This window comes from Nocardia beijingensis NBRC 16342 (assembly GCF_001612785.1).
Taxonomy (GTDB): domain Bacteria; phylum Actinomycetota; class Actinomycetes; order Mycobacteriales; family Mycobacteriaceae; genus Nocardia; species Nocardia beijingensis.
In genome coordinates, this window is the sequence record NZ_BDBC01000010.1 from 343,510 (window position 1) to 399,560 (window position 56,051).

Annotated in this window: 57 protein-coding genes, 1 other RNA gene and 1 pseudogene (2 of these 59 only partly in view); 33 read left to right on the top strand and 26 right to left on the bottom strand. The window is 68.9% G+C overall.

Features of this window, described 5'->3' with window-relative positions:
- On the top strand, positions 1-719 hold the 3' portion of the coding sequence (locus tag NB3_RS06790) for a hypothetical protein (protein WP_067798081.1). It extends 202 nt beyond the left edge of the window; only the last 719 of its 921 coding nucleotides appear in the window; its start codon lies off the left edge, out of view; it ends in the stop codon at positions 717-719.
- Positions 720-723: 4 nt separating this feature from the next.
- Here the strand turns inward: NB3_RS06790 and NB3_RS06795 are convergent, their stop codons facing one another.
- Together NB3_RS06795 and NB3_RS06800 are read right to left on the bottom strand one after the other, a co-directional pair.
- Entirely contained in the window at positions 724-1,338 is a 615-nt protein-coding gene (locus tag NB3_RS06795) for a dihydrofolate reductase family protein (RefSeq protein WP_067798084.1), read from the bottom strand.
- 95 nt (positions 1,339-1,433) lie between these two features.
- Positions 1,434-2,390, bottom strand: a complete 957-nt coding sequence (locus tag NB3_RS06800) for a GlxA family transcriptional regulator (RefSeq protein ID WP_067798086.1) — start codon at positions 2,388-2,390, stop codon at positions 1,434-1,436.
- A 153-nt stretch (positions 2,391-2,543) separates the two neighbouring features.
- Here NB3_RS06800 and NB3_RS06805 point away from each other — a divergent pair, with 153 nt between their 5' ends.
- Entirely contained in the window at positions 2,544-2,999 is a 456-nt protein-coding gene (locus NB3_RS06805) for a hypothetical protein (RefSeq protein ID WP_067798089.1), read from the top strand.
- 3 nt (positions 3,000-3,002) lie between these two features.
- Here NB3_RS06805 and NB3_RS34820 read toward each other — a convergent pair whose 3' ends face one another.
- Together NB3_RS34820 and NB3_RS06815 are read right to left on the bottom strand one after the other, a co-directional pair.
- On the bottom strand, positions 3,003-3,908 hold the full coding sequence (locus NB3_RS34820; protein WP_067798092.1) for a universal stress protein: 906 nt from the start codon (positions 3,906-3,908) through the stop codon (positions 3,003-3,005).
- Positions 3,909-3,981: 73 nt separating this feature from the next.
- Complete coding sequence (locus NB3_RS06815) at positions 3,982-4,380, bottom strand: hypothetical protein (protein WP_157111576.1); 399 nt, start codon at positions 4,378-4,380, stop codon at positions 3,982-3,984.
- A gap of 201 nt (positions 4,381-4,581) precedes the next feature.
- Between NB3_RS06815 and NB3_RS06820 the strand changes: the two genes are divergently transcribed.
- Positions 4,582-5,490 carry an EamA family transporter gene (locus NB3_RS06820; RefSeq protein WP_244891790.1) on the top strand — a complete coding sequence of 303 codons (909 nt, stop codon included), beginning with the start codon at positions 4,582-4,584 and terminating at the stop codon, positions 5,488-5,490.
- Positions 5,491-5,505: 15 nt separating this feature from the next.
- On the opposite strand, the gene NB3_RS06825 is transcribed toward NB3_RS06820, so the two are convergent.
- The gene (locus tag NB3_RS06825) at positions 5,506-6,393 is read right to left on the bottom strand and encodes a helix-turn-helix transcriptional regulator (RefSeq protein ID WP_067798097.1); all 888 of its coding nucleotides are present in this window, start codon (positions 6,391-6,393) and stop codon (positions 5,506-5,508) included.
- A 101-nt stretch (positions 6,394-6,494) separates the two neighbouring features.
- Here NB3_RS06825 and NB3_RS06830 point away from each other — a divergent pair, with 101 nt between their 5' ends.
- A complete protein-coding gene (locus NB3_RS06830) occupies positions 6,495-7,247 on the top strand; it encodes an SDR family oxidoreductase (protein ID WP_067798495.1) in 753 nt (250 codons plus the stop codon).
- 32 nt (positions 7,248-7,279) lie between these two features.
- Positions 7,280-7,540: a hypothetical protein gene (locus NB3_RS06835; RefSeq protein WP_067798100.1), complete on the top strand. Its 261-nt coding sequence runs from the start codon at positions 7,280-7,282 to the stop codon at positions 7,538-7,540.
- Here the strand turns inward: NB3_RS06835 and NB3_RS06840 are convergent.
- Positions 7,537-8,427 (bottom strand): phosphotransferase, encoded by an 891-nt coding sequence (locus NB3_RS06840; RefSeq protein WP_067798103.1) that lies wholly within the window; start codon positions 8,425-8,427, stop codon positions 7,537-7,539. The two genes, NB3_RS06835 and NB3_RS06840, sit on opposite strands and share 4 nt — an antisense overlap.
- A gap of 294 nt (positions 8,428-8,721) precedes the next feature.
- On the opposite strand from NB3_RS06840, the gene NB3_RS06845 reads away from it, so the two are divergent.
- Positions 8,722-9,411: a DUF899 domain-containing protein gene (locus tag NB3_RS06845; protein ID WP_067798106.1), complete on the top strand. Its 690-nt coding sequence runs from the start codon at positions 8,722-8,724 to the stop codon at positions 9,409-9,411.
- A 12-nt stretch (positions 9,412-9,423) separates the two neighbouring features.
- Here NB3_RS06845 and NB3_RS06850 read toward each other — a convergent pair whose 3' ends face one another.
- Complete coding sequence (locus NB3_RS06850) at positions 9,424-10,170, bottom strand: helix-turn-helix transcriptional regulator (protein ID WP_067798109.1); 747 nt, start codon at positions 10,168-10,170, stop codon at positions 9,424-9,426.
- Between the two features lie 187 nt (positions 10,171-10,357).
- On the opposite strand from NB3_RS06850, the gene NB3_RS34825 reads away from it, so the two are divergent.
- Together NB3_RS34825 and NB3_RS06855 are read left to right on the top strand one after the other, a co-directional pair.
- A complete protein-coding gene (locus NB3_RS34825) occupies positions 10,358-10,522 on the top strand; it encodes a hypothetical protein (protein WP_157111578.1) in 165 nt (54 codons plus the stop codon).
- Complete coding sequence (locus NB3_RS06855; protein WP_067798111.1) at positions 10,519-10,716, top strand: hypothetical protein; 198 nt, start codon at positions 10,519-10,521, stop codon at positions 10,714-10,716. Before NB3_RS34825 ends, NB3_RS06855 begins: the two co-directional genes overlap by 4 nt.
- Positions 10,717-10,797: 81 nt before the next feature.
- Here the strand turns inward: NB3_RS06855 and ssrA are convergent.
- Positions 10,798-11,168, bottom strand: a transfer-messenger RNA (tmRNA) gene (gene ssrA, locus NB3_RS06860).
- A gap of 434 nt (positions 11,169-11,602) precedes the next feature.
- On the opposite strand from ssrA, the gene NB3_RS06865 reads away from it, so the two are divergent.
- On the top strand, positions 11,603-12,916 hold the full coding sequence (locus NB3_RS06865; protein WP_067798114.1) for an ABC transporter substrate-binding protein: 1,314 nt from the start codon (positions 11,603-11,605) through the stop codon (positions 12,914-12,916).
- Between the two features lie 50 nt (positions 12,917-12,966).
- Positions 12,967-14,226 carry an ABC transporter substrate-binding protein gene (locus NB3_RS06870; protein WP_244891791.1) on the top strand — a complete coding sequence of 420 codons (1,260 nt, stop codon included), beginning with the start codon at positions 12,967-12,969 and terminating at the stop codon, positions 14,224-14,226.
- A gap of 524 nt (positions 14,227-14,750) precedes the next feature.
- On the opposite strand, the gene NB3_RS06875 is transcribed toward NB3_RS06870, so the two are convergent.
- The 5 genes from NB3_RS06875 to recQ form a co-directional block, all read right to left on the bottom strand.
- The gene (locus tag NB3_RS06875; RefSeq protein WP_174553174.1) at positions 14,751-15,614 is read right to left on the bottom strand and encodes an EamA family transporter; all 864 of its coding nucleotides are present in this window, start codon (positions 15,612-15,614) and stop codon (positions 14,751-14,753) included.
- Positions 15,611-16,084, bottom strand: a complete 474-nt coding sequence (gene smpB / locus NB3_RS06880) for an SsrA-binding protein SmpB (RefSeq protein ID WP_040781289.1) — start codon at positions 16,082-16,084, stop codon at positions 15,611-15,613. Before smpB ends, NB3_RS06875 begins: the two co-directional genes overlap by 4 nt.
- Before the next feature lie 56 nt (positions 16,085-16,140).
- Positions 16,141-16,383, bottom strand: coding sequence for a WLR motif membrane protein (locus NB3_RS06885; protein WP_067798120.1), 243 nt, complete (start codon positions 16,381-16,383; stop codon positions 16,141-16,143).
- A 67-nt stretch (positions 16,384-16,450) separates the two neighbouring features.
- On the bottom strand, positions 16,451-17,530 hold the full coding sequence (locus tag NB3_RS06890) for a metallophosphoesterase (protein WP_067798501.1): 1,080 nt from the start codon (positions 17,528-17,530) through the stop codon (positions 16,451-16,453).
- Between the two features lie 76 nt (positions 17,531-17,606).
- Complete coding sequence (recQ, locus tag NB3_RS06895) at positions 17,607-19,481, bottom strand: DNA helicase RecQ (protein WP_157111580.1); 1,875 nt, start codon at positions 19,479-19,481, stop codon at positions 17,607-17,609.
- A 196-nt stretch (positions 19,482-19,677) separates the two neighbouring features.
- Between recQ and NB3_RS06900 the strand changes: the two genes are divergently transcribed.
- On the top strand, positions 19,678-20,649 hold the full coding sequence (locus tag NB3_RS06900; RefSeq protein WP_067798504.1) for an NHL repeat-containing protein: 972 nt from the start codon (positions 19,678-19,680) through the stop codon (positions 20,647-20,649).
- Between the two features lie 77 nt (positions 20,650-20,726).
- On the opposite strand, the gene hisN is transcribed toward NB3_RS06900, so the two are convergent.
- Together hisN and NB3_RS06910 are read right to left on the bottom strand one after the other, a co-directional pair.
- Positions 20,727-21,506, bottom strand: coding sequence for a histidinol-phosphatase (gene hisN, locus NB3_RS06905; RefSeq protein WP_067798125.1), 780 nt, complete (start codon positions 21,504-21,506; stop codon positions 20,727-20,729).
- 352 nt (positions 21,507-21,858) lie between these two features.
- Complete coding sequence (locus tag NB3_RS06910) at positions 21,859-22,455, bottom strand: NADPH-dependent FMN reductase (RefSeq protein ID WP_067798128.1); 597 nt, start codon at positions 22,453-22,455, stop codon at positions 21,859-21,861.
- A 142-nt stretch (positions 22,456-22,597) separates the two neighbouring features.
- Between NB3_RS06910 and NB3_RS06915 the strand changes: the two genes are divergently transcribed.
- From NB3_RS06915 to ftsX, 7 genes are all read left to right on the top strand, one after another.
- Positions 22,598-23,458: a helix-turn-helix transcriptional regulator gene (locus tag NB3_RS06915; RefSeq protein ID WP_067798130.1), complete on the top strand. Its 861-nt coding sequence runs from the start codon at positions 22,598-22,600 to the stop codon at positions 23,456-23,458.
- A 391-nt stretch (positions 23,459-23,849) separates the two neighbouring features.
- Entirely contained in the window at positions 23,850-24,017 is a 168-nt protein-coding gene (locus NB3_RS34830; RefSeq protein ID WP_157111582.1) for a hypothetical protein, read from the top strand.
- An 11-nt stretch (positions 24,018-24,028) separates the two neighbouring features.
- Complete coding sequence (prfB, locus tag NB3_RS06920; RefSeq protein ID WP_067798507.1) at positions 24,029-25,144, top strand: peptide chain release factor 2; 1,116 nt, start codon at positions 24,029-24,031, stop codon at positions 25,142-25,144.
- Positions 25,145-26,005, top strand: a complete 861-nt coding sequence (locus NB3_RS06925; RefSeq protein WP_067798133.1) for a mechanosensitive ion channel family protein — start codon at positions 25,145-25,147, stop codon at positions 26,003-26,005.
- Positions 26,006-26,021: 16 nt separating this feature from the next.
- A complete protein-coding gene (locus NB3_RS36530; protein WP_267468026.1) occupies positions 26,022-26,147 on the top strand; it encodes a hypothetical protein in 126 nt (41 codons plus the stop codon).
- An 85-nt stretch (positions 26,148-26,232) separates the two neighbouring features.
- On the top strand, positions 26,233-26,922 hold the full coding sequence (gene ftsE, locus NB3_RS06930) for a cell division ATP-binding protein FtsE (RefSeq protein ID WP_067798136.1): 690 nt from the start codon (positions 26,233-26,235) through the stop codon (positions 26,920-26,922).
- Complete coding sequence (gene ftsX / locus NB3_RS06935; RefSeq protein ID WP_067798138.1) at positions 26,922-27,827, top strand: permease-like cell division protein FtsX; 906 nt, start codon at positions 26,922-26,924, stop codon at positions 27,825-27,827. Before ftsE ends, ftsX begins: the two co-directional genes overlap by 1 nt.
- 127 nt (positions 27,828-27,954) lie before the next feature.
- On the opposite strand, the gene NB3_RS06940 is transcribed toward ftsX, so the two are convergent.
- Positions 27,955-28,641, bottom strand: coding sequence for a Uma2 family endonuclease (locus tag NB3_RS06940; protein WP_084485878.1), 687 nt, complete (start codon positions 28,639-28,641; stop codon positions 27,955-27,957).
- 400 nt (positions 28,642-29,041) lie between these two features.
- Here NB3_RS06940 and NB3_RS06945 point away from each other — a divergent pair, with 400 nt between their 5' ends.
- Positions 29,042-30,436 (top strand): acyl-CoA dehydrogenase family protein, encoded by a 1,395-nt coding sequence (locus tag NB3_RS06945; RefSeq protein ID WP_371855879.1) that lies wholly within the window; start codon positions 29,042-29,044, stop codon positions 30,434-30,436.
- A gap of 34 nt (positions 30,437-30,470) precedes the next feature.
- Positions 30,471-31,700: an acyl-CoA dehydrogenase family protein gene (locus NB3_RS06950; RefSeq protein ID WP_067798147.1), complete on the top strand. Its 1,230-nt coding sequence runs from the start codon at positions 30,471-30,473 to the stop codon at positions 31,698-31,700.
- Between the two features lie 305 nt (positions 31,701-32,005).
- On the opposite strand, the gene NB3_RS06955 is transcribed toward NB3_RS06950, so the two are convergent.
- Positions 32,006-32,905, bottom strand: coding sequence for a phosphatidylinositol mannoside acyltransferase (locus tag NB3_RS06955; protein ID WP_067798150.1), 900 nt, complete (start codon positions 32,903-32,905; stop codon positions 32,006-32,008).
- Positions 32,906-33,497: 592 nt separating this feature from the next.
- Here NB3_RS06955 and NB3_RS06960 point away from each other — a divergent pair.
- Both NB3_RS06960 and NB3_RS06965 read left to right on the top strand, forming a co-directional pair.
- Positions 33,498-34,130, top strand: a complete 633-nt coding sequence (locus NB3_RS06960) for a hypothetical protein (RefSeq protein WP_067798153.1) — start codon at positions 33,498-33,500, stop codon at positions 34,128-34,130.
- Between the two features lie 84 nt (positions 34,131-34,214).
- Positions 34,215-34,715, top strand: coding sequence for an ArsR/SmtB family transcription factor (locus NB3_RS06965; RefSeq protein WP_067798156.1), 501 nt, complete (start codon positions 34,215-34,217; stop codon positions 34,713-34,715).
- Here the strand turns inward: NB3_RS06965 and NB3_RS06970 are convergent.
- Positions 34,683-35,285, bottom strand: coding sequence for a carboxymuconolactone decarboxylase family protein (locus tag NB3_RS06970; RefSeq protein WP_067798159.1), 603 nt, complete (start codon positions 35,283-35,285; stop codon positions 34,683-34,685). The genes NB3_RS06965 and NB3_RS06970 overlap by 33 nt on opposite strands.
- A gap of 251 nt (positions 35,286-35,536) precedes the next feature.
- On the opposite strand from NB3_RS06970, the gene NB3_RS06975 reads away from it, so the two are divergent.
- From NB3_RS06975 to NB3_RS06995, 5 genes are all read left to right on the top strand, one after another.
- Entirely contained in the window at positions 35,537-37,162 is a 1,626-nt protein-coding gene (locus tag NB3_RS06975; protein WP_067798162.1) for an acyl-CoA synthetase, read from the top strand.
- A gap of 177 nt (positions 37,163-37,339) precedes the next feature.
- A complete protein-coding gene (locus tag NB3_RS06980; protein WP_067798165.1) occupies positions 37,340-38,998 on the top strand; it encodes an acyl-CoA synthetase in 1,659 nt (552 codons plus the stop codon).
- A gap of 136 nt (positions 38,999-39,134) precedes the next feature.
- Entirely contained in the window at positions 39,135-39,698 is a 564-nt protein-coding gene (locus NB3_RS06985) for a hypothetical protein (RefSeq protein ID WP_169810649.1), read from the top strand.
- Positions 39,699-39,994: 296 nt separating this feature from the next.
- Complete coding sequence (locus NB3_RS06990) at positions 39,995-41,458, top strand: PepSY-associated TM helix domain-containing protein (protein ID WP_067798168.1); 1,464 nt, start codon at positions 39,995-39,997, stop codon at positions 41,456-41,458.
- A gap of 100 nt (positions 41,459-41,558) precedes the next feature.
- Complete coding sequence (locus NB3_RS06995) at positions 41,559-42,308, top strand: DUF8020 domain-containing protein (protein ID WP_067798513.1); 750 nt, start codon at positions 41,559-41,561, stop codon at positions 42,306-42,308.
- Between the two features lie 84 nt (positions 42,309-42,392).
- On the opposite strand, the gene NB3_RS07000 is transcribed toward NB3_RS06995, so the two are convergent.
- Positions 42,393-42,905 carry an ArsI/CadI family heavy metal resistance metalloenzyme gene (locus tag NB3_RS07000; RefSeq protein ID WP_067798171.1) on the bottom strand — a complete coding sequence of 171 codons (513 nt, stop codon included), beginning with the start codon at positions 42,903-42,905 and terminating at the stop codon, positions 42,393-42,395.
- A gap of 98 nt (positions 42,906-43,003) precedes the next feature.
- On the opposite strand from NB3_RS07000, the gene NB3_RS07005 reads away from it, so the two are divergent.
- The gene (locus NB3_RS07005; protein ID WP_067798174.1) at positions 43,004-43,363 is read left to right on the top strand and encodes an Rv2640c family ArsR-like transcriptional regulator; all 360 of its coding nucleotides are present in this window, start codon (positions 43,004-43,006) and stop codon (positions 43,361-43,363) included.
- A gap of 172 nt (positions 43,364-43,535) precedes the next feature.
- Here the strand turns inward: NB3_RS07005 and NB3_RS07010 are convergent, their stop codons facing one another.
- Together NB3_RS07010 and NB3_RS07015 are read right to left on the bottom strand one after the other, a co-directional pair.
- The gene (locus tag NB3_RS07010) at positions 43,536-45,347 is read right to left on the bottom strand and encodes a serine/threonine-protein kinase PknD (RefSeq protein WP_067798177.1); all 1,812 of its coding nucleotides are present in this window, start codon (positions 45,345-45,347) and stop codon (positions 43,536-43,538) included.
- A gap of 195 nt (positions 45,348-45,542) precedes the next feature.
- Complete coding sequence (locus tag NB3_RS07015) at positions 45,543-46,217, bottom strand: hypothetical protein (RefSeq protein WP_067798180.1); 675 nt, start codon at positions 46,215-46,217, stop codon at positions 45,543-45,545.
- A gap of 560 nt (positions 46,218-46,777) precedes the next feature.
- Here NB3_RS07015 and NB3_RS07020 point away from each other — a divergent pair.
- A pseudogene (locus NB3_RS07020) lies at positions 46,778-47,233 on the top strand (SRPBCC family protein); the annotation flags it as partial.
- Positions 47,234-47,459: 226 nt separating this feature from the next.
- On the opposite strand, the gene NB3_RS07025 reads toward NB3_RS07020, so the two are convergent.
- The 3 genes from NB3_RS07025 to galK all read right to left on the bottom strand — a co-directional run bounded on the left by NB3_RS07025 (position 47,460) and on the right by galK (position 50,789).
- Positions 47,460-47,711, bottom strand: coding sequence for a hypothetical protein (locus NB3_RS07025; RefSeq protein WP_067798183.1), 252 nt, complete (start codon positions 47,709-47,711; stop codon positions 47,460-47,462).
- 12 nt (positions 47,712-47,723) lie between these two features.
- Positions 47,724-49,412, bottom strand: a complete 1,689-nt coding sequence (locus tag NB3_RS07030) for a sodium:solute symporter family protein (protein WP_157111602.1) — start codon at positions 49,410-49,412, stop codon at positions 47,724-47,726.
- A 255-nt stretch (positions 49,413-49,667) separates the two neighbouring features.
- Complete coding sequence (gene galK, locus NB3_RS07035) at positions 49,668-50,789, bottom strand: galactokinase (protein WP_084485886.1); 1,122 nt, start codon at positions 50,787-50,789, stop codon at positions 49,668-49,670.
- 174 nt (positions 50,790-50,963) lie between these two features.
- On the opposite strand from galK, the gene NB3_RS07040 reads away from it, so the two are divergent.
- Both NB3_RS07040 and NB3_RS07045 read left to right on the top strand, forming a co-directional pair.
- Positions 50,964-51,125, top strand: a complete 162-nt coding sequence (locus NB3_RS07040) for a hypothetical protein (protein WP_174553175.1) — start codon at positions 50,964-50,966, stop codon at positions 51,123-51,125.
- Positions 51,126-51,169: 44 nt separating this feature from the next.
- Positions 51,170-52,702 carry a GGDEF domain-containing protein gene (locus tag NB3_RS07045; RefSeq protein ID WP_084485887.1) on the top strand — a complete coding sequence of 511 codons (1,533 nt, stop codon included), beginning with the start codon at positions 51,170-51,172 and terminating at the stop codon, positions 52,700-52,702.
- A 1-nt stretch (position 52,703) separates the two neighbouring features.
- On the opposite strand, the gene NB3_RS07050 is transcribed toward NB3_RS07045, so the two are convergent.
- Positions 52,704-53,456 carry a DUF6319 family protein gene (locus NB3_RS07050; RefSeq protein WP_067798187.1) on the bottom strand — a complete coding sequence of 251 codons (753 nt, stop codon included), beginning with the start codon at positions 53,454-53,456 and terminating at the stop codon, positions 52,704-52,706.
- A 156-nt stretch (positions 53,457-53,612) separates the two neighbouring features.
- A complete protein-coding gene (locus tag NB3_RS07055) occupies positions 53,613-54,230 on the bottom strand; it encodes a TetR/AcrR family transcriptional regulator (protein WP_067798520.1) in 618 nt (205 codons plus the stop codon).
- 213 nt (positions 54,231-54,443) lie between these two features.
- Between NB3_RS07055 and NB3_RS07060 the strand changes: the two genes are divergently transcribed.
- Both NB3_RS07060 and NB3_RS07065 read left to right on the top strand, forming a co-directional pair.
- Entirely contained in the window at positions 54,444-55,811 is a 1,368-nt protein-coding gene (locus NB3_RS07060) for a flavin-containing monooxygenase (protein ID WP_067798190.1), read from the top strand.
- Between the two features lie 7 nt (positions 55,812-55,818).
- Positions 55,819-56,051: the beginning of a serine hydrolase domain-containing protein gene (locus NB3_RS07065; RefSeq protein WP_067798194.1), read on the top strand. 925 nt of this gene lie beyond the right edge of the window; the window shows 233 of its 1,158 coding nt (coding positions 1-233); the start codon lies at positions 55,819-55,821; its stop codon lies beyond the right edge, outside the window.

A 56,051-nucleotide genomic window follows, 5' to 3' on the forward strand; every position in this document is an offset into this window, starting at 1 on the left:
GCGCGCAGGGCACGGGTACCGAACTCGACGACGCCCAACTGGACCTGATGGAACAACTCGCGGCCGCATGGCTCGCCACGGCCGTGGACCACGCCGGTGATCAGCGCGACCGGGCGACGGCCCGCCGCCTCGGCACCCCGCCACCGCCGGACGCGGTCGCGCAGGGAACTCGAGCGCGGCTGCGGCCCGCTCTGAACGCGCTGATGCGATTGCGCTGGTTCGCGCCGTTCGGATTCGGACTGGCGCAGAAGTTCGTCATCGCGGCGCTGTCCCAGGTCGCACGCTATTTCACCGACGACGAGCTGCGGGAGTACGCCCAGCGGCAGGTGCTCGACCAGATCGGCCCGGACACGCGGCTGGTGATCGCGCACTCGCTCGGCAGCGTGGTCGCCTACGAAGCGCTGCACCGCACCGACCACCCCGTGGCCCTGCTGACCATGGGCTCGCCGCTCGGCCTGCGTTCCGTCGTGTACGACCGGCTGCGGCCGCAGCCGAGCGCCGTGCCGAAGGCGGTGACGAACTGGCACAACCTGGTGGACGAGGACGATCTCGTCGCGGCGCACCTCGACCTCGCACCGTTCTTCCCGCCGTGTCCCGGCGGCGCCGTCGTTCCGGTCACCGAGCCGCACTTCGACAACGGCGCGTCACCGCACGACTCCACCAGTTATCTCGTCAAGTCGGTCACCGGCGGCATCGTCGCGAAAGCGCTCGGCCACTAGCGTCCTACCGGACACCTTGGGACAGATGGACTTTCGCGTCCTCGTAGGTTCCTTCCTGCGCGGCGTCATCCCTGGTGTAGACCAGATGCAACACGCCGGTGCCGAAGGTCGCCGAGGACAGCAGGCGCAGCGCGACGGTGGGCGCGCCGTCCTGGAAAAGGCGCTCGCCCTTGCCGACCGCGATCGGATGCACCAGCAGATGCAGCTCGTCCAGCAGCCCGGCGGCCAGCAATTGACGGACGACCGAGACCGAGCCGCTCATGCCGATGTCCCCGCCCGGCTCGGCCTTCAACGCCGTCACCGCCTCGATCAGGTCGCCGTCGATCACTTCGGAATTGCGCCAATCGAATTCGAGCTTCTGCCGCGTCACCACGATTTTGCGCGCATCGCCCAGTTTCGTCGCGAACGCCGCGTCCGGGCCGCCCGCCGCTTCGCGCTCGGGCCACGCGCCCGCGAAGCTCTCGTAGGTCTTGCGGCCGAGCAACAGGGTGTCGGCGGCGCCGAGCTGGGCGTCCACGGCCGCGCCCATGGCGTCGTCGAAGTAGGGGAAATGCCAGTCCTGCGGGTCTTCGACGACGCCGTCGACGGAGATGAACAGACCGGCGGTGATCTTCCTCATGTGCGTTGCTCCCGGATCGTGTTACGAGGGTGTCGCTTGATCCGACGGGACGACGCGCGGGAACTCATCGGTCGGCCCGAACACTCGTGCCGCGGCTAACGGTTGGCGCCGGAGCCGTGGAACGCCGCACGATAGCTGTGCGGGCTCGTCCCGACCACCCGCTTGAAGCGGTCACGGAACGCGGTCGGCGACCCGAAGCCGACCTGGCCCGCGATCCGATCGACCGGGTGGCTGGTGGCTTCGAGCAGATGCTGGGCCTGCCGGATGCGCGCGCGCAGCAGCCACTGCAGTGGCGTGGTTCCGGTGTGTTCGCGAAACCGCCGGTTGAGTGTGCGGGTGCTCATGCCGGCCTCGGCGGCGATGTCGTCGAGGGTGAGGTCGCGCGCGGAGTTGTCCTGGATCCAGCGCAGCACCGGCTCCAGCGTGGAGCCGCGCGGCGTCGGCGGCTGATCGTGCACGATGAACTGCGCCTGTCCGCCTTCGCGCTCCAGCGGCACGACCGACTTCCTGGCCGCGTCGGCCGCGACCGCCGAACCGTAGTCGCGGCGGACCAGGTGCAGGCACAGATCGATGCCCGCCGCGGCGCCCGCCGAGGTGAGCAGCGAGCCGTTGTCCACGTACAGCACGCCGGGGTCCACCTCGATGTCCGGGTAGCGGGCGGCCAGTTCGGCGGCGGCGAGCCAGTGCGTGGTCGCGCGGCGCCCGTTCAGCAATCCGGTCGCCGCCAGGATGAAGGCGCCGGAACAGATCGACGCGATGCGGGTGCCCGCGGCGGCCGCTTGGCGTAGCGCGTCGATCACCTCGTCCGGCACCGGCAGGCCCACATCGGCGCAGCCGGGCAGCACGATCGTGTCGGCCTCAGCCAACGCATCGAGACCACGCGAAGCCCGCAGCGTGAACACGCCCGCGTCGACCGTCGGCTCGCACGCGCAGACCAGCACGCGGTAGGCGGGGCGGCCGTCGGGCAGACAGGTGCGTCCGAACACCTCCACCGGTGTGGCGAGATCGAACGAGATCACCTGGTCCAGCGCGAGGACGACCACGGTGTGCATGGCAATAGTGTAGTTGGCCGGTCGATTCCAGCCACTGCCGGTCAACTGCGCGTTGTACGAACTCAGCAGTTCAGCACGGATGGCGAGAATCAGTCGATATGTGGCACTTTCGCCAATTCCTCGCGTCCCTGCCACTGGCTAGTCTCGACCGCCGTGACGAAGTTCCTGCTCTCGGTCCACGTGCTCGCCGTGATCATCGCCGTCGGACCGGTGACGGTGGCTGCCAGCATGTTTCCCGCCACCACCCGCCGTGCCCTGGCCCCGTCCGTGGCCGACCACAGCCCCGCCGTCCTCGGCACGTTGCACCGCATATGCCGGGTCTACGCGGCGCTCGGCGTGCTCGTCCCGGTGTTCGGCGCACTCACCGCTCTGAGTCTCGGCGTGCTCGGCGACGCCTGGCTGATCGTGTCGATCGGGTTGACCACGGCCGCCGCGGGCGTGCTCGCGCTGCTCGTGCTGCCGGGACAGCAGAAGATCCTGGCCGACCTCACCGGGACCACCCCGGCGCTGATCCGTCGTCTCGCCATGGACACCGGGGTCTTCAACCTGCTGTGGGCGGTGGTCACCGTTCTGATGATCGTGCGGCCGGGTTCGACGACCGGAGCATGACGCTCAGTCGGGCAGGTGGCGGACTTCCATCGACAGGTCGCGGACGATCATGATCGGGCACGCCACCGACAGCAGCAGCGCCTGACTGGTCGAGCCGAGCAACATGCCGGCGAACCCACCCCTGCCCCGGCTACCGACCACGAGCAACTGGGCCTGCCCGGACCGTTCGAGCAGGCAGCGCTCGGGCCGGTCGGTCACGATCTCGCGGCGGATCTCGACATCGGGGAAGCGCTCCTGCCATCCGGCGAGGCTCTCCGCGAGCACGATCTGTTTTTCGGTGTCCACCGCGAGTTCGGCGCTCACCGACGGCACTTCGACGCCGGTCCACACGTGCAGGGCCAGCAAGGGCGCATCCCGAGCCGAGGCCTCGTGCAGCGCCGCTTCGATGGCGGGTTCGCTGATCTCCGTGCCGTCCACGCCGACCAGGATCAGCTGCTTCCTGGCCTCCTCGGTGAGCGGCGCGCCCTCCCGGACCACGACCAGCGGGCAACGCGCCCGGCGCGCGAGCGCCGCGCTGACCGAGCCGAGCAGCGCGCGCCGCACGGTCCCGCGTTCGCGGGTGCCGACCACCATCATCCGTGCTTCCCGGGTGCGGTCCAGCAGTGCAGGACCGACCGGCTCGTACACCATCTCGGTGGCGATCTCGATGTCGTGCAGCGCTCGCACTGCGATCCGCGCCTCCTCGGTCGCGGTGTCGAGCACCCAGCGCCCGTGCCCCTCCAACCGCGTGTAGTCGGTGCTGGTGAGCGGTTCGGTGACGCCGGGCCCGTAATCGGCGACCGGGTCGAGCACGTGCACCAGGCGCAGGGGCGCCTGGTGCTGCGCGGCGGCCTGCGCGCCCCACGCGACCGCCGCCGACGATCCGGCGGAGCCGTCCACACCGACCACGATCGGCCCGTTGCTTCGCATGCTCAGTTCCTTTCCTGACGAAAAGATCGAGCTCGGCATCGCCGGTTCCGGCCCTACCGGCGCGGCGGACCGGTCACCCGCCGCTGACGATGCACGCATACCCCACGTGGACGCCTTCACCGACGCGGAGGTCGATACTCGCCACATACGGCGGGTACGGCTCCTGTACCGCGCTGACGGTGTGCAAGCCCGGGGTGGCGGGCACCCAGTCGATCAGTGCGACGCCGCCGGACGGCCGCACCACGCCGAACGGAACGCCGTTGTCGTAGAACGTCACCGGCGCGACGGTGTCGGTCACCGTGGCTCGCGCGGTGTGGGTGCAGCCCGTCCCGTAGTTCGTCGCCAAACCGAAGTTGATGCCGGGATACATCCCTACCTGGGTGACCGTGGCTCCGGCCGGAGAAGGACAAGCCAGCGCGAGTGCCGCGCCTGTTCCGATCGCCGCCGCTGTCGCGGCAACTCCTTTTCGCATGCGAGGTGGTCCTATCGGTCGTGAGTCGCTCTTCGTCGAACGGACGCCGGCCGCGCACCGGCGCGATAACTAGATAGTCACTCCCCCACGGCTTCGACGGGGGCAAACCGCGGAATATCGATCAGATGCCTTACCGACCGGCGGTCGTGTCGTACCGGCGTGGTTGTGTGTCCGGAGGTCTTGCCGAGATGGAGGTGTGGCGTGGTCGCGATCGACTTCGAGCGGATGGTGCGCGGCGCGAGGCCGGTATCGGTCTGGCGATCGGTCGCCGCCCATGGGCTCGGTGGCGTCCCGCCGACGGCGCTGGTGCTGACGGGCATCGTCAGCGTGCAGGTGGGCGCGGCGGTGGCGAAGCAGCTGTTCGCCGCGACCGGCGCGGCCGGGGCGGTCACGCTGCGGCTGGTCTTCGCCGGCATCGTCCTGCTGGTGATCTGGCGCTCGTCGCTGCGGGTGGCGCGTCGTGCGCTGCCGGTGGTGCTCGGTTACGGCGCGGTGCTCGCGCTGATGAACCTCTCGTTCTACGAGGCGATCGACCGGATTCCGCTGGGCATGGCGGTGACCATCGAATTTCTCGGACCGCTGAGCGTCGCGCTGGCCGGATCACGCCGCTGGATCGACCCGCTGTGGGCGGTGCTGGCCGGGGCCGGAGTGCTACTGCTGACCAGGGCGGACGGCGAGGTGAACTGGACCGGGGTGCTGTTCGCGCTGGCCGCGGCGGCGTGCTGGGCCTGCTACATCCTGCTGAGTGCCGCGCTCGGCGAACAGACCAGCGGCGGCGGCGGTCTGGCGCTGGCCATGGCGTTCGGCGGGCTGATCATGCTGCCGGTCGGCGTCCTCGACGCGGGCGCGGCGCTGGTGCAACCCGGCGTGCTCGCGGCCGGATTCGCGGTGGCGATGCTGTCGTCGGTGCTGCCGTATTCGGTGGAGCTGGAAGCGCTGCGGCGCATCCCGCCGCGCGTCTTCGGCGTGCTGATGAGCCTGGAGCCCGCGGTCGCCGCGATCGCGGGCCTGCTCGTCCTCGGTCAGATCATGAATCTCGGACAGTGGGCGGGCGTGGCGTGCGTGGTCGCGGCGTCGGCCGGGGCGACGCGCACCGAAGCGAAGGATTGACGCGCGGATCGCAGCTCAGCGGGTTTGCCGAGAGGTATCCGGGTGCCCGGCGGCGCGCTGCTCATCGGCTGCCGTGGCGGGGTTGTCCGCGATCAGGCTGCCGAGCAGCGCCAGCGACCGTTCCGAGGACGATCCCGGCTCCGCGTGGTAGGCGATGAGCATCTGCCCCGGCGCGCCGTTCACGCTGAACGTCTCGTAGGACAAGGTCAAGTTCCCGACCATGGGGTTGCGGAATGCCTTGACGCCCGCGGTCTTCACCCGGACGTCGTGGCGCGCCCACAGTTGCCGGAACTCCTCGCTCTTCAGCGACAGCTCACCGACCAGCTCGGTCAATCGCGGATCGTCCAGGTCCGCGCCCGCGGTCGCCCGCAGGCTGGCGACGGTGTCGGCGGCGATGGTCGGCCAATCCAGGTAGAGGTCGTGTGCCTCGGGATCGAGAAAGACCATGCGCACCTGATTGACCCCGGGAACGGAACACGAATTGACGGCCGCGGCCAGCGGGTTCGCCGCGAGAACGTCCAGGTATCTGCCCAGCACCAGGGCGGGAGTGTGCGGCCACGCGTTCATCAAGCGCAGCAGGCCGGGCGCGACGCGTTCGGGCCGCCGCGGGGCACGCTGGCGCTTGGCGGTCGGCCGGGCCAGCTCGCGCAGGTGCGCCGTGCCCTCCTCGTCCAGCGCGAACACCCGGGCGAGCGACGCGATGACCTGTTCGGAGGGGTGCCGGTCGCGCCCTTGCTCCAGTCGCACGTAATAGTCGGCGCTCACCCCGGCCAGCAGGGCGATCTCCTCACGGCGCAAGCCCGCGACCCGCCGCTGGCCGCCGCCGGGGAGGCCGAAATCCTCCGGTCGCACCAGTTCGCGGCGCGCGCGGAGGAAGGCGCCCAGTCGATTGTCGGAGTCCATGACCCGAGCGTAGGGCAGGCGACCGGCGCCTGGGTGGCCCTGCGACTCCCAGGAAGTCCGCAGCCTGTCAGGTGCGCGCGCGGGGCCGGAAGGTAGTGGACATGACGAACAACAACCTCACCGGCCGCGTCGCGGTCGTCACCGGAGCATCGAGTGGAATCGGAGCCGCCACCGCGCGGCGGCTCGCGCAGGGCGGCGCCAAGGTCGCGTTGCTGGGCAGGCGCAAGGATCGCATCGAGGAACTCGCCGCCGAACTCGGCGCGGACGCCATCGCGGTGGCCGCCGACGTTGCCGACCAGCAGTCCGTACGGGATGCCGCCGCCACGGTGCGCGCGGCGTTCGGGCCCGTCGACCTGGTCGTCGCGAACGCGGGCGTCATGCTCGCCGCGCCGTTCGAATCCGCGCTCACCGACGAGTGGGACCAGATGGTCGGCACCAATGTCACCGGGCTGCTCTACACCGGGCGGGCGTTCATCGAGGACCTGCTCGCCGCCGCGAGCGAAGGCAAGCGCGCGGACCTGGTGCTGGTCGGCTCGATCGGCGGGCACACGGTCTTCCCGAACTACGCCGTCTACACCGCGACCAAGGCCGCGGTCGCGCACCTGACCCGCAATCTGCGCGCCGAGTTCGGGCCGCGCGGCGTGCGAGTCAAGAACATCGAACCCGGCTTCGTCGGCACCGAACTCGGCGATGGCATGCAGGACGAGCAGCAGCGCGCCGGGCTGGAGCAATGGCGCACCGCGATCAAGATCCTGGAACCCGGCGATATCGCCGACGCGATCGCCTACGCCGTCGACGTTCCCGAGCACGTCAACATCGCCGAGCTCGTCGTCGTGCCGACCCAGCAGGGCTGATCACCGACGCGTTCGCTGTCACCGTCCTGCGGATGACGGAGGTCGCCCCGGTGCTGCGCCACGCCAGGTCCGACGACGCCTCGGCAATCGCCGATCCGGTACTCGGCCTGCGGGACGCGCGTCGGGGCCACAGCCACGGCACTCTCCTGACCGCGCGTTCGCGCGATCTGTTCGGCCTCCGCACTCCGAGCGCGTCCGGGACACCGTCGCCGCCGCCCTGGACGGCGCGATGGCGGACTCGTCATGACGACGTCGACCGGGTGGACGCCGCCGACCGGGCGCGACCTCGCTAGTCGAGGTCCGCCCACCCTGGCCACGGTCGCATGCCCTCGTCGCCGCGGATGTAGGCGAGGCGGCGCAGCGCCTGCCGCTGATAGGCGGGGTCGCCGGTGGCGGCTCGCAACGACTGCAAGGCCATCCGGAACTCCTGGATGTCACGCAGCAGATAGAAGCCGTCCCAGCGCATCACGTCCCGGCCGTATCCGGCACAGAATTCGGCGTACTGCGCGGCGGTGATCTTGTTGGCGGTCCAGCAGTCGATCGCCGTATGCACCAGATCCCACTCCGGCGGGCCGATCACCGCCCGGCCCAATCCGACCAGAATCACGTCGCCGTCGTCGCCGACCACGACGCCGTCGTCCCCGCCCGCGCCTCGGACCACCGACCACGGCAGGCCCCGCGGCAGGGCCTTCCAGCGGCCACGCAGTTCCTCCAGATGTTTGCGCAGCCAGCGGCGGTCGTCCTCGGTCACCGTCCGCGCGGCGTCGATCTCGTCCTCCACCCGAGCCAAGGGCGACATCCGGCGTAGCTCGAAGCCGGGCAACGGCAGCCGATGCAACTGTCCCAGCGCCCTGGCGACATCACCGGGCGTACCGGGATGATGCGGCGGCAACTCCTGCCAGAAGGTCACCGGCCTGCTGTCCACCACGACCGGCTGGGGGATGTCCGGGGCGACCCGCGTGGCGGAAACCCCACAGGTCTCCAGCCATCGAGCGACGGCGACTTCCCGGGAAGCCGCCAGCTTCTGTCCCCGCCCACCGATCCGCACGACGATTCCGTCACGCAACCGGTAGACCCCCTTCGCGCTCACCGGCTCGGCATCGCTCGCATCGACACCGACACTCACACAGGCGGCGCGCAGCACCGACGGCGTGCCGTTGCCTGCGACATCCGCGGTCATGTCGACCCCCCGCACCCACTGTGGGGGCAAGAGCTCCGCATCTCGGCTTCGAGCATCATGGCAGCCATCCAGATACCGGGGGGCTAACACCCCATTTTCCCTGGTCAGTGGACATTAATCACAGAATTCCACCAGCTTCAGCAACCAAACAGAATCCGGCCGATTGGCCCGAATTACCCCAATTCGCGCACGCTCATCGAGCATGTGCCCCACGGTCACCGATCAGTTCCGCGAGCGCGCGCCGTCTACACCTACAGCCCGCACTTGTGAACACCGCCCGAGAGGACGACCGCCATGAGCACCACGGCACTGCCGCCCGTCACCGACACCGACACCTGGCAGCGCGAACTCGAAGCGCTTCGCGTCCGGGAGAAGGCCGCGACCAGGGAACTGGACGCGATCGCCGCCCAGCGCCGCCGCCTGCCGATGGTCGAGATGCCCGACTACACCCTCGAGGGCGAAGACGGGCCGGTCCGGCTGGTCGACCTCTTCGACGGCATGCGGCAACTGATCGTCTACCACCACATGTGGTTTCCCGGCGAGAAGTGGCAGTGCGGCGGCTGCACCGGATTCACGTCGCAGTTCACCCGCCTGGAGTTCCTGAACAACTACGACGCCAGGTTCGTCATCGTCACCCAAGGGCCGATCGAGGAGGCACTCGCCTACAAGCGGCACGTCGGAAACAGGATGACCTGGTATTCCACGGCCAACAGCTCCTTCGGCGCCGACGTCGGCGCACCGCCCGGCGGAGGATTCGCGGTCAACGTCTTCCTCCGCGACGGCGACACCGTCTACCGCACCTGGCACACCACCGGCCGCGGCACCGAACAACTCAGCCACTCCTTCGCCCTGATCGACCTGCTCCCCTACGGCCGCCAAGAGGAATGGCAGGACTCCCCCGAAGGCTGGCCCCAATCCCCCACCTACAGCCGATGGAGCAGCTCCCAGGACATCGCCGCGGCGTACGGCGATCCGAACTCGTGAAAGAAGGCCGGCTTACGCCACGTCCGGCGGTCGGTCGTATGCGTCGATAGCCGCCTTGGACGTCGAGGAGTCCTGCAACACCAGCTCCCACGGACCGGAGTTGATCTCGAAACTCTTGCCGAACCCCACCCACTTGCCGGCCATCCGCGCGCCGGTCAGCTCGATCAACAACTGGATCGCCCCGTGGTAGTAGGCGCCGCGGTAGTAACCATCCTGGGCGGTGTGCTCACGCCATGTGCCCGTAGCCACGTGACCGTCGACGGTGAGGTCCATCTCCATCGACGACTGCGCCGAGTTCGGCAGGCTGCGAACCGTCAGGCGGTTGTCGTGCTGTAGCACCACCACGTGATGTACGGCCGTGAACGTCGCGTCTCGGCCGGACGAGTAGTACTCGTAGCGGCTCAGCCAGATCCCCGAATAGTTGCCGGGCGTCCGCGGGCGCCGGGCGGCGGTGAACTGCTCGGGCGAGACTTCACCGATAGCCGAGTCGACCACGGTCCCGTCCTCGCCACCGGACAGGCTGCGGCCGGCCATCACGGCACCGAATCCAAGCGATTCGATCGGCAGCCGCATCACCTTCTCGAGTGCCCGCGCGTGCGACGGCCGAGGGTTGGCGGTGAGCCCTGATTCCCAGCGCTGCACAAGGCGTTTGGTGGCGCTGGCGCATCCCGCTTCGCGGAGCGCCCGCGCTAGGTCGTCCTGGCTCATCAGACGCGCGTTCCGGGCCGCGCGGAGAGCCGTGTTAGGTGCGGAAGCCATGTCGCCACCGTAACGCTTTGACGCCTAAATGTCGCCTTGAATAGACGCGGATTGACGCCGATTCCGTCATCGCACGGACACGACCTGTCGACCGACTCTGAACGTGGCCCCGGCGTCGGGTTCGAGTTCCGACCTCCCCGGCGTCGGGCGCCTGCCAACCCACACCACTATGCAAGGGGGTTTCGGAGTGACCGAGCTCGCAGTCACCCTTACTGTCATGGCCGCCGTCGGCGGCCTGCTGATCCTCGTGTTCTGGGTCCTGCCTTGGCTACTCGATCTCGGAGGCGATACAGACGAGCAGGTGCCGTTCCGTGAGGTCATGGACCGCATCGAGAGCGAGGACAAGCGGTGACGACTCGGCGTTCCTGGGTGCAGGACTACTGCGAGGACGGCAACATGCCCGCCGACGCGAAGCACGCGCGTGGCCTGCTGAAGATCCACACGAACTGCGAACCGCCGTGCCCAAGAAAGATGTCCGCTGAGCGATATCTCCGGGACAGTGGCGAGGGCAACGCAGACAAGGACGGGGCGAGCGAGGACAGCTAGCCCGACCCGTTACGTCCCGTAAGAGACCGACGCAGCGGCATGAAAAAGGCCCCTCACCTGCGAGGCAGGTGAGGGGCCTTGTCGTGGAGCTGCCGGGAATCGAACCCGGGTCCTCCGCCGCGTCTTCAGGGCTTCTCCGTGTGCAGTTCGCTGTGTCTCTACTCGGATCTCCGGGTCCCGCGAACAAGCCCGGATGACGATCCCAGTCGCTGTTCGATGTCCCGCCCTACTCCGCGACCGAGTAGGACGGTTAGCCCTCTAGCTGATGCCGGCACCGGAGCCGAGGGCATGCCCCGGGCCGACAGAGACGCTCTGCTGATCAGGCAGCGAGAGCGTACTCGCGCTGATTGGAATCGGCGCTTAATTGGTTGCAACGACGCTTACGGTGGTCTCTTGCCTGCACCGACACGCTTCCCCTGAATCAACGTACGCAGTCGAAACCGTTCAGCCCCGTACGTCCCGGCACCTTGCCGGGCTGTTCATGTTAACACCGGGGAGAGCCCGGATCATCCCGATATCCGGCGGTGGCGGTCGTCACGCTCGCGCGCGGTCCACGGAGGCGAATACCGCAGGTCAGATCCCCGGACACCCCCGGTCGGCGCGCCGATCGCCGGTGTCCGCGCGCCCGGACGCCCTACTTGCCACGCAGCCGGAGCGCAGATCCGGATACCGTCGGAAGTCCACCTCCGAATCGGCGGACCATCGTCCCGGCGGTGCCGCTCCGCGAGCACACGGGCCGACCGAAGCGCATGCCACGCGTCGGCCCCGATCCTTCCCGGATGCTGGTAGCCGATTCCCAAGGTCCGACGACCAACCCGACTTACACTGCACGAGCCGTACGATCGGCTCTGAGCAGCGGATCTCGATTTCAGACTAAGGAAACACTTTGGCAGTTCGCACCATTCGGGACAGGTTGCTGCGCCTGTCCGCCCTCACCGTGATCGCCGGACTCGTCCTGACCGGGTGTTCCGCCCTGCGCGACAAGTCCGCCCAAGGCGCCGAACCCGGGGTCACCTCCGATCCGTGTCCGAACGCGGTGGACTCGCGTAAAGGATGCATCTATCTCGGCGTGCTCTCCGATCTGACGAGTGGGCCGTTCGCCGCGCTGGGCAAGGACATTCACAACGGCCAGCTGGCGTTCTGGCGGGCGGTGAACGAAGCGGGCGGGATCGGCGGCAAGTACGAGGTGGACATCGCCACCTACACCGAGGACACGAACTACGATCTGCAGAAGCACGCCGAGGCCTACCGGAGAATCGAGCCGCATATCCTCGCGCTCTCGATGAGTCTCGGCACGGTGCAGACGCAGAAGGTACTTCCCGAGATGGACGCGGCGAACATGGTCGCCATTGCCGGAACCCTGTGGTCGGGCTGGCAATTCGAGAACAGTGACAAGGGTCTGCTGCTGGAGTCCGGCTACTCCTACTGCTCGGAGGCGATCATCGCGCTGGACTGGATCGCCGAGCACGACGCCAAGCCGAGTTCGATCGCCACCGTCAGCTACCAGGGCGACTACGGCGGCGACTACGCCACCGGCGCGAAGAAGTGGGCGTCGGCCAACCGGGTGGACCTGGTGGCACAGATCGACACCGAGCCGAACACCCAGATCGGCAATCAGGACGCCGCGGTCGCCAAGATCCTCAACAGCCGAGCGGACCTCGTGCTCCTGGCGACGGGACCCGCGGAAGCGGGCGAGATCATGGGGAAGGCGGCGCTGGCCGGTTTCCCCGGCAAGTTCCTCGGCTCGGGCCCGACCTGGAACGGCGGCCTCCTAAAAAGCCCCGCCGCCTCCGCGATCACCGCTCGCTACAACATGACCTCACCGCTGGACGGCTGGGACGGCACCAGCGCGGGCGCCAAGAAGGCCAGGGCTTCGGCGACCAGGGAACCGTCCACATGGGGCTATAGCGCAGGCTGGATGTTTTCGTATCCGATGAAAGCGCTGCTCACCCGGGCGGTCAACGAAGGCAAGCTGACCCGCAAGGGCGTCCGGCAGGCCGTGCACGGACTGCGTGTGGACTACGAGGGCGCGATTCCCGAACACACGTACGGCGCGGTCAAACCCGACCTCACCCGGCAGCGCGCCGTCATCGAAGCGCCCGATCAGACCGCGCCGCTGGGCGCGAAGACCCTGGCGCCCGACTATCACGGCCCGACTCAGGACCGCATCACCCTCAACGAGCCCTGCGTACAGCCGTAAGCGAGCGACATATGCCTGTTCACAGTAAATTTCGTCGGCTACTTCGTCTCGTGGCCGCTCCTCTCGCGCTCGGGCTGGTCCTGACCGGCGGCTGTTCGAGCTCCTCGCCCGGCGCCGCACCCGGCGTCACCCGGGAACCCTGCCCCCACGCGATCCAGCGGGACAAGGGCTGCATCTATCTCGGCGTTCTGTCGGACCTGAACAACGGCCCCTTCGCTCCGCTGGGAAAGTCCTTGCAGGAAGGGCAGATCGCGTTCTGGAACGAGGTGAACAAGCAGGGCGGCATCGGCGGATACGAGATCGACATCACGACCTACACCCGCGACACGGCCTACGATCCGCGCAGGCACGTCACGGAGTTCGAGAACATAGCCCCGCACGTGCTGGCGCTCGCGATGAGTTTCGGGACCGCGCAGACGCTCGCGGTGCTGCACGAGATGGACGAGGCGGACCTGGTGACCGGGGCCGGCACCCTCTGGTCGGGGTGGCAGTACCGCGCCACCGACCGTGATCTGGTGCTCGACGACGGCTTCTCCTACTGCACCGAAGCAGTGCTGGGCCTGGATTGGTTCGCGCAGAACTTCTACCAGCCGCGCACGCTCGGCGTGGTCGCCTATCGCGGGAACTACGGCGGTGATTACGCCAGCGGTGCGCTCAAGTGGGCGTTGGACAACGGCGCGACGATCACCGAGCGGATCGACACCGGGCCCAACACCGAAGTCGGCACGCAGGACTACCCGGTCGCCGAGATCATGGCCGACCCGCCCGACGTGGTCCTGCTGGCCACCGGTCCGGCCGAAACCGCCGAAATCGTCGGCAAACTCGCGAAATCCGGTTACACGGGCCGCTTCCTCGGATCCACCCCGACCTGGAACAGCGCGCTGCTCAAGACACCGGCCGCACCCGCGCTCACGGCCCTGTACAACTACACCTCGCCGTTCGACGGCTGGGACGGTGCGAGCACCGGAGCCCAGCGCGCCAGGAGCGCCGCGCCGAGCGAACCGACGAACTTCGGCTACAACCTGGGCTGGGCGATTTCGTATCCGATGAAGGCGCTGCTCACCAAGGCGGCCGAGACGGGCAGCCTGGACCGGCCGACCCTGCGCAAGACCCTCGCCGGGCTCACTGTCGATTCCGAAGGCATGGCTGCGCCGCAGGTCTATGGGCGCGACGAACCCGATGTCGCGGCGCAGCGAGCGGTGATCAACGTGCCCGACGCGTCCACGGCGCTGGGTTCGCGCACCGTGGTGGCCGACTACCGCAGCCCGACGCTGAAACGCATATCGATCCGGGAACCCTGCACCCGCTGATCCGCGCGGCCGGGACAGCTCTGTCAGCGGAACGGCTCCGGGCGACGGGACAGCTCCGGCGGCGGGACAGGTGCGGGCGACGGAAAAGCTCCGGCAGCGGGATAGCCCCGGGCAACGAAACAGCCCCGGGCAACGAAACAGCCCCGGGCAGCGGGACAGCAGCGGGCGACGGAAAGCTCCGGCAGCGGAACAGCCCCGAGCGACGGAACAGCCCCGCGCAGCGAAACGGCTCCGGGCAGCGGAACCGCTCCGGGCGACGGGGCGGCTGCGGGCAGCGGAACCGCTCCGGGCAGCGGGGCGGCTGCGGGCAGCCGGAACCGCTCCGGGCAGCGGGGCGGCTGCGGGCAGCCGGAACCGCTCCGGGCAGCGGGGCGGCTGCGGGCAGCGGAACCGCTCCGGGCAGCGGGACGGCCCTGGGCGGCGGGGGCTGGAACCCAGCCGGTTCTCCCTCGCTCGGGGCGGCCCAGCGCCCGTTGCCCCAGTCGTCTCCCGCTCGCTCAGCACATCCCGGCGGGCCGGTGAACTCAGGCCGCGGCGATGAGTGCGACCGCGACAAGGGCGAGGAGCAGGCCGAATTGCTGCTGCCGGTGGACCCGCTCGCCGAGCAGAACCATCGCCAGCAGCACGGTCACCGCCGGGTAGAGCGAGCCGATCACGCTCACCAGCGACAGCAGTGATCCGTGGAAGGCGTACAGCAGCGCCGCGTTGCTGATGACGTCCAGCGCGCTGATGTAGCAGGCCAGGCGGAGTGGTTCACCGCGCAACCGCCCGAACTCTCCCGCGGTGAGCGCGGTGAGCCAGACCACCGCGGTGGCCGCGAGCCGCTGCATGAGCAACGGCCACAGTCCCGAGTCCGACGCGGTCTCGTGGAAGAAGACGAACGCGAGACCGTACGCGGCGCCCGAACCGATGGTCAGCGCGGCTACCTTGCGAGTGAACCGTAGTTCGCGTCCGCCGGTGATCTCCTCCGTTACGTCGTCCGGCGATTCCCGGCTCACCAGCAGCACGGCGACCAGGGCGAACACGATGCCGGCGAAGGCGAGCGGACCGGGGCGCTCGCCGGTCGCCAGCCCGGCGAGCACCGGAATACCCGCGACCAGCACCGCCGTCAGCGGCGACACGACCGCCATCGGACCGTCGGCCAGCGCCGCGTAGAACCACCACACCGCGACGCCGCTCGCGACGCCCGCCGCCGTGCCCCACCACAGCGACGCCGCGTCCGGGCTGCCGGGCACGAACGGGAGCAACAGGAGAACCAGCAGCACCGAGAACGGATAGGTGTAGATGACGACACGCAGCGCGGTCACCCGCCGCGACGCCACACCGCCGTAGAAATCGCTCACGCCGTAGCCGACCGCGGCTACCAGCGCGAGCAGGACGGCGGTCACCGCATGCCTTTGACCCGCCGTCCTAGTTCGCGGGTGACCTCTCGCTCGGCGGTGCGCCGGGCCAGGTCCTGCCGCTTGTCGTAGTCCTGCTTGCCCTTGGCCAGCGCCAGTTCGACCTTCACCTTGCCGTCGGAGAAATACATCGACAGCGGCACCAGCGTCTGGTTGCCCTCTCGCGACTTGCCGACCAGCCGCTCGATCTCGCGCTTGTGCAGCAGCAGCTTGCGCACCCGGCGCGGCGAGTGGTTGGTCCAGGTGCCGTGGCTGAACTCGGGGATGTGCAGCCCACGCAACCACACCTCGCCGTTGTCCACCGTCGCGAAGGCGTCCACCAGTGAGGCCTTGCCCTCACGCAGGCTCTTCACCTCCGTGCCGACCAGCGCGATCCCGGCCTCGTAGGTGTCCAGGATCGTGTAGTTGTGCCGCGCCCGGCGGTTGGTCGCGATGACCTTGCGCCCCTTCTCCTTCATAACGGTCCACTTTAAGTGACCAGGCAACCGGATTATTCCCGCAGGTCGCGGACGCGCTAACCACCTTGATGCACTACGAGGTAGAGCGCGAGGACGGCGAGGAACGCTACGAGCAGCGCCACCGTCGACATTCGCGGCACCCCGGGGCGCTGCGGTGGCGGACTGCGGCGCAGCCACACGTTCTCGACCGCCGGATCGGTCCTGCTGCGCACATAAGGCGGCGTGTCCGGGGTCTCACCCCCCACCGAGCTGATGGAAAGGTCATCGCCGGCGTCACTGGAACCATCACCCGGTGCCATAGCCAGAACGGTAGCCGCCGCGACGGCGGCACGCCGCAAATCTCGCGCCGCGCAACACAGTTGGAACTCAGGCCAGACGCCGCCGGAACGCCTCGGCGGACGCGCCGGTCGCCGGATCGACCGTGTGCACGCCCAGGTCGACGCCGTCCTCGGTGAGTTCGAGCACCATGAAACCCAGCTCGTGGTAGTTCTCGAAGAGCGCACCGTGGCCCGCGCTCGCCGCGAGCCGCGGCTCCGCGCCCACCGTTTTCGCGGCCGCACCCGACACGATCTGCCTGGTTCCCTTCGACTCCGTGGTGGGTTCCAGCACTTGCAGCGAGTGATCGTGCCCGGACAGGATGAACTGGCAGCGCCCGATCACGTGGTCTTCGAAAAAGCGTTTCACGTGCACGCCGTTGATCGGTTCCAGCGAGAGACCCTCGTAGCGGCCCGCGTCCCCGTGCGGGCCGTTGTTGAGATACGGGTGGTGGGTGCAGGCGATCTTCCAGGTGGCGGGCGAGTCGGCGATGGCGTGATCGAGCCAGTCGCGCTGCTCGTTCATGAACTGGCCGTCGACCGCCCAGTACGGCGAGAAGACCGGCGGCACGTAGGCCGCCAGCGGGTTGACGTCGAGGACGAAGAACTCGACGACGGGGTCGCGCTCCGGAATCCGCACCGAGTAGTAGCGGCTCGGCATCCACCAGCGCTGGGAGTTCGCGTGGTATTCCACCTCGGCGTTGCCGCGCAGCAACCATCCGCCGTCACCGCCGAGAACCGAGCTGTTGTCGTGGTTGCCCAGCACCATCAGCCAGGGGAAGTCCAGTCCGGCGTTCGGGTTTTCGAACTTCTCGGTGAACTGGACGTCGACCGCGCTCTCGGGCCCGTGCTCGTAGATGTTGTCGCCGAGGCCCAAGGCCAGCGAGACGGGTTCGCGGCCGTGCAGCGCGCGCATGGCGTCGGCGACCGCCCACTGGGTGCGGGTGCCCGTGCCCGCGTCGCCGGTTACCAGCACTCGCACCCGGCGCTCGGCCGGGAAGGGGAACTTGGTGACGCCCTCGGCGACGGGTACCGCATGCGCGGGCGTGCGCCCGGCCAACGTGGTCCCGGCCGCGAGGGTGGCCGCACCGGCCAGGAACGTCCTGCGCCCGATCGTCTGGCTGCGGCTCACGCTGTCCTCCACGGTTTTCGGCGGCCCGGCTCGGCGGGCGTCCGCGCCGACCGGTGACCCGCGTGAGGGTAGCGGTTCATCCGGCGGCGAGCACTTCGAGCACCTGTTCGCCGTATTTCGCCAGTTTGTTCTCGCCGACACCGCTGACGCCGCCGAGCTGGGCGAGGCTCGCGGGCTTGCGTGCCGCGATCTCGCGCAAGGTGGCGTCGTGGAAGACGACGTAGGCGGGAACGCCCTGTTCCTTCGCGGTGGCCGCGCGCCATTCACGCAACTTCTCGAACAGCGGCAGGTCGGTGGGCGTCACCTCGACGGAGGCGGCCTTGGCGGCCTTCGCGGATCGTGCGGGCTTGGCCTGGCGTTCCGGCTCGCGGCGCAGCGGCACCTGCCGTCCCTCGAACAGCACCTCGCCGCTGGCCTCGGTGAGCGTCAGCACGCCGTAGTCGCCGTGGACGGCCAGCAGCCCATGGGCCAGCAGTTGCCGCACCACGCCGCGCCACTCCGTGTCCCGCAGGTCGGTGCCGACCCCGAACACCTTCAGCTCATGGTGGTCGTATTGCAGGACTTTGGGATTCTTCTTACCGAGCAGGATGTCCACGATGTGCCCCGCGCCGAAGCTCTGGCCGCGTTCCCGCTTCAGTCGAAGCACGGTGGACAACAGCTTCTGCGCGGCCACCGTGCCGTCCCAGGATTGCGGTGGCGACAGGCAGGTGTCGCAGTTGCCGCAGGGCAGACCGGGCTCGCCGAAGTAGGCGAGCAGTTGCGTGCGCCGGCAGCCGACCGTCTCACACAGCGCGAGCATCGCGTCCAGGTGCAATTGGAGCTGGCGGCGGTGGGCGGCGTCGCCCTCGGAGGAGTCGATCAATTTGCGCTGCTGCACCACGTCGTTCAGGCCGTAGACCATCCACGCCGTGGACGGCAGACCGTCGCGGCCCGCGCGCCCGGTCTCCTGGTAATAGCCCTCGACCGACTTGGGTAGGTCGAGATGGGCGACGAAGCGCACGTCGGGCTTGTCGATGCCCATGCCGAAGGCGATGGTCGCCACCACGACCAGTCCGTCCTCGCGGAGGAAGCGCGCCTGGTTCTCCGCGCGGGTGCGATGGTCGAGGCCCGCGTGGTAGGGCACCGCGGTGATGCCGTTCTCGGTGAGGAACGCCGCGGTCTTCTCCACCGAGTTGCGCGAGAGGCAGTAGACGATGCCCGCGTCGCCCGCGTGCTCGGTGCGGATGAATTCCAGCAGCTGACGCTCGGGACGGTTCTTCGGCTCGATCCGGTACTGGATGTTGGGGCGGTCGAAGCTGGACACGAACCGGCGGGCGGTGCCGAGGTCGAGCCGCTGAATGATCTCGTCGCGGGTCTTCTCGGTGGCGGTCGCGGTCAACGCGATCCGCGGGACGTCCGGCCATCGCTCGTGCAGCACCGAAAGGCCGAGGTAGTCGGGCCGGAAGTCGTGACCCCACTGGGAGACGCAGTGCGCCTCGTCGATGGCGAACAGCGCCACCTTGCCGCGATCGAGCAGTTGCGCGGTGGAGTCGAGGCGCAACCGTTCCGGGGCCAGGTACAGCAGATCCAATTCGCCCGCGACGAACTGCGCTTCGACGGTCCTGCGCTCGTCGGGGTACTGGGTGGAGTTGAGGAAGCCCGCGCGCACGCCGAGCGCGCTGAGCGCGTCCACCTGGTCCTGCATGAGGGCGATCAGCGGGGAGACGACCACACCGACGCCGGGGCGAACCAGAGCGGGGATCTGATAGCACAGCGACTTGCCGCCGCCGGTGGGCATGAGCACCAGCGCGTCACCGCCGTCGATCACGTGCCGCACGATCGCCTGCTGGTCGCCGCGGAAGCTGTCGTAACCGAAGACTCGGCGTAGCACCTCTTGCGCCGCAACGGATCCGGCGTCCGATCCGGACGCGACTTCGGTCGCTACAGCAGCGAAATCATCGGGGGGATTCACCCGGCCCATCCTACGAGCGCACCGGCAGGGCGGTACCCGCGTGATTCGGCGTTCGCCCTGCTCGGCCGCCGAGTTGTCCCCATGTGGACAACTGAGACCCTCGCTTTCCGCCGCAGCGCGCCGACCTGCCGTTTCCTCCGCTCGAGCGGACTTCGCCGGGCCGCGGGCGCGATCGGGCGCTGTTATGTTGTCGCTCATGGCAAAAGGGACAGGGATGCGGGCGTACGCGGCGGTGCTCGGCGCCGTCGCCATGGCCGCCGGGATCACCGCGGCGATGCCTGCGGCGCGGGCGGAGACCTTCCCCGCCCGGTGCTCGGACGGCTGGGAGACCGCCACCGTGGTCGAAGGGGTCGGCAATCTGGAGAATCTCGATTCCGACGGGCGGGGCGGCTTCTACGTCACCGGCCTGATGGACGGTTACCTGGGGCACGTCGACCGCGCGGGCCGGATGGAGAAGCTGGTCACGGACCTGTACCGCCCGGCGGGCGTGCGCGTCGCTGGGCGCTATGTCTACTTCCTCACCGGGGACGGGCTCAGCGAACCGCCGGGCACGCTCCAGCGCTACGACACCGAGACCGGCGCCGTCAGCGTCCTGCTCACCGGGTTGAACGGGCCCAACGGCCTGCTGTTGCTGCGAGATGGCAGCCTGCTGTTCACCACGATCGGTCTCGGCGGGTCGAACGGGATCTCGCGCTACTGGCCGGACACGAACGAGTACGAGCGGGATTGGTCGGTGCTTCCACCCGCCAACGGCCTCGCGCTGGCCGCCGACGGCGAATCCGTCTACGTCGACACCATGACGCTGCAGATCCTGCGCGTCCGGCTGGACGATCCGGCGCACCCCACCGTCGTCTCCGGCATCCCGGACCTGGTCGCGCTGCCCGACGATATGGAGGCCACCAGGGCGGGCGCGCTGTTCGTGGCCGATCACGTGCTCGGCGCCGTCTATCAGGTGGACACCGCGACGGGCGCCACCTGCGCGATCATCACGGGCTTGATCAAGCCCGCTCCGGTGCGCAACCCGCCGGACGGCGCCACGTCGGTGCGCATCGACCGTGACGGGGACGCCTGGGCGCTGTTCGTCACCAGCATGGACGGCACGCTGCGCCGCATGCGCCCTCCGGCCGGGATCGACCTCACGCCCGCGACCCCGGGGCGGGCCGGATAGCTCCGAACCCGCTCCGGCACACGACTGTCGCCGAGTTGTATCAGTGGCGGCCGCCCGGCAGAGGCTCGCGGACGCGGTCAGCGCAAGCGGTCGAGGACCTCGTCGTGCAGCAGACCGTTGGTGGCGATGGCGTCGCCGCCGTGCGGACCGGGTGCACCGTCCAGCGCGGAGAAACGCCCGCCCGCCTCACGGACGAGGATGTCGAGGGCGGCGAGGTCCCACAAGGAGACCTCCGGTTCCGTCGCGATGTCGACGGCGCCTTCGGCGAGCAGGCAGTAATTGAGGAAGTCGCCGTAGCCGCGAACACGCCAGACGTCGTCGGTCAGGGCGATGAACTGCTCGCGCAGGTCGCGGTCACGCCACCCGGACAGACTGGAGAACGCCAAACTCGCCGCGCTCAGCTCACCGACGGCGGACACCGAGATCCGCCGTTCCTGCCCTTCGAAGCTCGACCACGCCCCGGCTCCCGCCGCCGCCCACCAGCGCCGTGCCAGAGCGGGCGCGCTCACCACGCCCACGACCGGCGCGCCGTCCTCCAGCAACGCGATCAACGTCGCCCAGACGGGCACTCCGCGCACGAAGTTCTTCGTGCCGTCGATCGGGTCGACCACCCATTGCCTGCCACTGAACTCGGCGGCGCCGCCGAATTCCTCACCCAGCACCGCGTCGTCCGGTCTGGCTTCGGCCAGCGCCTGCCGGATAGCCCGCTCGACCGCAAGATCGGCGTCCGACACCGGCGTCAGATCCGGTTTCGCGTCGACTTTCAGATCCAGCGCACCGAAGCGAGCCCGCGTGATCTCGTCGGCGACGTCGGCAAGCCGCAGGGCGAGTTCGAGATCGGAGGAATACACAGCCACGCCCCGCACCCTATCGGCCCGCCCGCTCACCGCCTCTTCGTCCCGCCGCGCCCGGAAGCACAACCGCGTGTATATCTCCGGCCCACCTGTCCCCGCCTCCACTGCCGGGCCGACGGACCACAGCGCTCCCACGCGTGATACGGGAAGGACCGGGGCTGCGGCTCCGGTCGCGAGTCCTCGCGATCCCGTCTCGGCGCGAGATGCCCCCTCGCGCTGCCGCCGAGCACGCGCACAGCCGAGGCGGTGCCCCTCGCGCCCGGCGGCGCCGCCGTACCGCGCCCACCGCCGCAGTCGGCAACGGCTCGCGGTGCCGCCGTCACCGTGCCGACGATGATCGTCACCGATCCCGACCTCACCCCACAGCTTCCAGCGACCGCGCCGCGGCCAACGCGGTCGCCCACCAGTGCAGTTGGTCGAGCATCGCCGTCGCGGCCGCCGCGGGCTCCTCGGGCTCCCTCAGCCGGCCCTCGTCGTCGAAGAGCAGGTAGTAGCGCGGGAACGACACGTAGTTGCGCACGGTGTGCGCGTTGAGCTCGTTGAAGATCTGCCGCAGGTGCTCGATGGCGAGCAGGCCGCCGGAGGCTCCGCTGTAGCCGACGAAACCGATCGCCTTCGCGTCCCACTGGGTGAAGTGCCAGTCGATGACGGCTTTGAGGGACGCGGGGATGCTGCGGTTGTAGTCGGGAGTGACGATGACGAAGGCGTCGGCCGCCGAGAGCCTGCGGGTCAGGTCGGTCATCCCTTCGGGCCGCTGCGGGTCCGGGTCCAGCGCCGGGGGCACCGCGGGCAGTTCCAGCGGAATCCGCGCCTCGGCCAAGTCGATGACGTCCACCTCGAACGAACCGTGCCGCCGCGCCTGCTCAGCGAACCACGCGGCCACGACCGGCCCGAAACGTCCCTCGCGAACGCTGCCGATGATCACCGCGAGCTTCAGTGGGGCGTTGGACATGCTTTCCTCCTAGAGATCACGAAGCGGCCCGGCCGGGCCGTCCATCTCAATCTGCTGCCGGGCGCGCGGCGCAGGGAGACCGCCGTAAGAGTGGTAGTGGCAGGGATACCCTCAGGGCGTTCGGCCTTGTTAGCTTCGTAGGGTGAGCGACAACGAATTGGGGCTGTTCCTGCGCACCCGCCGCGAAGCGGTGACGCCTGCCCAAGTCGGCCTGCCCACCGGAGCGCGGCGGCGCACCCCCGGCCTGCGCCGCGCCGAGCTGGCCACGTTGGCCGGTGTGAGCGTGGAGTACATCACCCGCCTCGAGCAGGGCCGCGACCGGCGTCCCTCGCCCTCGGTGCTGTCCGCGCTGGCGGACGCGTTGCGTTTGAGCCCCGCCGAGCGCGTGCACCTGCATCGGCTGAGCAAGTCGGTGGACAGCGGCTTCACCTGCATGGGCGACGCGCAGCCGCTGCGCGAGGTGCGGCCGACGGTGCGCGCCATCCTGGACCGGCTCGAGCCGACGCCCGCGGTGGTGGTCAACCGTCTCACCGAGGTGCTGGCGCACACCGGCGCCTACCACCGGCTGATGGCGCCGACCGGACTCTTCGACGGACCCCATACCCCGCCCAACCTGGCACGTTTCGTCTTCCGCGCGTCCGGGGCCCGCGATGTCTACCCGGATTGGGAGCACGTCGCCGACGAGACCGTCGCCACGTTGAAACAGGGACCGTTCCGCGCCGACGCGCACATCGCCGCGCTCGCCGACGAACTCACCGTCACCGTCGGCCCGGCGTTCACCGACCGGGTGGAGACCGTGCCGAGCTTGGCCGCAGCCTCCGGCATCACCCGGCTGGCCCACCCCGAAGCCGGATCGCTGCGCTTGGCCTACGAGTTCCTCGACCTCTCCGCCGATGACGACCAGCGCGTGATCGTCTATCTGCCGGCCGACGAGGCCACCGCCGCGGCCCTCGACGCGCTCACCGGACGCCGTCCCGGAGGACTGCGCGCCGTCTCGGGCTGAACCGCAGCACAGCATGTGGGCCTCCGGGGGTCGCCACGTCCGGCGGATGTGCGGATGACGATCCAGCCGGTGACTCTCGCAGGGGTGGCAGCACCGCAGAGCTACCGGACTGCGCAGCGGTCCACCAGCCCCCGGCGGTCCGGCCGCCGCTTCGGCTCGGAATCGCCTCGGCCACAGTTCGCCGAGCCGAGTGCAGGCGCTTTCGGCGGCAGTGACCCGCGACGGAACGAGTGGAGTTCGCCACACTGTCCGCCGCGCCGCGAATCCGTCCGCCCGGCAAGACGACTGATCAGGCACAACCGGCGTCCACGTGCGCGGACGAACCAGACCTCCGCCGCGAATTCCAAACACCAACTGCGCCAAGCGCGGTCGCCGTTTATGGTGGAAACCCATGAGGCGTCCGTCACAGCGCACCGACCCGGCCCGCGATGGCCTGCGAGCGTTCGGCGTCCCGGTGATCCGCCCACCCGGCCCGCGCGCGGCGCGAGCCGCCCGCGCCGACGCCGTCCCCGGTCATCACGCGCGCACTCGTGTGCTGCGGCCGGAGCGGGGCAGCTAGGCTTGACGATCGTGCATCCTGACGTTTCCGCTGATCTCGCCGAACTCGACGCCACCCTCAAGACGGTCGAGTCGGTCCTCGACATCGACGAGCTGCGCCGTCGTATCGACGAGCTCGAACATCAGGCCGCCGACCCCGACCTGTGGAACGACCAGGACCACGCCCAGCGGGTCACCAGTGAGCTGTCGCACGCACAGGGCGAGTTGCGCCGGGTGGAGGAGCTGCGCCAGCGGCTCGACGACCTGCCGGTGCTGTACGAACTGGCGGAAGAGGAAGAGGGCGAGGCCAGGACCAACGCGCTCGCCGAGGCCGACGCCGAGCGCGCCGCGCTGCGCAGCGACGTGGAGGCGATGGAGGTTCGCACGCTGCTGTCGGGCGAGTACGACAAGCGCGACGCATTGGTGAACATCCGCTCCGGCGCCGGCGGCGTCGACGCCGCCGACTGGGCCGAGATGCTCATGCGCATGTACATCCGCTGGGCCGACCGGCACAACTACTCGGTGGAGGTCTACGACACCTCTTATGCCGAGGAGGCGGGCATCAAGAGCGCCACCTTCGCGGTGAAGACGCCCTACGCCTACGGCACGCTGTCGGTCGAGATGGGCACGCACCGGCTGGTGCGGATCAGCCCGTTCGACAACCAGGGCCGCCGCCAGACCTCCTTCGCCGAGGTCGAGGTGCTGCCAGTGGTCGAGACGACCGACCACATCGAGGTGCCCGAGACGGAGATCCGCGTCGACGTGTACCGCTCTTCGGGCCCCGGCGGCCAGAGCGTCAACACCACCGACTCGGCGGTCCGCATCACCCACCTGCCCACCGGCATCGTGGTCACCTGCCAGAACGAGAAATCGCAGCTGCAGAACAAGATCTCGGCGATGCGCGTGCTGCAGGCCAAGCTGCTGGAGCGCAAGCGGCAGGAAGAGCGCGCCGAGATGGACGCGCTGAAGACCAACGAGGGCGCGTCCTGGGGCAATCAGATGCGCTCCTACGTGCTGCACCCCTATCAGATGGTCAAGGACCTGCGGACGAACTACGAGGTCAACAACCCGTCGGCGGTGCTCGACGGCGATATCGACGGGTTCATCGAGTCGGGGATCCGCTGGCGAATGCGAGAGCAGGGTAGCTAGATGAATGTCGCGGGCGTCCAGGCGATCGCTTCCACCGGTTTCACGACGTGGCTACGCGGTTCGGGCCTGGAGATCGTGCTGCTCATCCTCGGCGCCATCCTGTTCAGCCGGTTCGCCACCTACGTGCGGGACCGGGTCACCCGCAGGATCGACGCCGGATTCCGCAGCAGCGACGCGCTGGTGCGCACCGAGGCCGCCAAGCACCGGCACGCGCTGGCGCAGGTGATCACCTGGGTGGTGCTGACCATCGTCTACGTGCTGATCACCATGGAGGTGCTGCGGCGCCTCGGCTTCGCCGTCACCGGATTGGTCGCGCCCGCCGCGGTGCTCGGCGCCGCGCTCGGTTTCGGCGCGCAGCGCATCGTGCAGGACATCCTCGCCGGATTCTTCCTGATCACCGAGCGGCAGTACGGATTCGGCGATGTGGTCCGCATCGCGGTGACCGGCGCCGCGGAGCAGGCGGAAGGTACGGTCGAGGACGTCACGCTGCGGATCACCACGTTGCGCAACGCCGATGGTGAAGTGATCACGGTGCCCAACGGCCAGATCGTGAAGGTCACGAACCTGTCGAAGGATTGGGCGCGCGCCGCGATCGACGTGCCGGTGGCCGCGAGCGCCGACATCACCAGGGTCAACGAGATCCTGCACGAGGTGGGCGCGAAGGCGTACGAGGACGTTCGCCTGAAGCCGCTGCTGCTCGACGAGCCCACCGTCATGGGTGTGGAAGACCTGACCGTCGACCAGATGAACATCCGAATGGTTGCCCGGACGTTGCCGGGCAAGCAGTTCGACGTCGGACGCGAGCTGCGGGTACGAATCGCCGCAGCGCTGCGCCGGGAGGGAATCAGTGAGACCACGTAAATCCACGGCGATCCTGATGGCAACTTGGGTCGCCACGTTCGTGCTGTACGTATTCGTGAAACCCGACGAGACGACCACCGCTCCGGCCACCCTGGTCAACGCGGTGCCCGCCGCGATGTTCACCGACTCGTCCGAGCGCTGAGCCGAGCGGGACGGACCGGGCGCCGCACTGTCACCCACGGTTGACAACGCAGGCCGCGCGTGGTTGCTGGTTACACTGGCTCCCCGTGATAACCATGCGGAACGTGACCAAGTCGTACAAGACCTCGACGCGACCCGCGCTGGACAACATCACCGTCGATGTGGGCAAGGGCGAGTTCGTCTTCATCATCGGACCGTCCGGCTCGGGCAAGTCGACCTTCATGCGCTTGTTGCTGAAGGAGGAGACGCCGACGGCGGGCGAGATCAGAGTGGCCGATTTCCGGGTGGACCGCTTACCCGGCCGCAAGGTGCCCAAGTTGCGCCAGCGGATCGGGTGCGTATTCCAGGACTTCCGGCTGCTGCAGCAGAAGACCGTGTACCAGAACGTCGCGTTCGCGCTGGAGGTCATCGGCAAGCGGCGCCAGTTCATCGACCGCACGGTTCCCGAGGTGCTCGACATGGTCGGTCTCGGCGGCAAGGCCGACCGGCTGCCGACCGAGCTCTCCGGTGGTGAACAGCAGCGCGTCGCGATCGCGCGGGCCTTCGTGAACCGGCCGCTGGTGCTGCTGGCCGACGAACCGACCGGCAACCTCGATCCCGACACCAGCGCCGACATCATGATGCTGCTGGAGCGGATCAACCGCATCGGCACCACGGTGGTGATGGCCACCCACGACAACCACATCGTCGACGCGATGCGCAGGCGGGTGGTCGAGCTCGACCACGGCCGCCTGGTGCGGGACGAGGCGACCGGCGTGTACGGGGTGGGCCGGTAATGCGCGCGAGCTTCCTTTTCGGCGAGGTCTTCGCGGGCCTGCGCCGCAACGTCACGATGACCATCGCGATGATCCTGACCACCGCGGTCTCGCTCACCATGCTCGGTGGCGGCCTGCTCGCGGTGCGCATCGCGGACAAGACCGAGCAGTACTTCCTGGACCGGCTCGAGGTGCGGCTGTATCTCACCGAGGACGTCTCGGCCAACGACCCGGACTGCTCGCTGGACCCGTGCCGCTCGCTCATGGCCGATCTCAAAGCCACCGGCGGCGTCGAATCGGTCCAGTTCCTCAACCGGGAGGAAGCGGTCCGCGAGGCCAAGGAGAAGACCTTCAAGGATCAGCCCGAGTTGGCCAAGTACGTCAGCGAGACGCCGCTGCCGGCGTCGCTGCGGGTCAAGATGGAGAACGCGGAACTCTATCCGACGATCTACGAGAAGTTCTACGACCGCCCCGGCGTCGGCATGGTGCGCAACGACAAGGACATCGTCGACCGGCTGGTCAGCCTGTTCGACGGGTTGCGCAACGCGGCGTTCGGCCTGGCCGTGCTGCAAGCGCTGGCCGCGGTGATGCTGATCGCGAACATGGTGCAGATCGCCGCGTTCACCCGGCGCACCGAGGTCGGCATCATGCGGTTGGTCGGCGCGACCCGCTGGTACACCCAGTTGCCGTTCCTGCTCGAGGCCGTGGTCGCCGCGCTGGCCGGATCGGTGCTCGCGATGCTCGGCCTGCTCATCGCCCGTCCGCTGGTGATCGACCGCGCTCTCGGCGACCTGTTCGCCAGCAAGGTCTTCCCGCGCATCACCGGCGACGACATCGCGATGACCGCGCTGGTCATCGCCCCGGTCGGCATCGTCTTCGCGGCCATCACGGCCTACGCGACGCTGCGGTACTACGTGCGCGAGTGATCATCGGGGGCCGGTGGCGTCTGCGCCACCGGCCCGGACGAATCACCGTCGAGCTCGTGCACGCGGGGACGATCGCGGGCAGCGCCGCACCGCGACAAGTTCTATGCGCGGCGTCGGTCGCGGGCCTTCACAGCACGAGATCGGTGAGCTGGTCCCAGTCGAGCTGAATCCGGATCGGCAGGTCGACGGCGAAGGCGGTCTGCGGTTTCAAGACGCGGGCGAGCCGGTAATGCCCCACACTGTGGTCGAGGCCGTAGGTCTCGATGGCGGTCACTTCGGTGTCCGACACGCTGACCAGCCAGTACCAGGGGATCCCGGCAGCGGCGTATTCGCCCATTTTCTCGAGCCGGTCCGTTTTGACATGGCTGGGCGAGATGATCTCGACGGCGATCTTCAGATGGCGTGCGGGCATCGGTCGCACATCCGCCGGCACGCACTCGAACAGCGCGATGTCAGGACGCCGAATCGTCGCCCGGGGCACTTCCCAGAGCACCACGTCGAAGTCGTGGTTGGCGTCCAGACAGGCCGACGGATCCTCGGCCATGTATTCACGAGCCGCCGATTCCAGCATTGCCAGCAGCCGGTGTACGGCTTTCTGATGCGCCCTACTCGGTGATTCGCAACGAACCGCATCCCCGTTCACCACCTCGACCAAGCGGCAGAACTCTTCGGGAAGCTCGCGCCAGATGTCGACCGTGATCGGCTCCGGCTGCACATTGTCCGGCCGCGCCCAGTCGAAGATCGCTGACATGGGTCGGATTCTAATCAGGGCGCCCGTGTCGGCTACCTCGTCGACATCGCCTGTCGCCGCCATGCGTCTCACCGCCGTCACGTTCGGCACAAGCTCCGCAGCTCGCTCCCCCACGGCGCAACCTCATCCGAGCGTTCGACATCTGCGGCACCGGTAACGAATCGGCATCGATCGTGGCTATGGCCTTGGAGTGGGGCGAATCGGCGGCGGTAATTCCGGCTATCTCGGGTCGAGAGGTTCGCGTCCGTTCCGAAAGCGCAGCTCATCGCGTTGCACGGCATGGCATGAGGCTGGACAGGGAGGACGGCCGGACCCCCGGACGCAACTTTGGGCACTTGTCCAGCAAGGCGTGGATCACCCGCGTATGCTGCACCTCGACGCACTTCTTACTCCGCAGTAAGATAGCCTTACTCCGGAGTAAGATAGCTCGGGAAAGACCGCACCAACCCATCCGAGAAAACAGGTGATGATGAGCACTCGAGACAGCGCAACGAAGCGACGTCCAGACACGTCCGCGGTCGGCCTGAACCAACCCAAGCGGGATTGGATGGGCGCCGCGATGCGGGTCATGACGACCATTACCGGGTCGGAACTGGCCGAGAAATACAACCTGCGCAAGCCGATCGAGCGCGTCACCTACGAGGGCACCAAGACCGGCTTCCGCACGCTGGGCGCGGCGACCCGCGCGTTCGCCAAGGTGGCGGGCGGTGGCGCGCCCAAGCGCCTGGCCGCCAACGAAGCGAAGAACAAGGACTTCTTCGACCTGACGCCGACCGACGAGCAGCAGATGATCGTCGAGACGGTGAAGGAGTTCGCCGCCGAGATCCTGCGCCCGGCCGCCTACGAAGCCGACAACGCCGCCAAGGCGCCGCGCGACCTGCTCGAGCGCGCGGCCGAACTCGGCATCACCCTGATCAACGTGCCCGAGGAACTCGAGGGTGCGGCCTCCGAGCGCGGCGCGGTGACCAACTCGCTGGTCGCCGAGGCCCTTGCGCACGGTGACATGGGCCTCGCCCTGCCGATCCTGGCGCCGAGCGGCGTCGCGGTGGCGCTCGCCCAGTGGGGCAGCGACGCGCAGCAGAAGACCTACCTGCCCTCCTTCACCGGGGAGAACGTGCCGCAGGCCTCGGTGGTGATCAGCGAGCCGCGCGCCCTGTTCGACCCGTTCGCCCTGGACACCAAGGCGGTGCGCTCGCCGAGCGGCTACCGCATCTCGGGTGTGAAGAGCCTGGTGCCCGCCGCGGCCGACGCCGAGCTGTTCCTGATCGCCGCCGAGCTCGACGGCCGTCCCGCGCTGTTCATCGTCGAGTCGGACGCGCCGGGCCTGGTGGTGGAGGCCGACCCGAGCATGGGTCTGCGCGCCGCGGGTCTGGGCAGGCTGATCCTGGACAACGTCGCGGTCGGCACCGACGCCATCCTGGGCGACGGCGACGCCACGTCCCGCGCCGAGGAGTACGCCGACGCCGTGCGCCTGGCCCGCCTCGGCTGGGCCTCGCTCGCCGCGGGCACCGGCCGCGCCGTGCTGGACTACGTGATCCCGTACGTCAACGAGCGCGAGGCGTTCGGCGAGCCGATCTCGCACCGTCAGGCGGTGGCCTTCATGGTCGCCAATATCGCGATCGAACTCGACGGCCTGCGGCTGGTCACCCTGCGCGGCGCGTCCCGCGCGGAACAGGGCCTGTCCTTCGGCCGCGAGGCGGCGCTGGCCCGCAAGCTCGCCACCGACAAGGGCATGCAGATCGGCCTCGACGGCGTGCAGTTGCTCGGCGGCCACGGCTTCACCAAGGAACACCCGGTCGAGCGCTGGTACCGCGACCTGCGGGCCATCGGCGTCGCCGAGGGTGTCGTGCTGATCTGACCGGCCCGTTCCGTTTTCCAGGAGACCTTCACCAATGATCAATCTCGAACTCCCCAAGAAGCTGCGGGCAAGCGCGAACCAGGCGCACCAGGTCGCGCAGGAGATCTTCCGCCCGATCTCGCGCAAATACGACCTCGCCGAGCACGAGTACCCGGTCGAGCTGGACACCATGGCCGCCATGGTCGAGGGCCTGGCCGACTCCGGCACCCAGAAGATCGGCGGCGCCGCCGGTGGCCGCTCCGATGACAGCGACAGCGATCGTCACGCGACCGAGCTGCTCGGAAACACCAACGGCGGCAACATGTCCGCGCTGTTGAACGCGCTGGAGACCTCGTGGGGCGATGTCGGGCTCATGCTGTCGATCCCCTACCAGGGCCTCGGCAACGCCGCCATCGCCGCTGTCGCCACCGACGAGCAGCTGAAGCGTTTCGGCAAGGTGTGGGCATCGATGGCGATCACCGAGCCGTCCTTCGGCTCCGACTCCGCCGCCGTGTCCACCACCGCCGTGCTCGACGGCGACGAGTGGGTGCTCAACGGCGAGAAGATCTTCGTCACCGCGGGCCAGCGCTCGACCCACATCGTGGTGTGGGCGACGGTGGACAAGAGTCTCGGCCGCGCGGCGATCAAGTCGTTCGTCGTGCCGCGTGACGCTCCCGGCCTGTCGGTGGCGCGGCTCGAGCACAAGCTCGGCATCAAGGCCTCCGACACCGCCGTGCTGCTGTTGCAGGACTGCCGGATCCCGAAGGACAACATCCTCGGCAGCCCGGAAGTCAACGTGGAGAAGGGTTTCGCGGGGGTCATGCAGACCTTCGACAACACCCGTCCGCTGGTCGCCGCGATGGCGATCGGCGTGGCCCGCGCCGCGCTGGAAGAGCTGCGCTCGATCCTGACCGGGGCCGGCGTCGAGATCTCCTACGACACCCCCGCCAACAACCAGCACGCCGCCGCCGCCGAATTCCTGCGGATGGAAGCCGATTACGAGGCCGCCTACCTGCTCGCCCTGCGCGCCGCGTGGATGGCCGACAACAAGAAGCCCAACTCGCTCGAGGCGTCCATGTCGAAGGCGAAGGCGGGCCGCACCGGCACCGACGTCACGTTGAAGGCCGTCGAACTGGCCGGCGCCATCGGCTACTCGCAGCGCACTCTGCTGGAGAAGTGGGGCCGCGACTCGAAGATCCTGGACATCTTCGAAGGCACCCAGCAGATCCAGCAGCTCATCGTCGCGCGCCGCATCCTGGGCAAGACCAGCGCCGAGCTGAAGTGACGCCGCGTTAGCGGAGTGGGCGACGAAATCCGGTGCGAGCTTCTCGGACTCGCACCGGATTTCTCGTTCTCCGGGCCGCCGGTAGCGAATGACGTGTCTCGGAACACTTTCGGTGATGCGAGGCTATGGATTTCGGGCCGCGGCTTCCGTACTCTTCGCCCCCATGTGGAGCATCGTTCTCATTTCAATCGTCAGTTGTTTCGTGATAGCCGCCGGATTCGCGTGGGGGCTGCCCGGCGACTGAGGGCGCTCACAGGGGCTCTGGGGCCACTCGCGGAAGCGGTCGGCGGTGCCGCCGGAGTGGTTCAAGGATTCTGGCGAGCGAGCCGGGCGGCGGTGACATCGGCCGTCCAGAGGGGCTGGAGCATGTGCCAATCGGCGGGGTGGTCGGCGATGCCCGCGGCGAATCGGTCGGCGAGCGCCTGGGTGGTCTCGCGCACTCCACCTCTGGTATCGACAGGTGGATCCACCCGGAATCCCCAGCCGCCCGGGGTGAACCAGCAATGCACAGGGAGCAGTGGCGCGCCGGTGTCGATCGCCAGCCGAGCGGGACCGGCAGGCAGCCGAGCCTCCGCACCGAAGAAGGTGACCGGTACGCCTCTGCCGGACAAGTCGCGCTCCCCGAGCAATCCGACTATCCGCCCCTGCCGGATCCGGGCGATCAACTGCGAGAACGGCGGCGTCGCGGCGCCGGTGAGCGGGATGATCTCGAATCCCAGGCGTTCGCGGAAACGGACGAAGCGCCGGAACAGCGATTCCGGCGCGAGCCGCTCCGCGACGACGGTCGGTGAGCCGACGCGCTGCACCACCCAGACTCCAGCGAGGTCCCAATTACCGCTGTGCGGCAGCGCGAGCACCGCGCCGGTGCCGCGTTCGGCCGCGTCGTGGATGTGTTCGAGCCCGGTCGCCGACGATTCGATGATGTCGGCCAAGCGGATCGGGTCCATCGATGGCAGCCGGAAGGCTTCGCGCCAGTACCGGGCATAGGAGCGCAAGCTCGCCAGGATCAGCGGCTGCGGAACCTGTTCCGGCGTGATGCCGAGCACCCGGGCCAGGTTGCGACGCAACTGGTTCGGTCCACCGTTGCGAGCCGCGCGTTCGGCTCCCGCGTCGAAGAGGCGCACGGCCAGCGGTTCCGGCATGGCGCGCACCAACCGCCAGCCCGCGGCGTAACCGAGATCCCATGCGGTGGCGGCCCGATTCATCGGTTACCCGTCGGCGGCCTGCGTCGTTTCGTCTGTCGCCATGGCGGGTTTCGCGGCGTCGCTGAAGACGGGCAGATGGACCGCACCTGGCGCGGGCGAGCCGGTCTCGACCGGCTCACTGCGATGGCTGAACAGGTCGGATGACGGTCGGTTACTTCGATACATTCCGGGGTTCTCCGCTCACTCGCGATCGATGGCACCCGACTGGGTGGCGTACCGCGAAGACACGATCGCCGCCGCCGTGAATCCGGCGGTCACCTCGAGAACTCCACACTACGCCTGCACAGATCAAACGGAATGGTTTTTTCGGAAGCGCGCCGAATCACCCGTGGAAACGGAGGCCGATAGCGGCCCCGACCGCGGCCAGTCCGCCCGCTTCGCGTCGTCCTACAACGCGGGCAACCGCTGCGGCTGCCGTCGACGACCCTCCCACTGCGTCGATGGGTCATTGACACGATCACGCCAATCGGCGTTCATCCCTGGACAGACACGCGCCGTCCAAGGCAGCCTATCGCCCTGAGTCGCTGGATCGACGAATCAGCGGACGTATCTTCACTCGAGCAGTACCAGCAAACTTCGAGGAGAACTGGTTATGCAACGACTGAGTTTTACGCGTCGCCTCGCTACCGCTTTCGCCGCGTCCGCGGTGTTCGTAGCCCCGTTCGCCGGACACGCCGCCGCCGAACCCGCCGCCGTCGATTGGGCCGCCGCCGCGCAGCAGCTGCGGACCGCCGCGGCAGGCCATCCCGCGGCGGAGCAGGCAGTGGATCGGCTGATCGCCTCCGGGCAGCTCGCGCGGGCGGGCCAGGTGGCCTTGCCCGCGCAGCCGTTCCAGGTTCCCGCGCAGTCGGATATCGGACGCGGCGAGGGTCCGGGGGTGTACGGATCGGGAATCGCCCTCGGTATGGACGGATTCCGCATCGGGTTCTTCGGCGGACCCGGCACCATCTCGCCGAACCAGGGCGGCGCGAAGCTCGAGGCGGTGTGGATCAATCTCGCGAACGGACGCAGCGGCACCGAAGTGCTCTACGAACACAACGACGTTCCGGTGGACACCACCATCCGCAGCCGCGCCCTGGACACCGGCGCGGGCCCGGTGGTCGCCGCAGTGTACGGATCGCTGTGGCACCGCTGGCCGGTACCCGTGAGCGACCAGAACCCGGACGGGTACGCCTACCGGCTGGGCACGATCTCGGTTCCGTCGTTCGGTGCCGTCTACAACTGAGCGCAGCGGCTCCGGCTCCCGCCGCCACGGGAACCGGAGCCTCCGGTTTGTCGGAAGATGCCTACTTCCGTAGCTTTTGGGTTCGTGAGTCTGGAAGACCGGGTCGCCGAATTGGAACGGCGGCTCAGCGCGCTGGAAGAAAGCATTCGGCCCGACGGCCTCCCGCCGGGGGCCGAGCAGTGGGCGGTGGCTCGCCTGCGGGAGGAGTTCGCCGCGGCCGACGAGCCCAACGGCGGCGTCGTGTTCGCCGGGTCGGTCCGGCTGCCCAACGATCAGCAGCGCGAGTGGCAGGCCGGGTTCACCACCGGCGACCTCATCGAGGACGACTGGGCCGAGACGGCGGAATGCCTTGCGGCGCTGGGTAGCCCGGTCCGGCTGCGCCTGCTGCGCGAGATCATGGGCGGGCGGCGAACCGCCGCCGAACTGGCCGGAGTCGACGGTGTCGGCGACTCCGGGCAGATCTACCGGCACTTGCGGCAACTGGCCGCGGTCGGCTGGCTGCACACCGCGGGGCGCGGGCGCTTCGAGGTGCCCGCCGCCAGGGTGGTGCCGCTACTGGTCGCCCTGGCCAGCGCTCGCCGCTGATTCCGGCGGCACTCCGGCGGCCACATATCCCGCGGTGGCGAGCATGCCGCCGATCTGCTCGTAGGTCGCCCGCTCCCGTGGCGCGACCGTCGCGAGACCGTCCACATAGCGGTTGAACATGCAGAACGCCGAGGCGACCAGAACCGCGTCGTGGATGTCCTCGTCCTTCGCGCCCGCGGCGCGCGCGTTCTCGACGTCCTCCGGCGTCACCTCGAGTCCCGACCGGCGCACCTTGTCCGCGATCCGCAGCAGCGCACGCAGTTTCGGATCGATCGCGGCGGAGTCCACGTCATCGATGACCGCGTCGATCAGGTCGCGACCGCCGTCCACCAGCGCCGCCGCGGTCGCCGCGTGCGACTGGGTGCAGAAATAGGTCTGGTTGCGCGACGACACGTACGCGGCGATGGTTTCGCGCTCCCCCGGCGTCAGCGGCGACGACCCACGCAACAGCGTCTGCGCGAATTCGCTGAGCGCCGTTCCGGTTTCGGGCTTGAAGGCGAACAGGCCCCGGATGCCGGGCAGATCGCCGGGAATGTCGATGAACGGTGCACGGTCCTGCGGATCGGACATCGGCCGCGGCTCCCTTCGAGCGGTCAAGAGACGTTGTGAGGGTAGCGCTACCGGCCGGTAACTGAGCGCGAAAAGGACGAAATCGGGCCGCCGACCGCTCCCAGCTGGGAGGAAAGCCACCGAACCGAGACGGATTTGTCCGTTTTGATTGTGACCTGTCACACTCCGCACTGCTACGGTGGCAAGTCAACACGCCGTACCGGTTCGCTAGGTCGAGGACCGACGCGAGGGTTTTGTGGAGGTAATTCGACATGAGCTTGGCCCACACGCTGGAGGCCGTGAAGGCGCTAGGGGTGCTGCGGAGCCGGGGTGTCACCGATCCGAAGAAGCCGCTGGAGACGCTGCGCACGATGCGGGAATCACGCATCCTCGGCCCCCAGGCGACGCTGATCCGGCACTCCGCGCGGGTGGCGCCGGACGCACCGGGCATCGTGGACGAGGCCGGCGCGCTGACCTACCGCGAACTGGACGACCGGTCGACGGCCGTCGCGCGCGGCCTGCAGGCGGCGGGCATCACCGAAGGCCAGGTGATCGGCCTGCTCGCGCGCGATCACCGCGGGCTGATCATCGCCATGGCCGCCGCGGGCAAGCTCGGCGTGCGGGTCGCGTTGATGAACACCGGATTCGCCAAGCCGCAGTTCGCCGAGGTGTGCGTCCGCGAGAAGGTCAAGGCGGTGCTGCACGACAGCGAGTTCCTCGGCCTGCTCGACGCGCTGCCCGCCGACTTGCCGCGCTACCTCACCTGGGTCGACGAGGGCACCGCGCTGCCCGAGGGCGCGCAGACGCTCGACGACCTGGTGGCCGCCAACTCGACCGAGCCGCTGCCCGCGCCGAGCAAGCCGGGTGGCTTCATCATCCTGACCAGCGGCACCACCGGTCTGCCGAAGGGCGCTCCGCGCACCAAGGTGACTCCGCTGTCCACGGCGCAGATGGTCGATCGCATCCCGTTCCCGCGGCGCGGCACCCAGGTGATCGTCTCGCCGATCTTCCACAGCACCGGCCTGGCCACCTGGCTGGTCGGCGCGGCGCTGTCGAACAAAGTGGTGGTGCGCAGGCGGTTCGACGCCGAGGCGACGCTCGCCCTGGTCGCCGAGCACCAGGCCGACATGCTGGTGGCGGTGCCGACGATGCTGCACCGGATGGTCGAACTCGATCCGGCGATCCGCGCGAAGTACGACACCTCCTCCCTGAAGGCGATCGTGCTGGCCGGGTCGGCGCTGTCGCCGGAACTGACCATCAAGGCCACCGAGGCGTTCGGCCCGGTGCTGTACAACCTCTACGGCTCCACCGAATGCGCCGTGGCGACCGTGGCCAACCCCGAGGACCTCGCGCTCGCGCCCGGCACCGTCGGGCGCGCGCCGATCACCTGCGAGGTGCGGCTCTACGACGACAACGACCAGCGCGTCACCGCGGTCAACACCACGGGGCGCATCTTCATCCGCAGCGGCGCGCCGTTCGAGGGCTACACCGACGGCAGGCACAAGCAGATCATCGACGGCTACATGTCCAGCGGCGATGTGGGCCATTTCGACGAGAACGGCCTGCTCATGGTGGACGGCCGCGACGACGACATGATCGTGTCCGGCGGCGAGAACGTCTTCCCGCAGGAGGTGGAGAACCTGCTGCTGGAACGGCCCGACATCTTCGACGTCGCGGTGGTCGGCGTGGACGACGTGGAATTCGGCAAGCGCCTGCGCGCCTTCGTCGTTCCCGAGCCGGGCCACTCGCCGGACGGTGAGGAGATCAAGGCGTACGTGAAGAACAACCTGGCGCGCTACAAGGTGCCGCGCGACGTGGTGTTCCTCGACGACCTGCCGCGCAACGCGACCGGCAAGCTGCTGCGCCGCGTGCTGGTCGAGTACGAGGTCAAGGCCTGACGAACAGCGGGCCGGGCCCCGTGCCCGGCCCGTTACCAGCGGGTACCGACCCGATGAGATACGTGACACAACCGGTTACACACGCTTGCTAGTGTTAGCGCCAGCACTGGGTATATCGAATTGCGGTCCGCACCACCCGGAGGATCACCGGGTGACACCGCCGGAAGGTTGTCGTCGATGTCTCTTTCCCTCCCCACGTTGGGCGGCGCCGCCCGCAAGGCGGGCGATCTGGCCCTTGGCGTGAACGTGATGGTCAAGCGGCGGCTGTTCAATCCGCTGCGCCCCGACCATGCCGCGCGGTCGGCGTTCAACATATTGAAGTTCGGACCGTTCGCCGGTGTCGTCATGCACGCCGCGCAGACCAGACCGCACGCCGTCGCGATCGTCGACGAACGCGGGGAACTGACCTTCGGGCAACTCGACGAGCAGTCCAACGCCCTGGCCCGCGGGTTGCAGAGCAAAGGCATCAATCCCGGTGACGTGGTGGCGATCCTGGCGCGCGACCACCGCGGCATGGTGCTGAGCCTGCTGGCCACCGGCAAGCTCGGCGTGCGCGGGGTGCTGATGAACACCGGGTTCGCCAAGCCGCAGTTCGCCGACGTGGCCGAGCGCGAGAACGTCAAGGCGGTGCTGCACGACAGCGAGTTCATCGACCTGATGAGCGCCATTCCCGCCGCGATCCCGCGCATTCTCACCTGGGTGGACCACAAGGACGACGCCGATCCCGCGATCCCGACCGTCGATTCGCTGATCAGCGGACAGTCCGGCGCGGCGCTGCCCGCCCCGGCCAAGCCCGGCGGCATCGTCATCCTCACCAGCGGCACCACCGGCACCCCGAAGGGCGCCCCGCGCGACCGGGTCAGCCCGTTCGCCTCGGCCCAGTTCGTCGACCGGGTGCCGCTGCCTGCCGACGGCACCATGATCATGGCGGCGCCGATCTTCCACGGCACCGGCCTGTCCCAGTTCACCCTTGGTCTCGCGCTGGGCAACCGGGTGGTCTTCCAGCAGCGCCGCTTCGATCCCGAGCAGACCCTCGCGAATATCCAGAAGTACCGGGCGGATTCGCTGATCGTGGTCCCGACCATGCTGCAACGCATCCTCGACCTGGACGCGGACGTGCTGGCGAAGTACGACGTCAGCAGCATCAAGGTGATCTTCGCGGCGGGCTCGGCCATCGCGCCCGACGTGGTGACCCGCACGCTGGACCACTTCAACGACAGCCTCTACAACCTCTACGGTTCCACCGAGTGCGCCGTGATGACCGTCGCGACGCCCGAGGACCTGCGCAAGGCGCCGACCACCGCGGGCAAGCCCCCGGTCGGCATCCGGATCGTGCTGCTCGACGCCGACCGCAAGCCGATCACCGAGCCGAACGTGACCGGAACCATCTTCGTGGACAACGGCTTCGCCTTCACCGGCTACACCGACGGCCGCACCAAGGAAATGGTCGACGGCATGATGTCCAGCGGCGACGTCGGGCACTTCGACGCCGACGGTCTGCTCTACATCGACGGCCGCGACGACGACATGATCGTCTCCGGTGGCGAGAACGTCTTCCCGCTCGAGGTGGAGAACCTGATCGCCGGGCGCGACGACGTCTTCGAGGCCGCCGTGGTCGGCGTGGACGACCGCCAGTTCGGCAAGCGGCTGCGCGCGTTCGTCGTCCCTGGTCCCGATTGCAAGCGCGACCCGCAGGAGATCAAGGACTACGTCAAGGCGAACCTCGCCCGCTACAAGGTCCCCCGCGAGGTCGTCTTCCTCGACGAGCTGCCCCGCAACGCGACTGGCAAGCTGCTGCGCAAGCCGCTGATCGAGATGGAGGTCGACGCGGGCTGAGCCGCGCGTCCATGGTCTTCCCGGCGGTACGCCTGCCGCAGGCCGGGACGGCCGAACTATTTCCAGTTGGAAGCTGCACGTCCCAGCGGTTTTCGATGCGGTCGGACGCGTGCAATCGGTCCGCTATCATCAGCGGGTGAGTTACGAGTTCGACCGGTCTGCCGCGGGACGTCGCGGCGCCGTCGCGCGGGTGCGCGGTGGCTCGGCCGGTGCGATCTCGGGGGCCATTTCCGTCGCGGCGCACGGCTGGGCTTCCGGCGGCATGCTGCCCGACACCACCGCGCTGGCCCTGCTCGCCGCCGCGTCCGCCGTGATCGGCGCGTTGGTGGCGGGCCTGGCCCCGCTGCGCGAGACGTCGTCCGGGCTGGTCACGGCGCTGATCGCCGGCCAGCTGCTCGGGCACTTCACCATGGGGCTCGACTCGGGGCACTTGCATCACGGTGATGCCCAGCTGACTCCGGCCATGCTCGCCGCGCACGTGTGCGCGGCGTTCGCGGCGGCCGTCGTGATCCGGGGCGCGGAGGCCGCGTACCGGATCGGGACCGCGGTGCTGCGCCGTGTGCTGCCGGTGCGCCACACTCCGCCGGTCGTCGCCGACCGTGCTCCATTGCGTACGGTCCATCGTGACCGGGTCGTCCTGCGCGTGTTCGCCGCCGAGGCGTTGCGCACACGCGCTCCGCCGTTCGCGATCGTTCTCTAATTCTTTCCACACCCGGTGCACGCGTGGCGTGAGTGTTGCTCACCGTCACGGTCTTTCGTGCATCGCCGCGTCGCCTCGCGCTCTTGTGCCCACGCCTGAGCGCGCGGACGCGACGTGTCGTCCCGGGTCGCGAATCCATCCCTCCGCGTGCGGCGGTGCGATCGGGCTCCCTCGCCGGAGCGCGTACGCCGTCGTCGCCGCGGCGAGCGCGTTCGATGTGTGCGCTTTCGCCGTGCCCACGGGTGCCGATGGGTGGTGCGTCCCGACCGGGTTCCGCCGTAAGAAACGAAACGATCGTGAGTACAACAGAAACCATTTCCGACGCCGACCTATCGGAGCCGTCGGATTCCTCCGGCCCACGCCGGGCCACCGCGCGTAACAGTCTGTACGCGCTGGCCATGCGGCTGCACTTCTACGCAGGGGTGTTCGTCGGGCCGTTCATCCTCATCGCCGCCGTCACCGGCGCGCTCTACGCGATATCGCCGACGCTCGAGTCGATCGTGTCGCGCGACCTGCTGACGGTCACCGAGACCGGAACGCCCGAGCCGCTGTCGGAGCAGGTCGGCGCGGCCGTCGCCACCCGGCCGGACCTGCCGCTGGTCGCCGTCGCCCCGGCAGCGGGCGCGCACGACACCACCCGGGTGCTGTTCAGCGACCCGTCGCTGGGCGAATCCGAGCGGCGCGCGGTGTTCGTGAACCCGTACACCGCGCAGCCGGTGGGCGACTCCGTCGTCTACGGCAGCTCGGGTGCGCTGCCGATGCGCACCTGGATCGATCGGCTGCACCGGGACCTGCATCTGGGCGAACCCGGTCGGCTCTACAGCGAGCTGGCCGCGTCCTGGCTGTGGATCGTCGCGCTGGCCGGGCTGGTCGTCTGGGTGCGCCGGGTGCGCGGCCGCCGGGCCCGCAACGGCTGGGGCTGGCTGCTGGCGGCCGATCGGTCGCAGCGCGCGCGAGGCCGCACCATGAACTGGCACGGTGCGGTCGGGATGTGGGTGCTTCCCTTGGCGCTGCTGCTGTCAGCGACCGGCATGACCTGGTCGACCTACGCGGGTGAGAACATCACCGAACTGCGCGAGCAGCTCAGCTGGACCACACCGGCGGTCAGCACCGCCCTGCCCGGTGCTGTTGCGCAGAGCCATGATTCGGGTTCCGATCACCACGGCAGCGGCCACGCCGAGCACGCGCCCGCCGACCCGGCCGATCGGATCGCCCAGCTGGATCGGGTGTACGCGACCGCGCGCGCCGAAGGCATCACGCAGGCGTCCGAGATCGCCGTCCCGGCCGCGCCGGGCAAAGCGTTCGCGGTGAAGGAACGCCGGATGCCCGGCACCTACGCCGTCGATTCCGTGGCCGTCGACGGCGCGACCGGCGCGGTCACCGATCGTCTGCCCTACGCCGACTGGCCGCTGATGGCCAAGCTCACCAACTGGGGCATCCAGTTCCACATGGGCCTGATGTTCGGGGTGCTCAATCAGTTGTTGCTGCTCGCGGCGATGATCGGTCTGATCACCGTGATCGTGCGCGGCTATCTGATGTGGTGGCGCAGGAGGCCGACGCGCGACGCGGGCCGGTTCGCGCTGGGCCGGGCGCCACGGCGCGGGGCCTTGCGCAAGACCTCGCTGTGGCTGCTCGCGCCGCTGGTGGCCGCCGCGCTGGTGGTCGGCTGGTTCGCCCCGCTGGTCGGGCTGAGCCTGCTGGTCTTCCTCGCGATCGACGTGCTGCTCGGTCTCGCCGGACGGGTGCGCTCCGCCGCTTAACCCCACACATCCGCGGGCGAAGGCCCGCTACTCCCACGACCTACCGAACGTCATTGGTATGGCCGTCGCTTCGCCATGCCTCGAGAACCAAGGATTTTCCATGCAGATCACGAAACTAGCCCTGGCCGCCGCGTTCACGACCGCTGCCCTGAGCATCGCCGCGGGCACGAGTTCCGCCGCTCCCGAGGTCGCCGCGGTGGACAGCGCGTCCGTCGACGCCACGTCCACCGAAGCCGCCGACGCCGTCGGTTTCACCGCCCACGCCACGGAGACGGCCAGCATCATCAGCATCGAGTCCGGCTCGCTGGTGGTCGAGGACCAGGTGCTGAAGGTGAAAGCCGCCGACGGCTCCGTCGTCGCCGGCGCGCCGTTGACCTTCCTGGTCGACGAATTCGAATTCCCCATCGCCGCGGAGATCTCCGGCCGCACCGCGACCCTGACCCCTCAGTTCGACATGGCGCACGCGGTCTACAAGCCGGTCGCCCTCCCGTTCGAGGACAAGGCGCCGTGGAAGACCGAGTACGACCGTGAGCAGGCGGCCTGGTCCCGGATGACCAGCACCATCTCCATGGGCGCCACCATCGGCACCCTGGTCGGCGGCATCGGCGGCGCGGCGGTGGGCTGCGTGCTCGGCGGCATCGCGGGCGCGACCGTCGCCGCCGCCACCATCGTCGGCATGTTCGGCCCGTTCATCCCGGCCGCCGCCGTCGGCTGCCTCGGCGGCGTCGTCGCCGTCGGCGCCCTCGGCACGGTAGCGGGCCAAATCCTGGTGACAGCCCCCGTCGCCATCGGCGCGGCGATCATGTACTTCTCCACGATCAACTCCCCCATGCCCGCTCCCCTCAAGTGACCCGTTGACGCGAGTGGCACACCACCGAGAGCTCTACTCGCGGTTCGCCGCAGTGGTGTGCCACTCGTGTTCGTCGGTGGGGGGTCAGGCGCAGCAGGTGGCGCCGGAGGCGAGGGCTTCCTTCTTCGCCGCGGGGGTGCAGCACGTGGCTTCGGCGGCGGCTTCCTCGGCGGTGCCGCAGCATGCCTGGACCGCGTCGGACGAGGTCGGTTCGGGTGCGGTGCCGAAGGTTTCGCTGTCGGCCAGGACGGTGTAGACCTCCCAGCGCTCGTCATCCGGGGCGGTGACCCAGACCTTGTCCTGGGTGGCGAAGCAGCAGGTCGTGGCGATCTGTTCTTCGGTGAACAATCCGGCTGCCGACAGGCGGGCGATCTCGGCGTGCACCTTCTCGGAGTCTTCGACCTCGACGCCGAGGTGGTTGACGCTGCCGCCGTGGCCGGGGTTCTCGATCAGTACCAGTTTGAGCGGCGGTTCGGTGACGGCGAAGTTGGCGTAACCGGGCTTGCGTTTGGCGGGCTCGGTGGCGAACAGGGTCGAGTAGAACGCCACAGCTCGGTCGATGTCGTCGACGTTCAGGGCGAGTTGGATGCGGGACATGGCTACCTCCACTTATGTGACATATATCGAAGAACCGGTTCGGTGCCGAGTCTGCCACCTTTTCGACATATGTCAATGCAGTCGGTAGGGTCGATCGCATGCCCAAGACGCTGCCCGTGATCGATATGTCCGCCCCGGTGTGCTGCGCGCCGGTCGCGGCGGGGCCGGTCGACGACGCCGCCGCACTCGAAGTGGCGTTGCGGTTGAAGGCGATCGCCGACCCGGTGCGGGTGAAGCTGCTGTCCCTGCTGCTGACCAGCGCCGCCGGAGAGGAGAACGGCGGCGACCTGGCCACAGCGGTGGGTCTGTCGGAGTCGACGGTCAGCCATCACCTCGGCCAGCTCCGGAAGGCCGGGCTGGTGGAATCCGAACGACGCGGGATGAACACCTTCCACCGCGCCCGCCGCGACGCTCTGGCGGCGCTGTGTGTGGTGCTCGACCCCAACTGCTGCCGCTGAACTGGCCCTGTCGTCGCCGTCGGATCCTGGCCGGGGGCGCCGCGCTGCCGTCGCCGCAGCTGGTCGAGGCGTTACCAGGTCAGCGCGAGTAAGCCGCGAGACCGGCGACGACTCCATGTCGAGCAGCCAGCTGCCGGGATGTCCGCGCTGCGATCAGACCAGTCCGGGCAGTTCAACCGACCGAGAGTTTCACCACCGGATCGCGGCCCAGATCGGTGATGTAGATGTTGCCCGCCGAGTCGACCGCCACACCCTGAGGATTCTTCAGGCCGGTGAACGGTAGCGGGGTCGGCGTCGACGCGCCCGCCGCCAACCTCACCACCCATTTGTTACCCCAGTCCACGACGTACACATCGCCCGCCGCGTCGACCGCCAAGCCCTGGGGATCTTTGAGTCCGGTGAACGGCAACATGGTCGGCGCCGACGCGCCCGCCGCCAACATCCGCACCTGCTCGGTACCCAATTCGGTGACGTAGACGTTGCCCGCGGGGTCGACCGCCACCCCGTCGGGGCCTTGGAGCCCCGTCAACGGCAGTGTCGTCGGAGCCGCCGCGCCCGCCGGCAGTTTCAGCACCCGATCATTACCCCGGTCGGCGACGTACACGTCTCCCGCCTTGTCGACCGCCACACCATGGGGGTCCTTCAGGCCGGTGATCGGCAGCGGGGTCGGCGTAGGCGCACCCGCCGCCAATTTCAGCACCCGATCGTTGCTCGTGTCGCTGACGTAGACGTTGCCCGCCTGGTCGACCGCCACATCCTGGGGATTCTTCAAGCCCGCGATCGGCAGCGGGGTCGGCGCCGACGCACCCGCCGCCAATTTCAGCACCCGATCGCTATCCATGTCGGTGACGTACACGTTGCCCGCCGGGTCGACCGCCACACCGGTGGGCAGGCTGATGCCGGTGAACGGCAACGCGGTCTGTGAGGAGTAGCCCGGGGCGAGCGATGTGGGCGGACTGCCACCGCCGCCCGATTCCCGTTGGACACCGAGGACGACGGCTACGGTGGCCGCCACCGCCACCGCGACCGCGGCGGCGAGCACCCCGGCGGTCCTGGACGGCAATCCGAACCGCCGCCGTCCCTGGTGCGCGGGTACGCCCACGGTGGCGTCGACCGGGGAATCGTCCAACGCGGCGCGGGCCGCCGCGGCCAGTTCGCGCACGGTCTGGTAGCGATCGCCGGGGTTCTTGGCCATCCCCTTGGCGATGACCGCATCGAACGCCGCGGGTACACCGGGTGTAGTGATGCTGGGGCGCGGCGGCGGGGTGTGCAGGTGATGGGCGATCACACCCTGCATCCCGAATTCGCTCGCGAACGGCGGCCGACCGGTCAGGCACTCGTACAGCACGCACGTCAACGCGTACACGTCCACGCGGGCATCGGCCTTGACCTCCGCGCCGATCTCCTCCGGCGCCATGTAGGCCAGGGTGCCGATGGTCTCGCCGGTCTGGGTCAGCGTACGGTCGTCGGCGGCGTGCGCGATCCCGAAGTCGATCAGGGAGGCGAATTCATCGGCGCCCAGCAGGATATTGGTGGGTTTGACGTCGCGGTGGACCAGCCCGGCGTCATGGGCCGCCTGCAGCGCACCGGCCACCTGGGCGATGATCGCCACTGCCCGCCGCGGCGGCAGGGCCCCTTCTCGCGCGATCAGCGTGCGCAGGTCGGTGCCCTCGATCAGCCGCATATTCAGATAGAGCCGACCATCGATGTCGCCGAAGTCGTGGATGGGGATCACATGCGGCTCGGTCAACTGCGCCACCGCCCGGCACTCTCGGCGGAACCGCTCGCGCAACTGCTCGTCATCGGCGAAGCGCTCCGGCAAGACCTTCAGAGCCACCACCCGGTTGGTCAGCGAATCGTGCGCCCGCCACACCTGGCCCATGCCGCCCTGACCCAGCAGCGATAACAGCCGATAGCGCCCGAACACCTCGGCTGACCCCGGCCCCTTGGCGGTGCCCCCGCCATCCACTGTCGCGTCGTTCATGGTGCCGTCCCGTGACCACTTGTCTGGCTAACGGCGTACTCGCTTGCCTTCCGACCCGCGCTCGCGCGCGGGCAACTCCACCCTAGTCGATTCAGCCAGGCGAGACCCTCGTGAGTGCCCGCCTTCAAGATCAACAGCACATGGTGGAGAGTCTACGCGCGGAATGCCCGCAACCATGTGCCGTTGATCCCGGGATCATTTGGGGAGGGCGGTGACGCACTCGTACATGTGGCCGTCGAAGGAGTTCATAGGGGCCACGCTCCAGAGCATGCCGGTTTCCTCGAGGGCGGGGGTGTAGATCTCGCCGCCGGTGCTGTTGAAGTAGCCGAAGGAGGTTCCGGGGAACTTCTTGCCGGAGGAATTCAGGTATTCGGTCATCGAGTCGACGAAGGTGGACAAGCGCGCGGAATCGCTGGATTCCTGTTCCGCTACCGCGGCCGCGTTCTGCGACCAGTCGTCGTATTGCTCCACCAGCGAACCGGAGGGCGCGGGCGTGCCGGAGGGGAAGGCGATGGCCTCGTAGATCCGGGAACGGTCCCTGAACCCCGACAACGTCCAGTAGATCGATGACGCGTCGCCACGGTCGGTGCCCGCGGTGTCGGACATATGGCACACGCCGTACCCGTGGACGTCGAGTTTCAGGCCGAGCCTGCTCAACATGCCCGGGAGCGCGTCCACGAAGAGCTCGAGACAGGTCTCGTCGTCGCCGCCGTCCTCTTCGGCCTCGGTGGCGGCCATCAGGCAGGCGAGCTGGTAGGCGCCGTAGGCGTCGTCCCGGCCGCCGTTGGAACCTTGGATGCGCCGCATCAGCGCCTCCGGATCGCGCATCTCGCTGCGGGTGGGCATGTCGAAGATTTCGGCCTTCTTCATTCGAACTCCTCTGGTCGGTGGTCTCGTGCGGTCACCACGACGAATGCGTGACCGCCGCAGAGGCAAGGATTCGCTCCGCTTTCTCGGATGTCCTCGCACGTTTCGGGTGGTCCTCGCATCCGATGCCCCGGTGCGGGAGGAATGCCTGCCATCGCGCTGTGCGGCGGGCGTCGCGCGAGGCCGGGACGGCCTTCGCACGACGCACGGTTCGCCCGCACCGGTGCCGAATGCCGCTTCGCCGCAGTGCGTTACGGCGCCGGGGCCTCGGGCACATCACCGGGCGCGGTGTATCCTTCGTGAAATCGCGTTCTCGAAAGTTTCCCGCGCGTGTCTCGACTGTCCGCAGTTCGGCGTCGCTACCAGCGAAATCGCGCCCGAAGACGACCCGCGCCCGCGTATCGACGGGCGCTTGCGAACACGGGGAGCGGGACCGTCGCCTGTTTGCCCCCCGACGACCCGGGTAAGCGACCAATGTCCCGAGTCGCCCCACAAGGGAGCGCTTGTCAACCGAGAGACGCCGGTCCGCGAGTCCCGCGGATGGGCGAGGAAAGGGGTAGCAAGTGAGCACAATGGCCGCCACGGTGGACGTCGAGGTCCCGGTTCGCACCGCCTACAACCAGTGGACGCAGTTCGAGTCGTTTCCGCAGTTCATGGAGGGTGTCGAAGCGGTACAGCAGATCGATGACCGGCATATGCACTGGCGTGTCCATGTCGGCCCGTCGACGCGGGAGTTCGACGCGACCATCACCGAGCAGCATCCCGACGAACGTGTCGCCTGGAAGTCCGACAGCGGGCCCAAGCACGCGGGCGTCGTCACGTTCCATCGGCTCGACGACACCCACACCAGGGTGACCGCGCAGATGGACGTCGATCCCGAAGGCTTCGTGGAGAACGTCGCCGACAAGCTCGGTGTGCTCAAGCACCGGGTGAACGGTGACCTGGAGCGCTTCAAGCACTTCATCGAGCATCAGGGCCGCGAGACCGGCGCGTGGCGCGGTGACATTCCGCGTCCCGATGCCGGGAGCACCGCCACGGAGCGCGGCGCCGCTCCCCGCCCTGGCCCGACCGGCACACCAGGTGCCGGCGGAACCGGCATGCCGGGTGTCGGCGGAACCGGTACTCCCGGTGCAGGCGGAACCGGCGCCGGTGGAACGGGCACCTGGCCCGGCGGAACCGGCACGCCGGGCGTCTGACCTGTACGACAACGATGCCCCCTGGTTTTTCCCAGGGGGCATCGTCGTGTCAGGCCGACTCGCGCTCCTCATCGGTGTCCGCCGGTTTCGATTCCGGCGGCACCTGCACCGGGCGCAGCAATGTCCAGGCCACGAAGGCCGCCGCCACCACGCCCATGCCGAGCCCGGCCCAGAGGTTCACGTTCACCCCGCCGGTCTTGGCCTGCTCGGCGGCGGTGTCGTGCACCAGGCCGGTGACGACGAGAACGATCGCGTAGCAGCCGAGCAAGCCGCCGACGATGGTGCGGATATCGAAAAGCATTGCGGTGGTTCCTTATCCGACGAAGATGTTGAGCGCGATGACGAGCACGAGGGCGATGCCGGCCAGCAGGACCGGGCGCTGATACCAGGGCAGCGTGCCTGCCTCCGGGTCGGTGCGCACTTCCTTCGGCGTCTCCGAGTACACCAGCCCGATGAGCTCCGCCGCCGGTTTCGGCAGGGTCACCTGGGTGACCACGACGCTGACCGCGATGTCGACCGCGAACGCGACACCGGCGGCGACGAAACTGGCCCCCTGGCCGGATAACTCGAAGACCTTCGTCTCGTGCAGGATGAAAACGACGATGGCGGAGGCGGTTCCGCAGACCAGCCCCATCCAGCCCGCCGTCGGCGTCATCCGTTTCCAGAACATGCCGAGGATGAACGTGGCGAACAGCGGCGCGTTGAAGAAGCTGAACAGGGTTTGCAGGTAGTCCATCATGTTGCTGAACCCGGAGGCGATGAACGCGGTGAAGATCGCGGCCACGGTCGCGCCGATGGTCGCCAGCCTGCCCACGCGCAGGTAGTAGCCGTCCGGGCGGTCGCGCCGCACGTACTGCTGCCACAGGTCGTAGCTGAAGACCGTGTTGAACGCGGAGACGTTGGCCGCCATGCCCGCCATGAACGCCGCGAGCAGACCGGCCAGCCCGACACCGAGCAACCCGTTGGGCAGCACGTCCTTCATCAGGTACAGCAGCGCCTGGTTGTAGGTGGTGTCGCTCTCGAAGTCCGGGTTCGCGGTCACCGCCGCCTTGTACTCCGTCATCTCCGGCACCAGCACGGCGCTGATCATGCCGGGAATCACCACGATCAGCGGGATGAACATCTTCGGGTACGCGCCGATGATCGGGGTGCGCCGCGCGGCGGAGATGGAGTGCGTCGCCATCGCGCGCTGCACCTCGACGAAGTTCGTGGTCCAGTAGCCGAAGGACAGCACGAAGCCGAGGCCGAACACGATGCCGAGGATGGACAGGAAATCGTTGGAGAATCCGCTCAGCGCGTTACCGGGCCACGACTCCAGCTGCGCCGCCCCGCCCGGCGCGGCGGTCACCTTGTCCTGGAGACCGCTCCAGCCGCCGACGCGGTGCAGGCCGACCAGAGTCAGCGGCAGCAGCGCCGCGACGATGACGAAGAACTGGAGCACTTCGTTGTAGATCGCGGCCGACAGACCGCCGAGAGTGATGTAGGACAGCACGATCACGGCGGCCACGATCACCGAGACCCACAGCGGCCAGCCCAGCAGCACGTTCACGATCGAGCCGAGCAGATACAGGTTGACCCCGGCGATGAGGATCTGCGCGATGGCGAAACTCAGCGCGTTCACCAGGTGCGCTCCGGTGCCGAACCGGCGGCGCATGAATTCGGGCACGCTGCGCACCTTGGAGCCGTAGTAGAACGGCATCATCACCACGCCGAGGAACAGCATGGCGGGCACCGCCCCGATCCAGAAGTAGTGGAAGGTCGGGAACCCGTATTCCGCGCCGTTGGCGGACATGCCCATGATCTCCACGGCGCCGAGATTGGCGGAGATGAAGGCCAGGCCGGTCACCCACGCCGGTAGCGAGCGCCCGGACAGGAAAAAGTCGATGCTGGAGGACACCCGCTGCCTGGCCAGCAGGCCGATGCCGAGCACGAAGACGAAATACAGCGCGACCAGCGCGTAATCGACGGGCTGCGCGTCCAGGCGGAGGGTCTCGGCGGCCACCAGCCGCGGTGGCGATGCGGCCGGGTACGAGCCGGGCACGGCGGCGAGAACGGACGGATCGACGAGCGGCACAGCGTTCCTCCTGGCGGTGAAACCGGGGCGGCGAGGGCGTTCGTCGCGCGAGAGCCGCGTCGTGCTGGTCGCGCCCGGCGCGCGCGACCTCCTCGTCGCCCGCCGAATGGTGTCGGCAGACACCACTCTGCGCGATCATGCCCGACCGGCGTGGCACATTCGCGCACAAATCCGGCCGGTCGCTCAGGCGACCCGGTGGGCTCCGTGGGCCGGGGCCACCGCGAACGTGCGCGGATCGGGCAGATCCGCCGCGGCGAAGCGCTGCCGCACCGACTCGGTCACCGCCTCGGTGCGGTCCTGCTCGACGAGCGCGATGACGCTGCCGCCGAACCCGCCCCCGACCATGCGCGCGCCGTGCGCACCGGCCGCGAGCGCGGCCTCGACCGCCGCGTCGAGGGCCGGGGTGGACACCTCGAAGTCATCTCGGAGCGAGGCGTGCCCCGCGGTGAGCAGTGGGCCGATACCGCGGGGATCCACGCCCCATCGCAACTTCTCGGCAACCGCGAGCACCCTGGCGTTCTCCGTCACCACGTGCCTGGCGCGGCGGCGCAGCACGTCGTCGGCGATCCGGGTGGTGTCCGCGGCCGACGCCACCTCCCGCAGAGCGCCTACGCCGAGCGCCTCGGCCGCCGCAGCGCATTCCGCGCGGCGCTCGGCATAGCGGCCGTCGGCCAGCTCGTGCGGTTGGCCGGTATCGATCACAAGCAATTCCAGTCCGGAAGCGCCGAGGTCGAAGGGAATCTGCTCGGCGCCGCGCGGCGCGGCGGTGTCGGCGGCGAAGGCCCGCACATCCAGCAACAGCGCGTGCCCGGCGGTGCACAGCATCGCGGCCGATTGGTCGAGCAAGCCGGTCGGCGCGCCGACGTAGTCGTTCTCGGCGGCGCGGGCCACGTCGATCAGCGTGCGGTCGGTCAGATCCGGCGCGAACAGATCGCGCAGCGCGACCGCCACCGCGCAGGACAGCGCCGCCGAGGAGGACAGGCCCGCGCCGATCGGCACCGCGCCGTCGAGGTCGAGATCGACGCCGGGTATCCGGTGCCCGCGCCGGGTGAATTCGGCGACCACGCCGAGCGGATAACGCGCCCACCCGGGCACCCTGGCCCGCGCGCCGTCGAGGCCGGACACCGCGACGTGCACCGGCTCGCCGGGCCGCTGCCGCGAGCCGACCCGCACCAGCCCGTCCGTGCGCGCCGCCGCCGTGCACCGCACCACCAGCGGCAACGCGATGGGCAGGACATAGCCGTCGTTGTAGTCGGTGTGCTCACCGATGATGTTGACCCGCCCCGGCGCCACCCATGTCCGCACGCTCGCTCCTCGCTGTCCCGGTCGCTGCCAGGGTACGAGACACGCCGCGCGAACTCGGTATTCGGCCCGCGGAGACCAGCGCCGAGGTCGCGGCCATGATCCGCGCGGGCCCGGCGGACATGACCCGTTCACCTTGTTGCGCCAAGTGCCCGCCAAGGGGCGGCGTTCCGTGCCATGATCAAATCAGCTGTCCAGACATTGGTTGCCGAGCGCGCCGCGGTCGGTTGGGACATCTGCTCGTACAACAACACTCGGTTCCCGTTCGCCGGCAGCATCCGGGCGGTGCTCGACGAACAGGCGAACGTCGAAGTCGCGGTGGAGGATTCCCAGATCTAGTACGCGGCCCGGTGCACCGGGGATGGAGCGACCAAGGGGGGCTGATGACACCCAGCGAACAGCCACAGACCAGCTGTCGGCGCCGCATCGGAACGGGCTGGTACGCGGCGCTTCTGGGGGGAAGCGGGGCGGCGATCGCGGTCCAGCTGGTGCTGGACTCGCCGGTCGCGGCGTTCGTGACGACGGCGGCCGTCGTCGGCGAGACCCTCGCCATGATCGCCGTCGGCCTGCGCGCGCACCGGCCTGCGCACCCGTTGCCGTGGTATCTGCTGTCCGGCTCGGCCGTGCTGTTCGCCACCGGCACCACGCTGCGCGATGTCGGCGACCACGCGGTCCACCCGTTGGACGACGCGTTCACCCTGCTCGGTTACCTCGGGGTCGGGCTCGCGGCGCTGATCTGGCTGTGGCCGCGCCAAGTGCACGGCGACTACGACCTGCTGCTGGACTCGGCCCTGATCGGGCTCGGCGCGCTGCTCGCCTCCTGGACCTTCCTCATCTCCCCGATCCTGCAGTCCACGACGACCGGCCCGCACGCACTGGTCGCCGCGACCTATCCGGTGCTCGACGCGCTGCTGCTCACCGTGGTGGCGCACTCGATGGTGACCTCGACCAGGGCGGAGACCTCGCTGTGGCTGCTGCACGCCGGACTCGTGGCGGTGCTGCTCGGCAATCTGGGCTACAGCCTGGACACCGTGGGCGCGACCGCGCTCGGGCGCGAAGCGCTGCTGGCTCCCCTGCTCGCCGCCTACGCCACCGTCGGCGTCGCGGCACTGCACCCGACCATGACGACGCTCGGCACGCCGCGGCGCATCCACCCGCACCACTCCAGGCAGCGCGCCAGCCTCATCGCGATCGCGCTGATCGTGGCGTCGCTGGTGCCCGTGGTCGGGTCGAGCCTGCGCCCGGTGGACCGCGTGGTGGTGTCGTCGCTGTTCGCGCTGCTGCTGATCGGCATGCTGGTGCGCAGCGAACGCGCCATCGTGCGCAGCGCCCGCAGCGAGCGGCGCGCGCAGTACCAGGCCGACCACGACATACTCACCGGATTGCTGAACCGGGCCGCGCTGCTGCGCGCGCTGCGGCAGCACGGCGAACAGTGGGCGCAGCAACCGATCTCGCTGCTGTTCATCGACCTCGACGGCTTCAAGCGGGTCAACGACAGCTACGGGCACGCCGTCGGCGACGAGCTCATCGCGACGGCGGCAGGCCGGATCCGTCGGGTGGCGCGCCACGAGGACGTGGTTACCCGCTACGGCGGTGACGAATTCGTCGTCCTCGCCCGCCTGTCCCGGCCGGAGGCCGCCGTGCTGGCCGAACGGCTGCTCGGCGCGTTCGTCCGGCCGTTCGGGCTCAGCGCGGGGGAGATACCGATCACCGCGAGCGTCGGCGTGGCGTGCGTCGGTCCGCGCAGCTCGGACACCGACGTGCACGGCCTGCTCCGGGACGCGGACGCGGCCATGTACCACGCGAAACAGTACTCGCTCGGTTACGCGTTCCACGACGACGTGCGGCGCACGCAGCCCGGCGCCGAGCGGCGGATCTGGCGCACGGCCGCCCGATCCGCCACTCCCGCGGTGTGATTCAGTCGCTCAGCTCGTCCAGCAGGCGCTTGGCCTCCTCGAGCTCGGCCTGTAACTGCTGCACCTTGGCCTCCTGCACCCCGCGCAACGCCTCGAGGACGCCCGCGACCACTTCGGCGACCTCCGGATGCAGGATCTTCGCCGCCTGCGCCACCGCGGAACCGGCCACCGGGAGGCCGCGCAGGGTGCGCTTCTTGCCGCTGACCACGTCGATCGACCACTCGCCGTCGGCGGTGCCGGTGAGCGTCACGGTGACCTCGGGCGCCTTGGCCTTGCGGGCGGCGGCCGCTTTGGCGGGTTTCGGCGCCGGGGCCTGCTTGGCCGCGCTGTCGGATCGGCTCGCTTCCCCGGCCGCCTGCGCGGGCTTCGGGGTGGCCGACGGCGCGGGCGCGCTCGGCTGCGCGGGCTCGGTCGTGGCGCTCGTCGTGGTCGACGACTGGGTCACAGGGGATTCCTTCCTGGTTGACTGCTTCGGCTGCGCGGTGGCGCCCGCCGCCCCTCGCGGCGGCTTGGTCAAGGTCACCTCGGTGGGAGAGAAGGACAGTACATCCTTCGATCCGGTCGGCCGGACCTGCAAGAAGTCACCGTCGGCAGGGTCGCCGAGCGAGATCACCTTGCCCGAGCGCCCCTCCGGCACGCCGACCGCGGCGGCGGTGAACCACACCATGGGCGGGCGGCCACCGGCGATCTCCGCGGCGATCTGCTGAATCTCGCTGTCCGACAAGGGCTGCGGCTTGGTTCGTGGCGACGGCATGGGTAACTCCGAGCGATTTCGTGGTTGGCTGCGTGCACAGATGATGCCGCACGACGCCGACAGATTCGCGAGCCACCATCGAATCCGGGCCGTGGACGGCCAAGTTCGAGCCTTCAGCGAACGATGGGCAACATATATCGTCGGCCCGCGCCCGGTTCAGCTCGCCGCAGGCGCGCGCAGCGCGGGAAACCAGATGTCGGTGAGCACTTCGACGGCTTGCTCCACCGAGACATCGATGGTGCCCTGCATCGCCCATCGGGTGAAGAATCGTTCCAGTTGCGCGACGAGCAATTCCACGCGCAACCGCGCCTCGTCGCGCCGGTCGGCAGGCCATCCGGCGAGATAGGCGGTCATCGCGTTGGGCAACGCGAGGATGCCGTTGCGGGCGATCTCGCGGAACTCCGGCTCCAGCGCGGTCGCCTCGTCCCAGGCGGGCAACAGGTCCTTGTATTCGCCGAACCACTCGATGGCGCGGGTCATCCAACCGGCGAACTCGGCGCGCGAACCGGTCTCCAGCACCCGGTCGAGATCCTGATAGAAGTGCAGCGCGGTAGGCACGGTGCCCTGCTCGGCGATCGCGCGCAAGATCTGCTGTTTCCCGGCGAAGTGCAAGTAGAAGGTGGCGCGGCTGCAGCCGACGGCGGCGGCGATGTCGTCCACGCGCACGGCCGCGTAGCCACGGGTGGCGAACAGCTCCTTGGCGCCCTCCATCAGCCGGGCCCTGGTCTGCTGCTTCTGCTCGTCCCGCAGGTTCGCGCTCGCGTTCGTACGCATGGTGGACAGGTACCTCATATCCGTTGAAAAGAGGGCTCGACGTGCGACTGCCGCCGACCGAGTCTACGCGCGAACGATCTGGATAGACAGCACGTCACTCACTAGACACTGTGTCTATCGAGTGTTACTTTGTTGCCTACGTCACTCCGGCGCGTGACCCGCGCCGGACGGTTCGGCCGTCACCGACGACGGCCTCCAGCACGAGGACAGTGAATGACGTCAACCGCACTCCCCCGCGTCTGCGTGATCGGGGCAGGCCCGTCCGGGATCACCGCCGCCAAGCGCCTGAACGACTACGGCATCCCGTTCGACTGCTACGAGGCTTCCGACGAAGTCGGGGGCAATTGGTACTTCAAGAACCCCAACGGCATGTCGGCCTGCTACCAGAGCCTGCACATCGATACGTCCAAGTTCCGCTTGGCCTTCGAGGACTATCCCGCGCCCGACGAGTGGCCGGACTTCCCCCACCATTCGCAGCTGTTCCAGTACTTCCGCGACTACGTCGACCATTTCGGCATCCGCGATCGGATCCTGTTCAACACGAAGGTGACCGCCGCCGAGCGCGACGCGGACGGCCGCTGGGTGATCACCACCGGCGACGGGAGCACCAAGGATTACGACGCGCTCATCGTCTGCAACGGACACCACTGGGACCCCCGCGTCCCGGACTATCCGGGTGAATTCGACGGCACGCTGCTGCACAGCCACGCCTACAACGACCCCTTCGACCCGGTCGACATGCGCGGCAAACGCGTCGTCGTGGTCGGCATGGGCAACTCGGGCCTCGACATCGCCTCCGAGCTGTCGCAGCGGTTCATCGCCGCGAAGCTCTACGTCTCCGCCCGGCGCGGAGTCTGGGTGCTGCCGAAGTACGTCAACGGCAAGGTGGGGGACAAGCGCTCGATGCCGCGGTGGATGCCGCCGAAGCTCGGTCTCAAGCTCAAACAGCGTTTCGTGCGGAAGTTCCGGGGCAACATGGAGGACTACGGCCTGCCCAAGCCCGACCACCTGCCGTTCGAGGCGCATCCGTCGGCGAGCGAGGAGTTCCTGCACCGCGCAGGCTGCGGCGACGTCACGTTCAAGCCCGCGATCACCGCGCTGGAGGGCCCGCTGGTGCGCTTCGCCGACGGCAGCGCCGAGGAGGTGGACGTGATCGTCTGCGCCACCGGCTACCGCATCAGTTTCCCGTTCTTCTCCGATCCGGAACTGCTGCCCGACGCCGACAACCGTTTCCCGCTGTTCAAGCAGATGGTGAAGCCCGGCATCGACAATCTGTTCTTCCTCGGCCTGGCCCAGCCGCTGCCGACGCTGGTGAACTTCGCCGAGCAGCAGAGCAAGCTGGTCGCCGCCTACCTGACCGGCCGCTACCACCTGCCGCCCGCGGAGGAGATGCGGGCGGCCATGCGGTCGGCGGAATCGGCCAGGTCGGGCCGTTACTACGACTCGCCACGGCACACCATCCAGATCGAATTCGAACCGTACGTGCGGGACATGCAGCGGGAGCTGGCGCGCGGAGCGAAACGCGCCGCCGCCGCGGGGAACGCGCTGCCCGTTCCCGCTCGCACGCCCGAGCACGTGTGAGGCGGCGATGACCACCACCACGGGCACCGCCACCTCGGGATTCTGCGCCGAACGCTTCGCGCTCCTGCGCACGGAACTGGAGACCCGGCTCGCCTCCGGCGACGAGCTGGGCGCATCGATCTGCGTCACGGTCGACGGCGAAACGGTCGTCGACCTGTGGGGCGGCTACCGCGACCAGGAACGCACCACGCCGTGGACCGAGGACACCTTGGTCAACGTCTTCTCCATCACCAAGACCAT

Bases quoted from the DNA above. Each gene is read 5' to 3' on its own strand.
- NB3_RS07050 (WP_067798187.1), bottom strand. From the start codon at position 53,456: ATGCCGTCGCCACGAACCAAGCCGCAGCCCTTGTCGGACAGCGAGATT.
- NB3_RS06960 (WP_067798153.1), top strand. From the start codon at position 33,498: ATGCAACGACTGAGTTTTACGCGTCGCCTCGCTACCGCTTTCGCCGCG.
- NB3_RS06950 (WP_067798147.1), top strand. From the start codon at position 30,471: ATGATCAATCTCGAACTCCCCAAGAAGCTGCGGGCAAGCGCGAACCAG.
- smpB (WP_040781289.1), bottom strand. From the start codon at position 16,084: ATGAAGGAGAAGGGGCGCAAGGTCATCGCGACCAACCGCCGGGCGCGG.
- NB3_RS06825 (WP_067798097.1), bottom strand. From the start codon at position 6,393: ATGGACTCCGACAATCGACTGGGCGCCTTCCTCCGCGCGCGCCGCGAA.
- NB3_RS06795 (WP_067798084.1), bottom strand. From the start codon at position 1,338: ATGAGGAAGATCACCGCCGGTCTGTTCATCTCCGTCGACGGCGTCGTC.
- NB3_RS06995 (WP_067798513.1), top strand. From the start codon at position 41,559: ATGCAGATCACGAAACTAGCCCTGGCCGCCGCGTTCACGACCGCTGCC.
- NB3_RS07015 (WP_067798180.1), bottom strand. From the start codon at position 46,217: ATGAAGAAGGCCGAAATCTTCGACATGCCCACCCGCAGCGAGATGCGC.
- NB3_RS34820 (WP_067798092.1), bottom strand. From the start codon at position 3,908: ATGCGAAGCAACGGGCCGATCGTGGTCGGTGTGGACGGCTCCGCCGGA.
- NB3_RS06850 (WP_067798109.1), bottom strand. From the start codon at position 10,170: ATGGCTTCCGCACCTAACACGGCTCTCCGCGCGGCCCGGAACGCGCGT.
- NB3_RS06975 (WP_067798162.1), top strand. From the start codon at position 35,537: ATGAGCTTGGCCCACACGCTGGAGGCCGTGAAGGCGCTAGGGGTGCTG.
- NB3_RS36530 (WP_267468026.1), top strand. From the start codon at position 26,022: ATGGCAACTTGGGTCGCCACGTTCGTGCTGTACGTATTCGTGAAACCC.
- NB3_RS07025 (WP_067798183.1), bottom strand. From the start codon at position 47,711: ATGCTTTTCGATATCCGCACCATCGTCGGCGGCTTGCTCGGCTGCTAC.
- NB3_RS06940 (WP_084485878.1), bottom strand. From the start codon at position 28,641: ATGGCGGCGACAGGCGATGTCGACGAGGTAGCCGACACGGGCGCCCTG.
- NB3_RS06845 (WP_067798106.1), top strand. From the start codon at position 8,722: ATGAGCACCACGGCACTGCCGCCCGTCACCGACACCGACACCTGGCAG.
- NB3_RS06835 (WP_067798100.1), top strand. From the start codon at position 7,280: ATGACGGAGGTCGCCCCGGTGCTGCGCCACGCCAGGTCCGACGACGCC.
- NB3_RS06840 (WP_067798103.1), bottom strand. From the start codon at position 8,427: ATGACCGCGGATGTCGCAGGCAACGGCACGCCGTCGGTGCTGCGCGCC.
- NB3_RS07055 (WP_067798520.1), bottom strand. From the start codon at position 54,230: ATGCGTACGAACGCGAGCGCGAACCTGCGGGACGAGCAGAAGCAGCAG.
- ftsX (WP_067798138.1), top strand. From the start codon at position 26,922: ATGCGCGCGAGCTTCCTTTTCGGCGAGGTCTTCGCGGGCCTGCGCCGC.
- NB3_RS06815 (WP_157111576.1), bottom strand. From the start codon at position 4,380: ATGCGAAAAGGAGTTGCCGCGACAGCGGCGGCGATCGGAACAGGCGCG.
- NB3_RS07000 (WP_067798171.1), bottom strand. From the start codon at position 42,905: ATGTCCCGCATCCAACTCGCCCTGAACGTCGACGACATCGACCGAGCT.
- NB3_RS06885 (WP_067798120.1), bottom strand. From the start codon at position 16,383: ATGGCACCGGGTGATGGTTCCAGTGACGCCGGCGATGACCTTTCCATC.
- NB3_RS06800 (WP_067798086.1), bottom strand. From the start codon at position 2,390: ATGCACACCGTGGTCGTCCTCGCGCTGGACCAGGTGATCTCGTTCGAT.
- NB3_RS07045 (WP_084485887.1), top strand. From the start codon at position 51,170: ATGACACCCAGCGAACAGCCACAGACCAGCTGTCGGCGCCGCATCGGA.
- NB3_RS06925 (WP_067798133.1), top strand. From the start codon at position 25,145: ATGAATGTCGCGGGCGTCCAGGCGATCGCTTCCACCGGTTTCACGACG.
- NB3_RS06980 (WP_067798165.1), top strand. From the start codon at position 37,340: ATGTCTCTTTCCCTCCCCACGTTGGGCGGCGCCGCCCGCAAGGCGGGC.
- NB3_RS07005 (WP_067798174.1), top strand. From the start codon at position 43,004: ATGCCCAAGACGCTGCCCGTGATCGATATGTCCGCCCCGGTGTGCTGC.
- NB3_RS06910 (WP_067798128.1), bottom strand. From the start codon at position 22,455: ATGTCCAACGCCCCACTGAAGCTCGCGGTGATCATCGGCAGCGTTCGC.
- NB3_RS06900 (WP_067798504.1), top strand. From the start codon at position 19,678: ATGGCAAAAGGGACAGGGATGCGGGCGTACGCGGCGGTGCTCGGCGCC.
- NB3_RS34830 (WP_157111582.1), top strand. From the start codon at position 23,850: ATGAGGCGTCCGTCACAGCGCACCGACCCGGCCCGCGATGGCCTGCGA.
- NB3_RS07060 (WP_067798190.1), top strand. From the start codon at position 54,444: ATGACGTCAACCGCACTCCCCCGCGTCTGCGTGATCGGGGCAGGCCCG.
- NB3_RS07040 (WP_174553175.1), top strand. From the start codon at position 50,964: ATGATCAAATCAGCTGTCCAGACATTGGTTGCCGAGCGCGCCGCGGTC.
- NB3_RS06970 (WP_067798159.1), bottom strand. From the start codon at position 35,285: ATGTCCGATCCGCAGGACCGTGCACCGTTCATCGACATTCCCGGCGAT.
- NB3_RS06955 (WP_067798150.1), bottom strand. From the start codon at position 32,905: ATGAATCGGGCCGCCACCGCATGGGATCTCGGTTACGCCGCGGGCTGG.
- NB3_RS06830 (WP_067798495.1), top strand. From the start codon at position 6,495: ATGACGAACAACAACCTCACCGGCCGCGTCGCGGTCGTCACCGGAGCA.
- NB3_RS07010 (WP_067798177.1), bottom strand. From the start codon at position 45,347: ATGAACGACGCGACAGTGGATGGCGGGGGCACCGCCAAGGGGCCGGGG.